The 53771-nt window shown below is 38.4% G+C and carries 47 protein-coding genes, 4 tRNA genes and 1 other annotated feature; of the genes, 24 read left to right on the forward strand and 27 right to left on the reverse strand.

Annotated features, from left to right (window positions below):
• Positions 1 to 96: 96 nt before the first annotated feature.
• The 9 genes from JOC31_RS03145 to JOC31_RS03185 form a co-directional block, all read right to left on the reverse strand.
• Positions 97 to 387, reverse strand: coding sequence for a Veg family protein (locus JOC31_RS03145; RefSeq protein WP_205016736.1), 291 nt, complete (start codon positions 385 to 387; stop codon positions 97 to 99).
• A gap of 11 nt (positions 388 to 398) precedes the next feature.
• Positions 399 to 1757: a replicative DNA helicase gene (gene dnaB, locus JOC31_RS03150; RefSeq protein ID WP_205016737.1), complete on the reverse strand. Its 1359-nt coding sequence runs from the start codon at positions 1755 to 1757 to the stop codon at positions 399 to 401.
• 39 nt (positions 1758 to 1796) lie between these two features.
• A complete protein-coding gene (rplI, locus tag JOC31_RS03155; protein WP_205016738.1) occupies positions 1797 to 2249 on the reverse strand; it encodes a 50S ribosomal protein L9 in 453 nt (150 codons plus the stop codon).
• A 3-nt stretch (positions 2250 to 2252) separates the two neighbouring features.
• Positions 2253 to 4223: a DHH family phosphoesterase gene (locus JOC31_RS03160; protein ID WP_205016739.1), complete on the reverse strand. Its 1971-nt coding sequence runs from the start codon at positions 4221 to 4223 to the stop codon at positions 2253 to 2255.
• A 90-nt stretch (positions 4224 to 4313) separates the two neighbouring features.
• The gene (gene mnmG / locus JOC31_RS03165; RefSeq protein ID WP_205016740.1) at positions 4314 to 6212 is read right to left on the reverse strand and encodes a tRNA uridine-5-carboxymethylaminomethyl(34) synthesis enzyme MnmG; all 1899 of its coding nucleotides are present in this window, start codon (positions 6210 to 6212) and stop codon (positions 4314 to 4316) included.
• Position 6213: 1 nt separating this feature from the next.
• Positions 6214 to 6648, reverse strand: a complete 435-nt coding sequence (locus tag JOC31_RS03170; protein WP_338058827.1) for an NUDIX hydrolase — start codon at positions 6646 to 6648, stop codon at positions 6214 to 6216.
• 19 nt (positions 6649 to 6667) lie between these two features.
• Entirely contained in the window at positions 6668 to 7120 is a 453-nt protein-coding gene (locus tag JOC31_RS03175) for an NUDIX hydrolase (RefSeq protein WP_205016741.1), read from the reverse strand.
• Between the two features lie 148 nt (positions 7121 to 7268).
• Positions 7269 to 8390 carry a tRNA 2-thiouridine(34) synthase MnmA gene (mnmA, locus tag JOC31_RS03180; RefSeq protein WP_205016742.1) on the reverse strand — a complete coding sequence of 374 codons (1122 nt, stop codon included), beginning with the start codon at positions 8388 to 8390 and terminating at the stop codon, positions 7269 to 7271.
• Positions 8391 to 8531: 141 nt separating this feature from the next.
• Positions 8532 to 10232 (reverse strand): hypothetical protein, encoded by a 1701-nt coding sequence (locus tag JOC31_RS03185; protein ID WP_205016743.1) that lies wholly within the window; start codon positions 10230 to 10232, stop codon positions 8532 to 8534.
• Between the two features lie 171 nt (positions 10233 to 10403).
• Between JOC31_RS03185 and JOC31_RS03190 the strand changes: the two genes are divergently transcribed.
• Positions 10404 to 11036: an HAD hydrolase-like protein gene (locus JOC31_RS03190; protein ID WP_205016744.1), complete on the forward strand. Its 633-nt coding sequence runs from the start codon at positions 10404 to 10406 to the stop codon at positions 11034 to 11036.
• 15 nt (positions 11037 to 11051) lie between these two features.
• On the opposite strand, the gene JOC31_RS03195 is transcribed toward JOC31_RS03190, so the two are convergent.
• From JOC31_RS03195 to yfmF, 9 genes are all read right to left on the reverse strand, one after another.
• On the reverse strand, positions 11052 to 11702 hold the full coding sequence (locus tag JOC31_RS03195; RefSeq protein ID WP_205016745.1) for a transglycosylase SLT domain-containing protein: 651 nt from the start codon (positions 11700 to 11702) through the stop codon (positions 11052 to 11054).
• Between the two features lie 349 nt (positions 11703 to 12051).
• Positions 12052 to 12621: an aggregation-promoting factor gene (apf, locus tag JOC31_RS03200; protein WP_386705548.1), complete on the reverse strand. Its 570-nt coding sequence runs from the start codon at positions 12619 to 12621 to the stop codon at positions 12052 to 12054.
• A gap of 135 nt (positions 12622 to 12756) precedes the next feature.
• Positions 12757 to 13554 carry a CbiQ family ECF transporter T component gene (locus JOC31_RS03205; RefSeq protein WP_205016746.1) on the reverse strand — a complete coding sequence of 266 codons (798 nt, stop codon included), beginning with the start codon at positions 13552 to 13554 and terminating at the stop codon, positions 12757 to 12759.
• Positions 13547 to 14389, reverse strand: coding sequence for an energy-coupling factor transporter ATPase (locus JOC31_RS03210; protein WP_205016747.1), 843 nt, complete (start codon positions 14387 to 14389; stop codon positions 13547 to 13549). The genes JOC31_RS03205 and JOC31_RS03210 overlap by 8 nt, the downstream gene beginning before the upstream one ends.
• Positions 14365 to 15195, reverse strand: a complete 831-nt coding sequence (locus JOC31_RS03215) for an energy-coupling factor ABC transporter ATP-binding protein (RefSeq protein WP_205016748.1) — start codon at positions 15193 to 15195, stop codon at positions 14365 to 14367. The genes JOC31_RS03210 and JOC31_RS03215 overlap by 25 nt, the downstream gene beginning before the upstream one ends.
• A 6-nt stretch (positions 15196 to 15201) precedes the next feature.
• The gene (pgsA, locus tag JOC31_RS03220; RefSeq protein ID WP_205016749.1) at positions 15202 to 15744 is read right to left on the reverse strand and encodes a CDP-diacylglycerol--glycerol-3-phosphate 3-phosphatidyltransferase; all 543 of its coding nucleotides are present in this window, start codon (positions 15742 to 15744) and stop codon (positions 15202 to 15204) included.
• An 11-nt stretch (positions 15745 to 15755) separates the two neighbouring features.
• Entirely contained in the window at positions 15756 to 16610 is an 855-nt protein-coding gene (locus JOC31_RS03225) for a helix-turn-helix domain-containing protein (protein ID WP_205016750.1), read from the reverse strand.
• A gap of 73 nt (positions 16611 to 16683) precedes the next feature.
• Positions 16684 to 17958 carry an EF-P 5-aminopentanol modification-associated protein YfmH gene (yfmH, locus tag JOC31_RS03230; protein ID WP_205016751.1) on the reverse strand — a complete coding sequence of 425 codons (1275 nt, stop codon included), beginning with the start codon at positions 17956 to 17958 and terminating at the stop codon, positions 16684 to 16686.
• Positions 17959 to 19206: an EF-P 5-aminopentanol modification-associated protein YfmF gene (gene yfmF, locus JOC31_RS03235; protein WP_205016752.1), complete on the reverse strand. Its 1248-nt coding sequence runs from the start codon at positions 19204 to 19206 to the stop codon at positions 17959 to 17961.
• A gap of 85 nt (positions 19207 to 19291) precedes the next feature.
• Here yfmF and yaaA point away from each other — a divergent pair, with 85 nt between their 5' ends.
• Together yaaA and recF are read left to right on the forward strand one after the other, a co-directional pair.
• Entirely contained in the window at positions 19292 to 19678 is a 387-nt protein-coding gene (gene yaaA / locus JOC31_RS03240) for a S4 domain-containing protein YaaA (protein WP_205016753.1), read from the forward strand.
• Between the two features lies 1 nt (position 19679).
• A complete protein-coding gene (gene recF, locus JOC31_RS03245) occupies positions 19680 to 20774 on the forward strand; it encodes a DNA replication/repair protein RecF (RefSeq protein ID WP_205016754.1) in 1095 nt (364 codons plus the stop codon).
• A 176-nt stretch (positions 20775 to 20950) separates the two neighbouring features.
• Here recF and JOC31_RS03250 read toward each other — a convergent pair whose 3' ends face one another.
• From JOC31_RS03250 to trpS, 3 genes are all read right to left on the reverse strand, one after another.
• Positions 20951 to 21649, reverse strand: coding sequence for a helix-turn-helix domain-containing protein (locus tag JOC31_RS03250; RefSeq protein ID WP_205016755.1), 699 nt, complete (start codon positions 21647 to 21649; stop codon positions 20951 to 20953).
• Positions 21650 to 21799: 150 nt separating this feature from the next.
• Positions 21800 to 23281, reverse strand: a complete 1482-nt coding sequence (gene guaB / locus JOC31_RS03255; protein ID WP_205016756.1) for an IMP dehydrogenase — start codon at positions 23279 to 23281, stop codon at positions 21800 to 21802.
• 344 nt (positions 23282 to 23625) lie between these two features.
• Positions 23626 to 24648: a tryptophan--tRNA ligase gene (trpS, locus tag JOC31_RS03260; RefSeq protein WP_205016757.1), complete on the reverse strand. Its 1023-nt coding sequence runs from the start codon at positions 24646 to 24648 to the stop codon at positions 23626 to 23628.
• A gap of 113 nt (positions 24649 to 24761) precedes the next feature.
• Positions 24762 to 24979 (reverse strand) — a binding site (T-box leader).
• A gap of 108 nt (positions 24980 to 25087) precedes the next feature.
• Here trpS and JOC31_RS03265 point away from each other — a divergent pair.
• The 3 genes from JOC31_RS03265 to JOC31_RS03275 all read left to right on the forward strand — a co-directional run bounded on the left by JOC31_RS03265 (position 25088) and on the right by JOC31_RS03275 (position 30295).
• The gene (locus tag JOC31_RS03265; protein WP_205016758.1) at positions 25088 to 25960 is read left to right on the forward strand and encodes a YitT family protein; all 873 of its coding nucleotides are present in this window, start codon (positions 25088 to 25090) and stop codon (positions 25958 to 25960) included.
• A gap of 69 nt (positions 25961 to 26029) precedes the next feature.
• Positions 26030 to 27652, forward strand: a complete 1623-nt coding sequence (locus JOC31_RS03270; RefSeq protein ID WP_205016759.1) for an ATP-binding cassette domain-containing protein — start codon at positions 26030 to 26032, stop codon at positions 27650 to 27652.
• 48 nt (positions 27653 to 27700) lie between these two features.
• Positions 27701 to 30295 (forward strand): YfhO family protein, encoded by a 2595-nt coding sequence (locus JOC31_RS03275; RefSeq protein WP_205016760.1) that lies wholly within the window; start codon positions 27701 to 27703, stop codon positions 30293 to 30295.
• Between the two features lie 152 nt (positions 30296 to 30447).
• Here the strand turns inward: JOC31_RS03275 and JOC31_RS03280 are convergent.
• The 3 genes from JOC31_RS03280 to JOC31_RS03290 form a co-directional block, all read right to left on the reverse strand.
• A tRNA-Glu gene (locus JOC31_RS03280) sits at positions 30448 to 30519 on the reverse strand.
• A 49-nt stretch (positions 30520 to 30568) separates the two neighbouring features.
• A tRNA-Glu gene (locus JOC31_RS03285) sits at positions 30569 to 30640 on the reverse strand.
• Between the two features lie 49 nt (positions 30641 to 30689).
• A tRNA-Glu gene (locus JOC31_RS03290) sits at positions 30690 to 30761 on the reverse strand.
• Between the two features lie 261 nt (positions 30762 to 31022).
• Here JOC31_RS03290 and JOC31_RS03295 point away from each other — a divergent pair.
• Positions 31023 to 31096: transfer RNA gene (locus JOC31_RS03295), tRNA-Arg, on the forward strand.
• Positions 31097 to 31447: 351 nt separating this feature from the next.
• Here JOC31_RS03295 and JOC31_RS03300 read toward each other — a convergent pair.
• Positions 31448 to 32122 (reverse strand): YoaK family protein, encoded by a 675-nt coding sequence (locus JOC31_RS03300; protein ID WP_205016761.1) that lies wholly within the window; start codon positions 32120 to 32122, stop codon positions 31448 to 31450.
• A 71-nt stretch (positions 32123 to 32193) separates the two neighbouring features.
• Positions 32194 to 32673 (reverse strand): 23S rRNA (pseudouridine(1915)-N(3))-methyltransferase RlmH, encoded by a 480-nt coding sequence (gene rlmH, locus JOC31_RS03305; protein ID WP_205016762.1) that lies wholly within the window; start codon positions 32671 to 32673, stop codon positions 32194 to 32196.
• A gap of 208 nt (positions 32674 to 32881) precedes the next feature.
• On the opposite strand from rlmH, the gene JOC31_RS03310 reads away from it, so the two are divergent.
• From JOC31_RS03310 to ftsH, 17 genes are all read left to right on the forward strand, one after another.
• On the forward strand, positions 32882 to 34117 hold the full coding sequence (locus JOC31_RS03310) for a trypsin-like peptidase domain-containing protein (protein WP_205016763.1): 1236 nt from the start codon (positions 32882 to 32884) through the stop codon (positions 34115 to 34117).
• A gap of 82 nt (positions 34118 to 34199) precedes the next feature.
• Entirely contained in the window at positions 34200 to 34970 is a 771-nt protein-coding gene (locus tag JOC31_RS03315; RefSeq protein ID WP_205016764.1) for a ParB/RepB/Spo0J family partition protein, read from the forward strand.
• A 203-nt stretch (positions 34971 to 35173) separates the two neighbouring features.
• Positions 35174 to 36538, forward strand: coding sequence for a chromosomal replication initiator protein DnaA (dnaA, locus tag JOC31_RS03320; RefSeq protein ID WP_205016765.1), 1365 nt, complete (start codon positions 35174 to 35176; stop codon positions 36536 to 36538).
• Positions 36539 to 36695: 157 nt separating this feature from the next.
• Entirely contained in the window at positions 36696 to 37832 is a 1137-nt protein-coding gene (gene dnaN / locus JOC31_RS03325) for a DNA polymerase III subunit beta (RefSeq protein WP_205016766.1), read from the forward strand.
• A 154-nt stretch (positions 37833 to 37986) separates the two neighbouring features.
• The gene (locus JOC31_RS03330) at positions 37987 to 38178 is read left to right on the forward strand and encodes a DUF951 domain-containing protein (RefSeq protein WP_205016767.1); all 192 of its coding nucleotides are present in this window, start codon (positions 37987 to 37989) and stop codon (positions 38176 to 38178) included.
• A gap of 318 nt (positions 38179 to 38496) precedes the next feature.
• Positions 38497 to 39612 (forward strand): redox-regulated ATPase YchF, encoded by a 1116-nt coding sequence (ychF, locus tag JOC31_RS03335; protein WP_205008751.1) that lies wholly within the window; start codon positions 38497 to 38499, stop codon positions 39610 to 39612.
• Between the two features lie 288 nt (positions 39613 to 39900).
• Complete coding sequence (pth, locus tag JOC31_RS03340) at positions 39901 to 40470, forward strand: aminoacyl-tRNA hydrolase (protein ID WP_205016768.1); 570 nt, start codon at positions 39901 to 39903, stop codon at positions 40468 to 40470.
• Positions 40463 to 43975 carry a transcription-repair coupling factor gene (gene mfd / locus JOC31_RS03345; RefSeq protein ID WP_205016769.1) on the forward strand — a complete coding sequence of 1171 codons (3513 nt, stop codon included), beginning with the start codon at positions 40463 to 40465 and terminating at the stop codon, positions 43973 to 43975. Before pth ends, mfd begins: the two co-directional genes overlap by 8 nt.
• A gap of 141 nt (positions 43976 to 44116) precedes the next feature.
• Positions 44117 to 44833, forward strand: a complete 717-nt coding sequence (locus tag JOC31_RS03350) for a class I SAM-dependent methyltransferase (protein ID WP_205016770.1) — start codon at positions 44117 to 44119, stop codon at positions 44831 to 44833.
• Between the two features lie 243 nt (positions 44834 to 45076).
• Positions 45077 to 45631, forward strand: a complete 555-nt coding sequence (locus JOC31_RS03355; protein ID WP_205016771.1) for a helix-turn-helix domain-containing protein — start codon at positions 45077 to 45079, stop codon at positions 45629 to 45631.
• Between the two features lie 120 nt (positions 45632 to 45751).
• Positions 45752 to 46030 carry a S4 domain-containing protein gene (locus JOC31_RS03360; RefSeq protein WP_205016772.1) on the forward strand — a complete coding sequence of 93 codons (279 nt, stop codon included), beginning with the start codon at positions 45752 to 45754 and terminating at the stop codon, positions 46028 to 46030.
• Positions 46011 to 46388 (forward strand): FtsB family cell division protein, encoded by a 378-nt coding sequence (locus tag JOC31_RS03365; RefSeq protein WP_205016773.1) that lies wholly within the window; start codon positions 46011 to 46013, stop codon positions 46386 to 46388. Before JOC31_RS03360 ends, JOC31_RS03365 begins: the two co-directional genes overlap by 20 nt.
• Positions 46388 to 46501, forward strand: a complete 114-nt coding sequence (locus JOC31_RS03370; protein WP_205016774.1) for an SP_0009 family protein — start codon at positions 46388 to 46390, stop codon at positions 46499 to 46501. Before JOC31_RS03365 ends, JOC31_RS03370 begins: the two co-directional genes overlap by 1 nt.
• An 8-nt stretch (positions 46502 to 46509) precedes the next feature.
• Complete coding sequence (locus tag JOC31_RS03375; RefSeq protein ID WP_205016775.1) at positions 46510 to 47799, forward strand: serine hydrolase; 1290 nt, start codon at positions 46510 to 46512, stop codon at positions 47797 to 47799.
• Positions 47796 to 49076 carry a tRNA lysidine(34) synthetase TilS gene (gene tilS / locus JOC31_RS03380; protein WP_205016780.1) on the forward strand — a complete coding sequence of 427 codons (1281 nt, stop codon included), beginning with the start codon at positions 47796 to 47798 and terminating at the stop codon, positions 49074 to 49076. Before JOC31_RS03375 ends, tilS begins: the two co-directional genes overlap by 4 nt.
• A 4-nt stretch (positions 49077 to 49080) precedes the next feature.
• The gene (gene hpt / locus JOC31_RS03385) at positions 49081 to 49623 is read left to right on the forward strand and encodes a hypoxanthine phosphoribosyltransferase (RefSeq protein WP_205016776.1); all 543 of its coding nucleotides are present in this window, start codon (positions 49081 to 49083) and stop codon (positions 49621 to 49623) included.
• Positions 49624 to 49644: 21 nt separating this feature from the next.
• The gene (gene ftsH, locus JOC31_RS03390) at positions 49645 to 51618 is read left to right on the forward strand and encodes an ATP-dependent zinc metalloprotease FtsH (RefSeq protein ID WP_205016777.1); all 1974 of its coding nucleotides are present in this window, start codon (positions 49645 to 49647) and stop codon (positions 51616 to 51618) included.
• A 67-nt stretch (positions 51619 to 51685) separates the two neighbouring features.
• Here ftsH and JOC31_RS03395 read toward each other — a convergent pair whose 3' ends face one another.
• A complete protein-coding gene (locus JOC31_RS03395) occupies positions 51686 to 52945 on the reverse strand; it encodes an ISL3 family transposase (RefSeq protein WP_205016778.1) in 1260 nt (419 codons plus the stop codon).
• Positions 52946 to 53771 lie beyond the last annotated feature (826 nt).

Here is a 53771-nt window from a genome sequence, read left to right on the forward strand (position 1 = left end):
TAACAACGACCTCCACTACTATTATACCGGAGGTCGTTTATCTAGTTTATGAAATTAATTTCTGAAAACGATATTTTCTTCATGCGTTTGTCGTGCTTACTTCGCTTCTAATGCCGCCTGTTCTTCATCATCCAAATAACGAATCAAAGTTTTTTCTGTCAAAATATCTGAATAGGTATATGACTCAACATAAGAATTTGCCATAATACCAATATCATTATATTCAACGATGAAAAGAGATGGGTAAACCTCAATTAAGCGACCAATCTTATTTTTTTCTCGCTTACGGCCGTTTTCAAGTGTTAACTCAACCAATTGTCCTTCATGATTTTTGACATCTTCTTTGATTTTTTTCATTTTTGCTACATCTGCAAATGCATCACTCATTAATTTCTCCTCTAACGTTCCTCAAACTGTGCTATGTTTGAGAATTTATTATATTCTTTTTGGAACATTAACTTCACTGTTCCACGCGCTCCTGCACGGTTTTTTTCGAGAATAACCTCAATGGTGTTATCCTCAACAGCCTCCTCGGCTTCCTCACCCTCTTTACGATAATAATCATCGCGATAAAGAAAGGCTACGATATCCGCATCTTGCTCAATTGATCCTGATTCACGGATATCTGATAAAACGGGACGCTTATCTTGTCTTTGCTCAACACCACGGGATAACTGACTTAAAGCAATAACAGGAACTTTTAACTCTTTTGCTAGAATTTTCAATTGACGTGAAATGTCTGAGACTTCCTGTTGACGATTCTCTGGTCTCGTTCCTGTAATTAGCTGGAGGTAGTCAATGACAATAAGTCCTAAACCTCCCTCTTCTTGAGCCAGTTTACGTGAACGTGCCCTAATCTCGGTTATCTTTATTCCTGGAGTATCGTCAATAAAAATCGGAGCTTCTGCTAAAGCTCCTTGAGCAATCGTCACATTATACCAATCTTGCTCAGTCAATTGACCTGTACGTAGGGCGTGGGAATCAACCATTCCTTCAGAGGCCAACATACGGTCAACTAAACTTTCTGCTCCCATCTCTAGTGAAAAAATAGCAACAGGACGATTTTGTTTTGTACCAACATTTTGAGCGATATTCAAAACAAAAGCAGTCTTACCGACCGCAGGACGAGCAGCTAAGATAATCAACTGATCTGGATGAAGACCTGTCGTTATTTTATCTAGATCCCTAAAACCAGTCGGTAGACCTGTCACATCGCTCGTTTGCTGTGAACGCATCTCCAAAGATTCATAGTTAACTTTTAAAACATCTGAAATTTTACGAAAACCTGAACGATTGCTGTGCTCATTGATATTAATCAAAGCTTTCTCTGCACTCTGAATAATATCTTCTGATTCCCTTGCTCCCTCATAAGCTTGATTAACAGTCTCTGTTAAACGAGAAATGATACGTCGCAACATGGCTTTTTCAGCTACAATTTTGGCATAATATTCTGCATTAGCACTAGTCGGCACACTATTGACTAGCTCTACGATGTAAGAAAGACCACCAATATTTTGTAAATCCCCCTGATTGTCCAAAATCGTTCTAACCGTCGTCGCATCTATCGCTTCGTTACGATCTGCTAAGGTCACCATCGCTTTAAAAACAATCTGATGAGAATATTTATAAAAATCATCAGCCTCAATAAACTCACGTACAGTGATTAGTTTATCTGGGGCAATAAAAATGGAACCGAGTACGGACTGCTCAGCAATCAAATCCTGTGGTTGCACGCGCAACTCCGGTGCATCTGCCACTCATCTACCTCCTTTCTTAGAGTCTCTTTTCTGTTCAGATTAGGCTTGTTTTATTGATAGTTTAATCTCTGCTGAAACTTCTTTGTGGAGTTTCACAGGCACTTCAATCAAACCAATGGCACGGATCGGTTGTGCAAGCTCAATATGACGTTTGTCTAGTTTTATATTGAATTGTTTTTCCAATTCTTCTGCAATTTTCTTAGCTGTGATTGATCCAAAAGTACGTCCATCTGGTCCAACTTTTTCAGTAAACTGCACACGTGTTTCTTCTTTTTCAAGCTCAACCTTCAAAGCTTTTGCTTCCTCTAAGATCTCTGCTTGGTGTTTTTCTTCTGACTTTTGTTTCCCTTTCAACTCACCGATTGCTTGGCTTGTTGCTTCTTTCGCAAGGTTCTTTTTAATCAAAAAGTTCTGAGCATATCCTGATGGAACTTCTTTGATTTCCCCTTTTTTTCCTTTACCTTTAACATCTTGTAAAAAAATAACTTTCATGATTTACTCCTTTATATCAATTAACTCATTTGCAATAGTTTCAATTAAAGATAGCTTCGCTTCCGTAACTGTCATCCCTTCAATTTGGCAAGCTGCCAAATTGAAATGACCTCCTCCACCAAGCTTCTCCATAATCCTTTGAACATTAATTTTACTCTTACTACGTGCAGAAATAGCTGCTTTTCCTTGATTATTTTTAAAAATAACAAAGGTAGCCTCGATATTTGCAAGAGATAGCATTGCATCTGCTGCCTTACTTGCAATCACATTACTATAAACCTGATGGTCTTCCCCGCTAGCAACGATGATATTCGTACCAATTCGTTCCCCAGTCAAAATCAGCTGGTTAATCAACCGATACTCATCAAAATCAGTAGCCAAAATAGACTGAATTTCGATACTATCGCTACCAAGTGTCCGCAAATAGCTGGCAACATCGAAAGTACGACTTGTAACTCGAGTTGAAAAATTCTTAGTGTCCAGCATAATGCCAGCCATCAAAATGCTAGCCTGCAACTTGCTAAGGCGTGCTTTAGCTGCTTGAAATTGAACCAACTCTGTGACCAATTCGCTGGCACTACTTGCTCCACTTTCGATAAAACTTAACACAGCATTGGTAGGAAAGTCCTCATCACGTCTATGATGGTCTACCACGATCACCTCTGTAAAAAGATTATAAAAATCTCTTGATAGGGTCAAAGCCAGCTTGGAGTGGTCCACCATGATTAGTAGTGAGTGGGAATTTACTTTTGAGAAGGCCTGCTCCAAGCTGATTAAATTGGTCTGCCCATCTTCATGAACACGACTTATTGCTCGAGCTATATCAGGGCTCATCTCGTCAGGATTATAAACCACATACGATTCCGGAACCACTTGACTGGCAAAGAACTGCATCCCAATGGCTGCTCCTAAAGCATCCATATCAAGATGGTGGTGACCAACAATATAGACTGACTTGACCGTCTTCAACTTATCAGAAATCGCTGTCATCATTGCTCGAGTTCTCGTACGCGAACGTTTTACTGTCGAAACAGTACCTCCACCAAAATACAGTAACTCTTTTTGGTCATCATTTTCCTTAACAACCACCTGATCACCACCACGGACAAGTGCTATATTCAAATTTTGTAGTGCCACAGCTCCAATTTGATGATGATTCTCATCTCCAAAAGAAACTCCCATACTGAAGGTCAGAGGTAAGTTTCGATCCTGACACTCTTTTCTAAATTGTTCCAAAACCTGAAACTTTTGTGACATTAGCTGGTCCAGCACATCATAATTAGTGAAAAAATAGAATCTATCCATATCCACCCGACGGTAGAAAATACGATATTCTTGAGCAAACTTCGACACAAAGGTCGCTATAAAACTGTTTAATTGCGATACTTCTGAGTCAGAAAGATCATCAATAATATCATCGTAATTATCTACCGATATGATACCAATAACCGGCCTCGTTGCTGCCTGAGATGATAGTGTCTCAGTCTTGCTACTAACATCAAAGAAATAGAAAACTCCCGACAAGACATCCATATAAGTCGTATAGCGATTACCCTCTATATCTAAGATACGATTAGCGCTAGCATCCTTTTGACTAGCAATAACCTGCTCTAAAACAGCTAAATCGACATCCCCAGAATCAGTATTAGAGAAAATCAGTTTAGCATAAGGATTGTACCAGTCAATGGCATCTGTCTCTGTATCAAACTTGATAACACCTACCGGCATTTGATCCAGCAGAGTCTTCAAGCTAAGCTCTGTTTGGCTATTGAGCATATCAATTTGTTCCGTTTCCGTCAGCTCATAACTCCTCTTTTGATAATACAAAAGAGCAATTACAAAAACCATCGTCATAAATAATATCACGATAAAAACAGGCTGAAAACGAATAGATCTAGCACAAAGAGCCAATAATCCAAAGAGAATCATCCCCATTAACACGAGATGAATTGTCTCAAAACGAAATTTTTTCATCATTAACCTCTTAAACCCGTATTATACCATAAAAACCGGTAAAAAAGTTGGGTCCATCATCTATTATGAGGTTACAGTTTGGTTACGATATCATAGCTTACGACGAGCCTTATTGTTGCCCTCTAGATAAACCATAAGAATGGAAACGTCCGCTGGGTTTACACCAGAAATACGGCTAGCCTGACCAATCGTCTCAGGATTGATTTTTTTGAACTTCTGACGGGCTTCTGTTGCAATGGAGTCAATGGCATCCCAGTCGATGTTTGCAGGAATGCGTTTTTCTTCCATTCGTTTCATTTTTGCAACTTGATCTTGAGCCTTTTTGATGTAACCCTCGTACTTAATTTCTGTTTCAAGAAGTTCAATCAATTTGGCATCCAAGTCTTCTGCTGCAGGACCAACAAAAGCAACTGCTGCCTCATAATTGATTTCTGGGCGACGCATAAATTCTTTAGCCGTCATAGCATCTGTCAGTGGCTTGAAGCCAAGTGCTTGAACTTTTTCATTAGTTTCCTTGATTGGTTTCAATTTGAGGCTATCTAGACGTTTCAATTCATTATCAAATTGATTTTTCTTAATTTGGAAAGTATCCCAACGTTCATCATCAACCAAACCAACTGTACGACCAATTTCTGTTAGACGCATATCAGCATTGTCATGGCGAAGAATAAGACGGTATTCTGCACGAGAAGTCAATAGACGATAAGGCTCAAGGGTTCCCTTAGTCACCAAGTCATCAATCATCACACCGATGTAAGCATCACTACGCTTCAAAATAAGCTCTGGCTTACCTTGTACCTTAAGCGCAGCATTGATACCAGCTACAAGCCCTTGACCTGCTGCCTCCTCATATCCTGAAGTTCCATTGGTCTGACCCGCTGTAAATAGCCCTGAAATCAATTTTGTTTCAAGCGTTGCACGCAACTGATGTGGTAAAACAATATCGTACTCAATAGCATAGCCTGTTCGCATCATCTCCGCTTTTTCTAGCCCTTTGATAGAATGTACCAAATCTTTTTGAACATCCTCTGGTAGGCTAGTTGACAAACCTTGTACATAAACCTCCTCTGTGTCACGACCTTCTGGCTCTAAGAAAAGTTGATGACGCTCCTTGTCAGCAAAACGGACAATTTTATCCTCAATTGATGGACAGTAGCGAGGTCCCACCCCTTTGACAATTCCGGAGAACATCGGAGCGCGATGCAGATTTTTATTGATAATATCGTGACTTGTCTGATTGGTATAAGTCAACCAGCACGGAATTTGTTCCTGGAGATAGTCCTCATCTTTTGATAGGAATGAGAAGTGATTTGGCTTCTCATCACCCGGTTGAATCTCTGTCACCGAGTAATCAATACTTGATGCCTTAACACGAGGAGGCGTCCCCGTCTTGAAACGACCAATCTCAAGACCTAGTTTTTTGAGATTGTCTGCCAAGGTCACTGACGCTAGGCTATTATTTGGACCTGATGAGTATTTGAGATCCCCAAGAATGATTTCGCCACGTAGAGCTGTACCTGTTGTGACTACAACTGCCTTGGCTGCATATTTTTGACCAGTCGCCGTCAGAACGCCGACTACCTGACCATCTTCAACCAAAATATCATCAATCATGGTTTGACGTAGAGTCAGATTTTCCTGCTTTTCAACTGTTTTTTTCATTTCCTGCGAATAAAGTGCCTTATCTGCTTGAGCACGGAGAGCACGTACAGCAGGTCCTTTACCAGTATTGAGCATTTTCATTTGGATATAGGTCTTGTCAATGTTACGTCCCATTTGACCACCTAGGGCATCAATTTCACGGACAACAATCCCTTTGGCAGAACCACCAATCGATGGATTACATGGCATAAAAGCCAACATATCTAGGTTAATAGTGGCAAGTAGGGTCTTACACCCCATACGACTTGTAGCAAGACTGGCTTCTACACCGGCATGCCCTGCACCAATGACAATAACGTCATAGCTTTCTGTAAAATCATGTGTCATTTTAGTCTCCATTCATATTACTTATCTGTTTTAGTTGTCCAGACCAGTTTGGTAACTCTGTTTTTAAAAAAGAGGGTCTGATGTCTCTATTAGCCAGTTGATCAAAAGAGATCCATTCGCAAGGATAGGAACAATTTGCTTCCACCATTTTTATAGGAACCTCCCCCAATGGCTCCACAAAGTAGTGAAATTCAATGTTATGAAAATTCAAGCCATTAGCAGTAAAGCGATTTTCAACCACGAATGCCAAATCTGTCACCTTGACACTTATGCCAAGTTCTTCCTTGACCTCTCTGACAACAGCTTCCTCAGACGTCTCACTGACTTTAACAGCACCACCAATCGTTTTATACTGGTTACCTTGCTTTACCAATAATATCGTTTCTTCTTTGACAAGCAAAGCTGTCGCTCTAACACCGTAAACTTGATTGTCAATCTTTGTTCAAAAATCCATCTTACACTCCTTTATTAGTCACATGTGTTAGCGGAGTGTCCAACTGGTGTAAAGCTTTCTTCAAAAAAGAGGGATTCAAATCTAAACTCCCTAATTGGTCTAGCGGTACCCACTCGCACGATCTGGCTTCGCCCCCTTCGATTATCTCAGTACGAGGTTCACCTAATGGTTGAACAAGATAATGAAACTCCACCTGATGATAAGACGTCTCTTCCAGAGTAAAGTGATTTTCAACAATGAAAGCTAACTTTTCTACCTCAATAGAAATACCAACTTCCTCCTTGATTTCTCGTTTAATGGCTTCTTCAGTCGTTTCATTGACTAAGATTGCCCCACCAAGTAAATAATAACCCTCCTTAGGTGACTTCACCAAATAAATCTGACCATCTCGAATCATCAGAGCAGAAACTCTAACACCGTAAACCTGATTGTCAACCTTTGTTCGAAAATCCATAGCCTCACCTCCTGAACACAAAAAGAGCCAAAACTCTCGAAAACTGCAGGCCAAAAAACCTACAATTCCCATGAGCTTTGACCATCATGTTTATTGTGACTCTATTGTATCATATCTACCTTATTTGTCAATTGACACCTTTGTCAATCTAGATATATTGACAAGCCACTCCGTCTTTATAGGCTTGGTCGATGATACCTCCACCAAGACACTCTTGTCCATCATAGAAGACAACTGCTTGACCTGGAGTAATTGCTCGCTGGGCTTCAGCAAAGATAACTTCTGCTTTATCACCTTTCACCTTGATAGTTACTTGACTGTCTGGTTGACGGTAACGAAATTTAGCCGTACATTCAAGCGTGAATTCTTCAGTCATCTCACGTGTGAAGTGAATTGAGGAAGCCTCAAGGCTAGTTGACATGAGTGACTCATGGTAGAAACCTTGTCCAACATAAAGAATGTTTTGAGATAAGTCTTTTCCAACAACAAACCAAGGTTGGTTATCTCCACCATGCTGACCACCGATACCAAGTCCGCCACGTTGTCCGATGGTATAGTACATCAGACCCGCATGCTCGCCCATATCTCGTCCATCAACCGTCATCATGCGACCTTTTTGGGCTGGTAAGTATTGGCTAAGAAATTGTTTAAAGTTTTTCTCACCAATGAAGCAAATACCTGTTGAATCTTTTTTCTTAGCAGTTGCAAGGCCTGCACGCTCTGCAATTTCTCTAACTTCAGGCTTTTGTAAATGCCCTAGTGGAAACATAGTTTTTTGAAGTTGCTCCTGTGAAAGCTGACTAAGAAAGTAGGTCTGATCTTTATTATTATCAGCTCCACGCAACATATGGACAATGCCATCCTCATCACGTGACACTTGAGCATAGTGACCAGTCGCCACATAATCGGCTCCTAAAGTCATGGCGTAATCAAGAAAAGCTTTAAACTTGATTTCCTTGTTACACATAACATCTGGATTAGGTGTACGTCCCGCACGGTATTCCGCCAGAAAATACTCAAAGACCCGATCCCAGTATTCTTTTTCAAAGTTAACAGAATAGTAAGGAATGCCAATCTGATCTGCTACTGCAGCAACATCTTTATAATCTTCTGTTGCCGTGCAGACACCATTTTCATCCGTGTCATCCCAGTTTTTCATGAACACACCAATCACATCGTAACCTTGCTCTTTTAATAGCAGAGCAGTCACAGATGAATCAACGCCTCCACTCATCCCAACGACGACACGTATTTTTGAATTATCTGTCATGATAATCCTCCCATCAAATAATTTTTAACATAGACTTGAAGGGTCCAGTTTTTCATCTATCGATTTGAAGGTCGATATTAGCGTCACAGACGCAGAGTCAATTATACCATGTTTTCAAGTAAAATCAAAAGGCTTGTGTTCTCACACAAACCTCTTGATATAAATTTTATATCCTATCTGTAAACCTAAAATTAACCACGACAACAAAGCTAAGATAATAAGACTTGTCAACCAAAAAGGAACAAGGAAAGTGACAATTAACTTATTTTCTCCTTCTTGCGACATAACCCTTGGTGTTCCGATAATTGATAGGTCATAGTCTTTAGGACTTAACACTTTTCCATTTAAACGTAATTGAGTATTACGATACTTGACTACCGGAAGGTCCACCTCATGGTTACTCTGTCCCGTCCAAGTCAAAATTAGTTGATCACCCTTTACACACTTGTCAACGTGGTTGCTGTTTTGAACAACATGATTATAATAAAGATCATAAGTATTCCTTGTCCCTCTAATACCATAGACAGGGACATAATCAGGAGTTGTTTTTACCACCAGTTTCAAAAAATGCTGTAAATCGTGACTGTGAAGACTTGCTTTAATTTCCTCATAAGACCCATTCACATAGACATGCTTACTCTTGGAAATAATGTACTTTCCTACTCTCTCGGCTGTAACAGCAGTTGTGTTCAGATTTGTTTGATATAAACCAACAATAGCCAAGCCTAATAGCAACCAGCTAACAGCACTGCGCCATTTTGTAAATTGATTAACACTGATGCCTGTAATCATTAGAAGTAGTATCGTCGCTGGAACAAAAAATCTAAAAGGAAATTGAATCAGTTTTGCCACTGCGTTTCCATGCTCCAAAAGCCACTGCCATGGAAATAGACCTGTCGAAAGAAAAATAAATAAAAAATACAATAAATGGAGAACTTTTTTCCAACTCGCCAAGTTTTTAAAATGGATAAGAACATAGATAATTTGTCCTACCAAAAGAATACCTAAAGGGCTTGGTGTTATCAACCAGTATGATGACGTTCCATCGATTCCATTTAGCCCAATGGTATCATTGATAAAAGGATCTAGTAGCTGATTCCGTGATTTCAAATACAGCAGTACCGACCAAACATTAGCAGTTAAAATCATAAACAGCCCTACAGATTGTAAACCTCGTTTAAGTAGGAGAACTTTTTGATCCGACTTGATAAAACCATATAGAAAAAAAGGAATGTACATCATTATCAACATCAAGGCACTCAACATATGGACTTGAAAAATTAATGCAACAGACACTGCCAAACGAATCGGTTCTACCTTTCTATAGAAAGTAAAACGAATAGCCGGAATAAAGCAATAGGGTAAGATAGCAGCCCCCCAACTTGAAAAGCCTTGCCGCATTGTCCAGTATTGAATAGCAAAAGTCGTCATATAAAATAAAGCAAGAGACAAAGCTATTAACTGCCTAACTTTAGCCTGTCTCAATAAATTATAGAGTGAACTACCTGCGATCAGAGCAATGAGAAACCGTGATAAAAGCTGATAAGAAAACCAGCTACCACTTATTAAAACAAGTAAACCTTGAGCGTAAGCGAATAAAGGACCATAAACAGCATTCACAATACGACCTGACTGCTGAAATCCATACATACTAATAAAGTAAGAAAAATTTCCCTCTTTGATCTGCATCGCAGCATCATAAAATCGATTGTAGTGAAAAACAGAATCCGACCCCATAATGACATCTCTGCTAATAATTTGAGGTAAAATAAGCAAAAAACTAAAGCCTAAGAGAGAGAGCATGACATAGTATTTTTGCACTAGGCTTGATATTTTATTCATTTTAATTTCCTTTCCTTAGCTCTTATTATACCATATCCTTTTTTTGACTTTAGATCTAAAATATGATTAACTAAATATAGTATTTCAATACTTCTTTTATTTTAAGGAGTTTTCAGGCGGTTGTCAACGTTTTGTAAATTTTGTTGACAAGTTATTTACAAAGGAGATTTTATGGCTATTTTATTTGATTTAGACGGTACTTTAGTGGATTCTAGTCTTGGTATTATGTCAGCCTTTAGCTATTGCTTTGAGACACTTAATTTACCGATACCGAGTGATAGTCAATTACGCGAGTTTATCGGACCTCCCTTAGAAACAACCTTTGCAGCTTATTTTGAAAAAGATGATGATATCAATAAGGCAATCAGCCTTTTTAGAGAGTATTATGATACAAAAGGCGTTTATCAATCTACTCTTTACAGTGATGTAAAGGAGACACTTGACTTTTTGCGAGCTCACCATATCCCTCTATTTATCACTACTAGCAAGAATGAACCGATGGCATATCGTATGTTGGAATATTTGGAGATCAATCATTACTTTACAGCCATTTACGGTGCTTTACCGAACCGCTATCGTAAATCAGATGTCATTGCAGCTTGTCTAGCAGAGCATAAACTTGCCACAGAAAACACTGTTATTCTTGGAGATACCATCTTTGATATATTTGGTGGAAAAGACAATAGTATCAAAACAATAGCTGCTAGTTGGGGATTTGGAGATAGAAAAACTCTTGAAGACTCTCAACCTGATGATATCATTGATTCCATTGAATCCTTAAAAAAAGTAGTTGATTTCAATTAAGAAATCAACTACTTTTTAGTAACCCCAAGCTGACAATCCTTGGGCATTATAGGCATTCAAAGCTGATTGAATCTGATCATCAACTGTTGCTGTTGAACCCCAACCTGGCATCGTTTGGAAAAGACCTGATGCTCCTGAGCTATTTGTTACGGAAGAGTCACCATTTGACTCACGCGCAATAATATATTCCCACGTTGATTGAGAAACACCAGTCGCTGCTGCCATCTGCGCTGCTGCGTAAGAGCCTGTCTCTCCTGCAGTGTTACCGTTGGCTAAAACAGTTGTTGATTGAGGTACAGTTGAGCTAGCTACGGCTGGCTCTGTATAGGAAACTGCTTCTTGACTTGAGATAACCTCAGAAGTCTGAACTGCTTCTGAAGGTACCTCTACTATTGTCTCTTCTGATGTTATTTCTTCGGTAGTCACTTCTGGTAGTTGACTTACCTCAGTACTGACCTGCTCTGTAGTGACCGTTGTATCTGTCACTTCTTCCGCATTTGCTTTTGTCAATTTAGTGTACTCTGTATTCGATGATTGTACTGCTAGATGATCGCTTGTTGCTGCAATACCAGTTAGGAAGGCTGCTGCTCCTAATAGTGGTAAGGTCAACATAGTCAGCTTAACTCTCTTTTGACGCTTTAATCTACTTACTCTACTATAAGTCATAATTATCCACTCTCAATTTCATATTCACTTTATATTAACGAATTCTTATTACTTAGCGATTGAAGATATATGACAAATATTACAAATCCTTTGTGATTTATTGAAAATGATGAAGAACTGGAAGACGCAAAGAGGCCGGAACAAAAGTATACTGACCCTAAAAATTAGTTTTTTGTCTAACTTTTGAGGTCAGCACAAAGTCCAATGCCTCTCAAATTTTTTAGTTAAATGTTACAAGATGCAACGATTGGGAGAAATTCTGCTAGCTTTAACTAACCTAGCGTTTCCTCTTCACAATTTATTAGGTACTGTAGGGCCACTACACTACTGCTTACTTAGTACTGGAAAATTAATACCAGCCGTTTGCATTCCAGAAAGCCAAAGCTGCTGACCATGAACCATATCGACCTGCAACGTAAGCATCAGCTGTACGTTCTTGATTTTCTGGTGATGTGTCACCATTTAAATATGACAAAGCCAATTGATAACGACCATAATACTGTCCATTTGTAGCAGTATAGCTACCTGATGACTCACGCTGTGCCACTTCTTCTTTAGCAGCATAATCTGCTGAACTCAAGGTTGATGTATACGAACCTGTTGTCGTAGACACAGTATCTCCTGTTGTTGTAGTTGATGATGAGGTATCTGTAGTTGTTGAAGATGTGCTCGTTGCACCATTAATAGAGAGAACCTGACCTACAGAAATTTGATTAACATCAGAAATATTATTCTCACTAGCAATGGCAGAGACACTTGTTTGATGAGATGTAGCAATTGTTGATAGCGTATCTCCTGACTGGACAGTGTAGGAATCTGCATTGACCGCTACTGGCAAAGCAAAGGCTGTCATTGCAAGTGCAAAAAGACCTGCTTTCATTGTATTTGATTTATTTTTAAAAAATGTTTTCATTGGCATATTTCTATACTCCTTGTTAATTTATGATATGAGTTATATCATACCCCCTTATTATTACCTTGAGTTTGATCTTTTATTAAGATTATTACATCAATATTGACGAGAGATAAAGAAAACGCTTCCTGAAGAAGCGTTTTAGTTTGATTTAAGGAAAAATAGGAAAATCCCCAACACAATAAATACCACAATGGTTATCGTATCTTGAATACGCCAAGAGAGTTGACGATATTTTGTTCGCCCTTCACCACCTTGATAACCTCTAGCTTCCATCGCAATTGCCAAAGCATCTGCTCTCTTAAAACTCGAAGCAAATAAAGGAATTAAGATAGGAATGATTGATTTCACTTTTTGAACCAAATTTCCTTCCCCAAAGTCAACACCGCGTGCTCTTTGAGCATTCATAATACGTGTTGTATCGTCCATAAGAGTGGGAACAAAGCGTAAACTAAGCGATAACATTAGCCCAATTTCATGAGCGGGTACCTTGATGACTTCAAGAGGTTTTAATAATGATTCCACTGCATCTGCTAAATTCAAAGGCATGGTGGTCAAAGTTAATAAGGTTGACATAAAAATAATTAATATAAATCTCATAAAAATGAGACTTGCTTGAGCTACTCCAAAGTCAGTCACTCTGATAATACCGAAACGAAAAATTTCTGAACCAGTATTGGTAAAAAGTATTTGAAACAAGGTCGTAAATAAAATAATACCAATCATTGGTTTTAGCCCTCCCAAGAAAAATTTTAGGGAAATTCGAGAGAGCAAAACTGCAGATAAAGTAAAGAAAAATACAATTGCATTGGTAACAACATTGTTAGCCCAAAAAATGACAACAATAAATAGTACCATCGCTAACAGTTTACTACGTGGGTCTAGACGGTGAACAAATGATTCCCCTGGAATGTAACGACCTAAGATAAGCTTATCCACGGTGAACCTCCTTTACAAATTCATCTATTGTAATTGGCAAACGATCAAAGTGATAACCTCTATCATACAAAGCTTTTGCCAGCTTTGTAATCTTAGGGACGCCTAGTTGCTTTTCTTCTAATAGTTCAACTTGCTGAAAAATATCGCCAGGTGTACCAGATAGAACTAATCTCCCTTTTTCAAGAACCTTAACCTCATCAGCATAATTTGCTACATCATCCATCAGATGAGTAACAAGTACGATTGTCATCCCTGAATCATGTAAGGTTTTAAAAAGCTCCATTAGCTCCTGACGGCCTCTAGGATCTAATCCAGCTGTCGGCTCGTCTAGAACCAGAACATCCGGTTCCATTGCTAAGATCCCTGCGATAGCCACACGTCGCAACTGTCCACCAGATAAATCAAATGGATTGCGGTCAAAAAAGACCTCATCTAGTCCAACTAAACGCAATTTTTCACACGCTAATTTCTCAGCTTCTTCTTTCGGCATTCCAAAATTTTGCGGACCAAAAGCGACATCCTTCAAGACAGTCTCGTCAAAAACCTGACTCTCGGGAAATTGAAAGACAAGACCAACTTTTTTACGTAACTGTTTAATTTCTTTTGCCTTAACTGCTGGGGTCAACTCATAATCTGCAACAAATACTGTTCCAGTGGTCGGTAAATTAAGCCCATTTAACAGCTGCATAATGGTAGATTTACCGCTACCTGTATGACCAATAAAAGCAGTGTAAGAGCCATCTGTAATCTGAGTACTAATGTCAAAAAGGGCACGCCCTTCAAAGGGCGTCCCTGCCTGATAGGTATAACTTACATTTGTGAGAGTAATTCCCATAAGTAGTCTTCCAATTCTTTTTCTGTATAGTAAGTGTCTGGCAAATCCATACCTGACTCCTTAAGTGCTAGCTGCAACTTAGATGTAAAAGGACGATCGAGACCAAGATTCGCCAATGAATCACCTTGGCTAAATAGTTCGACAGGACTTCCTGTCATGGCAACCCGCCCTTGCTTCAGTACCAATACCATATCACTCATTGAAATCTCGTCCAAATCATGAGTGATTGACACAATGGTAATCTGATACTTATCTCTAACCATCTGCATTGTCTTTAACAATTCTTGACGACCTTCTGGATCCAACATACTAGTTGCCTCATCAAAAATAATAATCTTGGGTCTCAGTGCAATGGCTCCAGCGATCGCAACACGCTGTTTTTGCCCCCCAGATAGACGAGCTGGTTCACGACTCTTAAAGTCAGACATCCCTACTAAATCCAGAGCTTCTTGTACACGCTCATACATTTCCTTATAGCTCACACCTTGATTTTCAAGTCCAAAGGCAACGTCATCTTCAACTGTTGCACCAACAAACTGATTATCTGGATTTTGAAAAACCATACCAATTTTGTGACGAATACTCCAAACATTCTCTTCTGTGAGTTGTTCGCCATCAATGATAATGGAACCTGACGATGGGACCAAAAGACCGTCAATAAGACGAGCTGTTGTTGATTTTCCAGAGCCATTATGACCTACAATCGATAACCATTCTCCTGGTTTCACGTGAAACGATACGTTATCCAAAGTTGGTTTCTCTTGCTGGTCTCGATAATAGAAGGTTAATTCACTAACATTAATCATATTGTCTTATTTAAAAGTATCCTTAAAAAGGAACCCTGCTCCTTTAAAGTAATCATACCCTGAGTAAAGCGTGAAGAACAAGGCGATATAAAGTAACCATGTTCCAATCAACGTCCAACCACATAATAAAAAGATAACTGATAACATTTGAGTAGCTGTTTTTATCTTACCTGGCATGGCTGCTGCTAGAACTTCTCCACCCGTTTCAACCAAAAGTAAACGAAGTCCAGTAACAGCTAGTTCTCGACAAATAATTAAAGCACTCACCCAAGCGGGAACCAAATCCAAACCAACCAACATAATAAAAGCACTCATAACAAGCATCTTATCTGCTAGCGGGTCTGCAAACTTTCCAAAATTTGTTACCACCTGCCACTTACGAGCCAAATACCCATCAAGATAGTCCGTCACACTAGCAATTGCAAAGATAGAAGCTGCCCAATACAAAATAGCTCCTTGATTGGATACGGAAGTCAGTAGCAAAAATATAGGAATCATGATGATTCGTATTAAAGTCAGTAGATTAGGAATATTTTCTTTCTTAGTCATCATGTCATCCTTTACTCTTCGATAGTTAAGCTAATATAACTTGTTCCTTCGCTCGTTAGCGATGATAAATCAACTACTTGGTTATCAATAAAGACAGTCACATCCTTAGTTACTCCTAGAGTAATCACTGATGATGTCGTACCATCAATCAAAGTTGCTGTGTAATTTGTGCGACTTGAATCCAAGGTTATTCCTGAATCATCTAAATCAGAATTAGTTACGCTAAACCAACCAGTACTTGCACCAGATAAAGATACGATAATAGGGATTCCCGCAGAAGAAGGATTCCTAAGGGTAACAGATAAATTATAGCCATCCGATGATTTCGTCACTGTTAGGTTTGGTTTCGGAGCATCACTCGACGCTGAACTCGTAGAAGATTGCTCTTTTTCAGTATCTGCCGTCGTGCTATTCACTACTGAATATTGTGTCTGACCAGTTGTTGACTTGGTTTCAAATTGCATTTGTTTCATGACAATATAGCCAACAAAAAACAAAATCGCAATTGCTACCAAACTAATGTACAAGAGAGGTAAAAAGTAAACTTTTTGACGACGGTAACTCCTTACCGACTGATGCCCTTTAGCTCTACGATAATGCTCATTTGGTAAATCAACTTGAGGATTTTCCAAACGTTCTTGTTCAGACTTGACTCGTTTCATATCCTCTTCTGTTACACCAACTGCTTGAGCATAGCGATTTATATAATCTGACGGGAGTACATTCTCTGGTAATGCTGAATAATTGTCTAACTCTACAGCTAAAAGATAGGGCACTTCAATTGAAGTAATATCTCCAACATCTTCTAAAGTCATTTTTTTGGCAATTCTAGCCTGTCTTAAAATATGACCGATACTTGTATTCATTTCATTCCTTCCTATTTTTCATCTGTATATAATTACTCAATATTATATCAAAATTTAATCATTTTTTCCCTATCTACTTCGGAAAAATTGTAAAATCTGACACGTCCATTTCTCTAACGAATCTAGAGGCTGTTTCTTGAATTACTTTTAAGTTAATACGTTCTAAGTAATCCGGAAAATCAAGATAAGTTTCACCATCTAAATTATTGAGTGCCAATTGAGTAGCTATCGTATCAATTGAATCTAATCCTTTTAGGAACTCCCCTAAATACTCTCTCTTTAGACGGTTGAGATGTTCTTCTGATACATCCGAATTCTCTTGAAAATTGATCAAAACTTGCTTAATCCGATTAGCCATAGCAATCGGTTCCCATGTATCGAGTGTTACAATAACAAACTGATAACGATCTGTTACTTCTAGCTCTATATCAAAGGCTTGATCAATCTTACCACTATCGTACCAATCTTGATAAGTTTCAGAAGTACTACCAAACAGCAATGAAAACACTAACCTTAACGATAGTTTGTATTCCAGAATTGACATGCCAAAAGGAATACCTCTTCCTCTGAAACCAACTGCTAATTTAGGCATAGCCACGTCCATTGACAAGCTTTGAGACGACATGACAGGATTTAAATCAAGTTCAGTTCTAGGTGCTAGAATAGTAGAAGAGTCACAAGCTGTAAACCTATTGACAACCAAATTGTCAATCTCAGTCACATCAAAATTTCCTACAGTTATCAACGTTAGATTCTCTGCTTGATAGAAACTATTATAGTGATCTTGTAAAATCTCTGCCGTAACTTGACGTATATCATCAAGCGTCCCTGCAATATCATCAGCCAGTGCCGTACCTGGGTAAAGCGACTGACGAATACCTAAAAATAAGCGGTCATCCGCGTCATCGGCATACATATCAATCTCTTGTTCTATAATTCCAACTTCTCGTTGAACAGACTTTTCTTTAAAATGTGGACTAGTAACAAAATCAATTAGCAAGGATAAGCAAGACTCCAATTGATTTGTTGTTGAAACAAGATAAGTGGTTCGATCAAAGCTTGTAAAAGCATTAGCTTCCGCTCCTAACTCAGTAAACTGTAGTAAGACGTCACTTCCATCTTCGTTTTCAAATAGTTTATGCTCTAAAAAATGTGCGATACCACTTAATTTTTCGTTGACAGAAGGTGTCAACATCTTGTCAACAGAACCATATTGACTTGTCAATATAGCATAGCTCTCATGAAAGCCTTCTTTAGGAAGATAATAGATGTCCAATCCACAATCTAACCGACGATAAAACAAGGTTTCAGAGATTTTGGGGTATCTTTTTTGTTTTAATTGAGACATTTACTCTCCCTCCATCAAATAGATAGCCTGAAGACTAAGCTGTCTCGCTACACCCATCAAGCTTTTCTTGTCAACCATTTCAATTTCTGCTACTAATTGAGTAATATCTCTATAATCTTTCCCAAAGAGCTTTTGATAATAGGCATTTTCAATCAACGTTTGTGGATTGTCTAGAGATAGTTGAATCGCATTTAATACCATCAACTTCGTTTCTTGGATTTCTTTCGCTGTAAAGCGTCCTAACTTCATATCACGCAATTGTTTATTAATTAGGCGCAATGCTTTAGAGCGATTTTCTTTATTGATACCTGCATATATTGTAAAAAAATGTGTTAGAACATCATAGCGACTGCTGATAGTATAGGCAAGAGACTCTTTTTCTCTCACATTTCTAAATAGTTTAGAGTGGGAGAACCCCCCTAACAGCCCATTAAAAATCAATAAACTAGCATAGTCCTCATCAGTATACGAAATAGGCAAATGATAACCCAACTCCAAAATGGTTTGATTGGTTGACTTTTTCTCCACTTTTTCACAAATAATATTACTTTTTTCTTGAAAGTAATATGGCATAATCTGAATATATCGATCTATCCAGGGCATTTTATGTAATCGTTGCAATAGTTTATAGTCATCTACATCTCCCAACACAAAAATATCGATTTGATCCTTGTCAATCATCCTCTGAAATTCTTGATAAGCAGTGAATGCATCTTCGGCAGCTACCAGATCTGATTTGCTATATTTTGACATAGCTATCGTATCGTCCTTAAAGAATAGTTGCTGTAAAGTAAGATCCGCCATATAGAAGTGATCCTCTTTATCTGCTTCAAGCGCATTTATAAGATTTTTCTTTTCAACATCAAAAGCCCTAGTTTGATATCTCTCAAGAGACACCAATGGATGAAATAACAGTTCTTCTATCAAGTCGGTTATACGGTCTAATAAATGCTCTCCCTGCGGAAGGTAACCGTCGTTAACAAACGATAAGTTGACATCAACGCAATGAATATAAGCTCTACTTGACACGGACGTTGATAATGCTGTTCCGTACATATCCGCCAGATGTTCTCTGAGCTGTTTTGTTGTAGGATAATGCTCTGACACGGCTTCTAACATTTGAGCTACTAAAACACGACGTGCGAGTGTGTTTTGCGACTTGAGTCCTGAGAATCTAATTTTAATATGATTAGTCTTAAATGTTTTACTGGGAATTACATGGAGGTTAACACCTTCAACTATTTTCATCTTTTTTCCTTAATCTAACGTGTTATTAGCTAAAATTATACCATGTTTATGCTATAATTACTTGAATCACAAAACGGAGAAAATTATGGAATACAAACTATTTGACGATTACATTACCCTACAAGCACTCTTAAAAGATTTACGTATTATTCAAAGTGGTGGAGCCATTAAAGCCTTTCTTGCTAACAATACCGTTCTTTTTAACGGTGAGGATGAGAAACGCCGAGGAAAAAAAGTTCGCCTTGGAGATACAATTGAACTCCCTGAACATGATATTGTTATCACACTTCTCGAACCTACTGCTGCAGAACGCCAAGAGCGAGCTGAAGATATTGCTGAAAAAGAGAGAGTTGCAGCTATTGTCAAACGAATGAACCAAGACAATAAAAAAGCTAAACAAAATCAAAGTAAGGCTATGCCAACTCAAACACGTCACAAAGGGCGTAAGCCTGTACGTTTCCCAGGAACTTAATATGTGGTTGCAATCAATTCAACTCAAAAACTACCGCAATTACCTAAGTGCTCAGGCTAATTTCTCAGCTGGTTTGAACATATTCCTTGGACAAAATGCACAAGGAAAAACAAATATTCTAGAGGCAATCTATTTTCTCGCTTTGACACGTAGCCATCGCACACGTTCTGATAAAGAGCTCATTCATTTTTCTCAAAAAGACGCTGATATTTCAGGAGTTCTACAACGTCAAAATAGTAAAGTACCTCTTGAAATCAAATTGGCTGAACAAGGGAGAATCACCAAGGTTAATCATCTTAAACAAGCAAGACTCTCTGACTACATTGGAAACATGACTGTCGTCCTTTTTGCTCCCGAAGACCTACAATTAGTTAAAGGAGCTCCGAGTTTACGTCGGAAATTTTTGGATATCGATTTGGGACAGATCAAACCTATCTACCTCTCCGACCTCTCACAATACAATCATGTTCTCAAACAACGCAATGCTTATCTCAAATCAGCTGAAAAAGTCGATAAAACCTTTCTGTCTATTCTAGATGAACAACTGGCCGACTTTGGTAGCCGTGTCATGGAACAACGTTACGACTTCATTCAACAGCTAGAATTGGAAGCTGACAAACGTCACCATATGATTTCATATACTCTGGAGCATATGAGCATTTCCTATGACTCATCTGTCTCATTCACTGATAAAGCAAGTATTCGCTCTGATTTTTTACAACAGTTAACCAAAAATCAACAACGTGATATCTTCAAAAAAAATACTAGCATTGGTCCTCATCGTGACGATGTTCAATTTTTTATCAATGATATGAATGCTAGTTTTGCTAGTCAAGGACAACAGAGGAGTCTCATTCTCTCTCTAAAAATGTCAGAGATTGCCTTAATTAAAGCTGTAACAGGTGACAATCCTATCTTACTTCTAGACGATGTCATGAGCGAACTTGATAATGATAGGCAATCTAAATTATTAGAAAGTGTCGTTGCTGAACAAGTACAAACCTTTATGACCACGACTAGCCTTGATCACCTTACCAAAATTCCAGATACAGTTTCTCTATTTTCAGTCACTCAAGGACACATTGAACCTCAATGAAAACCTTATCAATGAATTATAGATGTAAACCCTGTTACGTTTCTAGGTTCAAGTAACTTAACCACTAAAAAGCAAAAAAGATTGAGATTCTACCAAACAGAACTCAATCTTTTTATTTCAAACGTAAACAAATTTTCTAGACTTATAGTCACAGATCTAAATTATCCCTATGACAATCAGTTACTGTTTTCAGTTACCTGTTTTAAAAAACCTGAAAGAAACTTCGCTTTGACGATATCATTGACCTTCAAAGCCTGATCTAAATCGATAACAACTTTAGAAGTCAGTTGTTTCAGTTGTATGTCGGACAACTGGCAGTGAATCCCAGGCGTTTGATTTGGGTCTAGTAAGTCATAAAATTGTAAAAATGCCTTAGCTTCTACCACATCTATGAGCGAGTGATTATCAAAATAAGAGCAAATAAACTCAATATCAGTTTCTGGTAACAACATATCCAAACCAAGGTCCAACAAAGACTTCTTACAGATAACCTTCACTAATTGCAACTCTTCTGGCAGAGACATTTGATAGGTGAGCAAACCAGCTAAATCTTGTTTAGCAACTAAATCATCAACAACTGTCATTGCTTCTGTAAAAGCAGAAGGTATTTCCTCATCCAGTAAATTGTCATCAATCAAGGAAACTTTATTTTCCTGATCAGGTAATTGTTGATGCTCCAAGAAAAATTCAAAATCTGATAGACTAATTTGCAAACCTTGTAAGCCAAGCATAAATTTATCCAAAGCCAACTGAGTCTCACCATTTTCAAAACGCGATAAAGTGGATTTTGATAGCTTGGCTTCTCTGGCTAGCCTTCCCAGACTAAACCCTTTTAATTCCCTCAAAGTTTTAAAATAATATCCATAATTTAACATACTAATATCGTATCAAAGATGTGCCAAATTTGCAACCCATCTGATGCTGCTATACTTAAAATTTTATAAACAAAAATGAGTGTGAGACAAAATAGTCTCACACTCATTTTCTTGATTTTTAGCTACATAATCCTAATGGAAGACTTATTTTTAATGCACTGAATAGTTTGGTGCTTCGTTTGTGATTTGAACATCATGTGGGTGACTTTCTTTAAGTCCTGCTCCTGACATTTCAACGAATTGAGCATTTTCACGAAGTTCCTCAAGAGTTCCTGCCCCACAGTAACCCATACCTGAACGGATACCACCAATCATTTGGAAGACGATATCGGCTGCTGAACCTTTGTAAGCCACACGTCCTTCAATTCCTTCTGGAACAAGTTTGTTAGCTTCATTGACAGAACCTTGGAAGTAGCGGTCACTTGACCCTTTCTTCATGGCTGCAATTGAACCCATACCACGATATGATTTGTATTTACGTCCTTGGAAGATTTCGGTTTCACCTGGTGCTTCATCTGTACCAGCAAACATTGAACCAAGCATAACAGCATTACCACCTGCTGCAAGGGCTTTAACGATATCTCCAGAATACTTGATACCACCGTCAGCGATGATTGTTTTACCATATTCGCGAGCTACGCTAGCTGCATCGTAAATAGCAGTCACTTGAGGAACACCGACACCTGCCACGACACGAGTTGTACAGATTGAACCTGGTCCGATACCAACTTTAACAACATCAACACCTGCTTCGTAGAGAGCACGTGCGCCTTCAGCAGTCGCAATATTTCCTGCAATCAAGGTACGGTCTGGGAAGTGAGCACGAATTTCAGAAATTTTACGAAGAACACCTGCTGAGTGACCGTGAGCTGTATCGATAACGATAGCATCAGCACCTGCTGCAAACAAGGCTTCTGCACGGTCGAAGGTGTCTGAAGTTACTCCAACAGCACCTGCTACCAAGAGACGACCGAACTCATCTTTAGCTGCATTTGGAAACTCAATCACTTTTTCAATATCTTTGATCGTGATAAGTCCTGCAAGGTGACCTTTTTCATCAACCAAAGGTAACTTTTCAATACGGTGTTTATGCAAAATTTGCTCCGCTGTTTCAAGGTCCGTTCCAACTGGAGCTGTCACCAATTCCTCACTGGTCATGTGATTTGAAATTGGGCTATCATAATCTGAGATAAAACGCATATCACGATTAGTAATGATACCTACCAATTTACGGTTTTCAAGTGTTTCAACAATTGGCACACCTGAGATACGGTAACGTTGCATCAACTCTTCTGCTTCTGAAACCTTATGTTCTGGTGTCAAGAAGAATGGGTCAATAATAACACCATTTTCTGAACGTTTTACCTTACGGATTTCTTCTGCTTGTTGCTCAATAGACATGTTTTTGTGAACAACACCAAGTCCACCGGCACGCGCAATTGAAATCGCCATCTTACTATCCGTTACAGTATCCATGGCTGCCGTAATAATCGGAATATTCAATGTCAAATTTTTAGCCAATTTTGTTTGCATATTAACATCATTTGGAAGAACATGGCTTTCTGCTGGAATAAGTAAGACGTCATCAAAGGTAAACCCTTTTTTCAAAAATTTAGTGTCCCAATTTGACATTAAAATAATCCTCTTTTCTCTAAAATTAAGTGTACAAACACCCAGTTTATTTTTTATTTCTATATATCATATCACTCTAATTTTATTTGTCAATAAATTCTGTTCATTTTCACCAATAAAATTGGTTTCTAAAATATTATCCAACCTAAATGCGAACATTAACAGGTAAATAGTTCAAAACGTACGTCAATAAAAGATAGAATTTTTCGAGAATTCTGATTTTATTAGTAAAGCAAATACAAGTAAAATGACTACTCCGTTCACATAAATCGGTGTAGAAAAGGACCAAGACAATAGAATGCTAAAAGAAAAGCGCAACCTTGAACAGTTGCACTTTTAAACGTTTAGAAATAATTGATCCCCATTGCAGCTTTGACATCTGAAAGCGTTTGACCTGCTACTTGACGAGCAGCTTCGCTACCCTTTTCAAGCATGCGGAAGACTTCTCCCATATCCTTAGCGTACTCTAGGCGACGTTCACGGATTGGTGCCAACTCACGCTCCAAAATCTCCAAAAGATAACGTTTGGTTTTGACATCACCTAGTCCACCGCGTTGGTAGTGCTCTTTCATGGCTTCGATCTCAGCTTTATCCTCTTCCTGACCAAAAATATCAAGGTAGTGGAAAACCATGTTACCTTCAATCTGACCGGGATCTTCCACACGGATATGATTTGGGTCAGTATACATACTCATAACTTTTTTACGAACCGTATCCGCATCGTCAGACAAGAAAATACCGTTTCCAAGAGACTTAGACATCTTAGCATTACCGTCAAGACCTGGCAGACGACCAGCTGCTTCATTTTCTGGGTAAATACCTTCTGGCTCAACCAGAATATCTGCCTTGTAGGTGTGGTTAAAGCTACGCACGATTTCGCGTGTCTGCTCAATCATCGGTTTCTGGTCATTTCCAACGGGAACAAAGTTAGCCTTGAATGCTGTGATATCAGCCGCCTGAGAAACAGGGTAAACTAAGAATCCTGACGGAATAGATTCTCCAAATCCTTTTTGAGCAATCTCTGTCTTCACCGTTGGGTTGCGTTCCAAACGAGCAACTGAGACGAGATTGAGATAATACATGGTCAATTCAGCCAGTTCAGGAATTTGGCTTTGAATAAAAATCGTTGACTTAGTAGGATCTAGTCCCACTGACAAGTAATCCAAGGCAACATTTCCAATAGATTCCTTGATGATTTCTGAATCCTTGGCATGGTCAGTCAAAGCCTGTTGGTCTGCCAAAAAAACAAACATGTCGTGTCTACCTTCATTTTGTAAAATAACACGATTTTTAAGACTTCCTACGTAATGTCCGAGGTGTAATTTCCCAGTTGGGCGATCTCCTGTTAAAATAATCGGTTTAGTCATTTATTTTTCTCCTTTAAAGTAATCCTCTTTTATAAGTAGCTATTCATTCCACACCTTCTGGTTTCTTTATCAGTATCTTATAACATAAAAAAATCCCTCACATAGCTAAGCTATGTGAGGGCGTTATATCAAAAATACGCGGTACCACCTCAATTGACAACATATTGACACCGTTGTCCTCTCAACAGCACGATATGGTGTGCTAAACCTGAAACTTATTGTTTTGTTTCACGTGGAACATCAGTCCATTCATCTTTAGTTTGGACCAACTCACAGCATCCGTTGGCTTTCTGAACCATAACCTAAAAACTACTCTTCTGACATCACTTATTCTAAAATTTTTAATAAGTATTGTCAAGATAAGACTCGCAAATACTTGACCAAAATACCGTTTTTTGCTCATAATAGTAACGGATATAAAAAGAAAGAGTTTTATAAAATGAACAAAATTTTTCTCAACCTATTGCTAGTTAGTACTGGGTCTTTTATTGCTGCTATCGGTTTTAACACTATGTTCCTCGAAAATAATATCACATCAGGAGGCATGGTGGGGTTGTCTGTCAGCTTTCACGCGCTATGGGGATGGAATCCTTCTACTTTCCTTCTATTAATCAATATCCCCTTATTAATACTCTGCTTATTATTTTTAGGGAAAGAAAATTTCGCTAAAACCTTATACGGTTCTTGGATTTACCCTATTTGTATCAAGTTGACCTCTGGTCTACCGACTATTACAGAAAATCCTTTACTGGCAGCAGTATTCGGAGGTGTTATTGTTGGGATAGGATTAGGATTAGTTTTCTGGGGAAATTCCTCTACAGGAGGGACTGGAATCATCACTCAAATTTTACATAAATACACCCCACTATCATTGGCACTGGCTATGACACTCATTGATGGATTTAGTGTAGCTATGGGATTCACCGTATTTGATGCTGACACTGTCATGTATTCCATCATTGCACTAACTATCATTTCATATACTGTCTATATTATGGAAGTGGGTGTTTCGTCAGCCCGCAATATGATGATTGTTTCTCCGAAGTATAGAGAAATCCAAGACTATATCTCCAGTCAACTGGATCGTGGTGTCTCTGCTATTCCCATCACAGGAGGTTATACTGGTAAAGAGCAAGTCATGTTGATGACAACGATCTCTTCACGAGAAGTCTTTCGTTTTGAAAAAAGCATCCAAGAAATTGACCCAACTGCCTTTATCATTATCACCCCTGCAACACATGTTATCGGACGTGGTTTTAGCCTGACTAAACACTATCAAATAGCCGATGAAGACTTGATTCTACCAATGTAATCCATTGAAAAATCTTAATTTTTCTAGTAAAATGTAAGAGCATATTATAGATAATAAGAGGTACTAACATTGCTTACAGTTTCAGATGTATCGCTTCGTTTTAGCGATCGCAAACTTTTTGATGAGGTTAACATCAAATTTACAGCAGGAAACACTTATGGTCTTATCGGTGCCAACGGTGCTGGTAAATCAACGTTCTTAAAAATCCTTGCTGGAGATATCGAGCCATCAACTGGTCATGTCTCACTTGGTCCAGATGAACGTCTATCTGTTCTTCGCCAAAATCACTTTGACTACGAAGAAGAACGTGCTATCGACGTGGTTATCATGGGGAATGAGCAGCTTTACAGCATCATGAAAGAAAAAGACGCTATCTACATGAAAGAAGATTTCACTGATGAAGATGGTGTTCGTGCGGCTGAGCTTGAAGGACAGTTCGCAGAGCTTGGTGGTTGGGAAGCTGAGAGTGAGGCGTCACAATTGCTTCAAAACTTGAATATCCCAGAAGACCTCCACTACCAAAACATGAGTGAATTGGCTAATGGTGATAAGGTGAAAGTTCTCCTTGCTAAAGCCCTCTTTGGTAAACCAGATGTTCTACTCCTCGACGAGCCTACCAACGGTCTGGATATTCAGTCCATCACTTGGTTGGAAGATTTCCTTATCGATTTTGAAAATACCGTTATCGTCGTATCCCATGACCGTCACTTCTTGAATAAAGTATGTACTCACATGGCTGACCTTGATTTTGGTAAAATCAAACTCTTCGTCGGAAACTACGATTTTTGGAAACAATCATCAGAGTTAGCTGCTCGTTTGCAGGCTGACCGTAACGCTAAAGCAGAAGAAAAAATCAAAGAATTACAAGAATTCGTTGCTCGCTTCTCAGCCAATGCTTCAAAATCAAAACAAGCCACTTCACGTAAAAAAATGCTTGATAAAATTGAACTTGAAGAGATTGTTCCATCAAGTCGTAAATACCCATTCATCAACTTCAAAGCAGAACGCGAGATGGGAAATGACCTTTTAACTGTTGAAAATCTTTCTGTCACTATCGAAGGGGAAAAAGTTCTTGATAACATCAGCTTTATCCTACGTCCAGGTGACAAGACTGCCTTTATTGGACAAAATGATATTCAAACAACAGCACTGATGCGTGCTCTTATGGATGATATTGAATACGAAGGAACCATCAAATGGGGTGTAACAACGAGTCGTTCTTACCTTCCAAAAGATAACACTCGCGACTTCGCCTCTGGTGAATCTATCCTTGAATGGCTTCGTCAGTTTGCTGCTAAAGAAGAGGATGATAATACCTTCCTACGTGGCTTCCTTGGTCGCATGCTCTTCTCAGGTGATGAAGTTAACAAGTCTGTCAACGTCTTGTCAGGTGGAGAAAAAGTGCGTGTTATGCTTTCAAAACTCATGCTTTTGAAATCAAATGTTCTCGTTCTTGATGACCCTACTAACCACTTGGACTTGGAGTCTATCTCAAGTTTGAATGACGGTCTTAAAGACTTCAAAGAGTCCATTATCTTTGCCAGTCACGACCACGAATTTATCCAAACACTTGCTAACCACATTGTTGTTATCTCTAAAAACGGCGTTATCGACCGTATCGATGAAACCTACGATGAATTCCTTGAAAATGAAGAGGTTCAAGCAAAAGTTAAAGCACTTTGGAAAGACTAATAAAGAAAAAGAGTTGGGACAATCCCAGCTCTTTATTGATAAATGCTTATGATTAAAAAAATACAAAGTAATTACCGTTTTTTAATTCCCTATCTTGTCAGTTTTTTGGTACCTGTTGTCATCATGGCTGCAGTCTTATTCTCTCAGGGGATTAGTTGGAAATCCGATCGAACTATTCTAGCTAGCGATGGATTTCACCAATACGTCATTTTTGCACAAGCCCTCAGAAATATTCTTCATGGAAGCGATAGCATTTTTTACACTTTTACAAGTGGTCTGGGACTTAATTTTTATGCCCTTATCAGCTACTACCTTGGCTCACTCCTATCTCCACTCGTTTACTTCTTTGATTTACACTCTATGCCCGATGGCATCTATACTCTAACAATTTTGAAATATGGCTTGATTGGACTGTCAACCTATTTTAGTATGGTAAGACTCTACCCTAAACTGCATTCTGCATTTGCCTTTAGTCTGTCAACTTCATATGCACTAATGAGTTTTGCGACTAGCCAAACTGAAATTAATATGTGGCTAGATGTTTTCATGATTTTTCCAATTATTATACTAGGACTCAATCGCTTACTAAAGAAACAAAACTTTGGAATTTATTATATTAGTTTAAGCTTGTTACTCATTTTAAATTATTATTTTGGTTACATGGCAGTTCTATTTTTGACTCTTCTTTTTCTAGTTAACTTAGCTTATCCTAATAGCTGGAAAGATCGACTTAGACAACTAAAGGACTTTATCTTTATTTCTTTAGCATCTGGACTAACGGCAGCTGTTATGCTGTTACCTTCTTACTTAGATTTATCCACTCATGGAGAAACCTTATCAAGCATCACTAGTTGGTTCAATGAAAATACTTTTCCCCTAGACATCTTCGCTAAAAATATGGTAGGTATTTACGATACAACTAAGTTTGGGGCTATTCCTATGATTTATGTTGGAATTCTCCCTTTAATGTTCTCTCTTATCTTCTTTACACTACCGTCAATCAAATGGTATACGCGAAGTGCCTATGCTATCTTGGTCGTTATCCTAATCGCTAGTTTCTATCTCCAGCCTCTAGATTTACTTTGGCAAGGAATGCACACGCCCAATATGTTTCTTCATCGCTATGCTTGGCTATTTTCCTTTTTAGTTATTCTATTAGCAGCAGAAACTTTATCGCGAGTCGCTACGATTTCATGGAAGCAATACCTTTTTTCAATAGGAACTTTATTTTTAGGATTTTCTCTGACACTTCTCTTTCATACCCACTATGATTACATTGACTTAGATAAAGCCTTAATCAGCTTCGCTTTCCTGATAGCCTATGCTGTCATTTTTATCAGTTTTACAAAGAAACAATTAACTTATTCCTTAGTCATTTCCTTTACACTTATCTTTACAGTATTTGAAACTAGCATCAACTCTTTTTACCAAATCACATCCCTCAATCAAGAGTGGGTTTTTCCTACACGAGAGGGGTATGAGAGCCACTTGTCCGCTATAGAAAATTTTGTTCAAACAGCTAAATCACAAAATCAAACCTTCTTTCGCATGGAGAGGGTAGAGCCCCAAACTGGTAATGATAGCATGAAATACAATTTCAATGGAATTTCTCAGTTTTCTTCTGTTCGAAATACAAGCTCTTCCAGTACACTTGACCAACTTGGTTACAAATCTGTTGGTACTAACCTTAATCTTCGGTATCAGAATAATACAATTCTTATGGATAGTCTGTTTGCTGTTAAATATAACATAACAACTGATGATCCTCATAAGTTTGGCTTCACACTATCAGATTCTCAAGATAATGATAGCCTTTATCAAAACAAATATGCTGCGCAACTGGCTATACTAACTGATAAAGTTTACAAAGATGTCAACTTCACTGTCAACACGTTAGATAATCAAGAGCATTTTATTAATCAATTAACTGGTCTAAACGAAGTTTACTACAGTCGTCTAGAAAGCCAGCTACTCAATTCTAACCTATCTATCAATAATCATGTCAACCTAACTAATACTAACTCTGCTGGAACAAGTGCTGAATACAAAGTGACGATTCCTGCTAATTCCCAAGTATACGTTACTATCCCCAACCTCACATTCGGCAATACATCACAAGAAAATGTCCAAATCACAGTAAATGGGGTAACAAGTCAATTCACCACTGATAACGCCTATAATTTTTTCAATATAGGACAGTTTACTGATCAACAAGAAACTACTGTTACACTTCGATTTGCAGGCAATAATCATGTTTCTTTTGATACACCACACTTCTATGCTCTCAATATAGAGAGTTATCAGAAAGCTATGTCAAAAATAACTAGTCAAACAGTCTCCGTATCAACTAAAAATAATCACGTGTTAGCTAAGTATAAAACAGATCATAAGTCATCACTTGTATTTACTCTCCCTTACGATAAAGGTTGGACAGCCACTCTCAATGGGAAAAAAATCCCTATTCGTAAGGTTCAAAACGGATTCATGGCAGTTGATCTATCATCTGGCCAAGGAGAGGTAACACTATCCTTTATTCCAAGCGGATTTAAGTTAGGAATAGGACTATCAGCATTAGGTATCGGTAGCTTTTACATTTACCGAAGACACACGCGTACTAAAAAGAAAATCAACAACCTCAGATGAGCTTTTAAAGCTAGCCCATCCTTTACTTTAGTGACCAAATATCTCTAAGTTATCACGACTCTTGTCAAGAATAGCTTAGAGCTTTTAAAATAACTACAATAGAACAAAAAATGAGTGAACTAAAGTTCACTCATTTTTTCACGATAATAGAATAGTCCGTACGGGATTCGAACCCGTGTTACCGCCGTGAAAAGGCGGTGTCTTAACCCCTTGACCAACGGACCATGAAATTAACTTTCAATTAGTTTAGTCATTGCTATTTAATTAAAGTTATAGTCCGTACGGGATTCGAACCCGTGTTACCGCCGTGAAAAGGCGGTGTCTTAACCCCTTGACCAACGGACCATGAAATTAACTTTCAATTAGTTTAGTCATTGCTATTTAATTAAAGTTATAGTCCGTACGGGATTCGAACCCGTGTTACCGCCGTGAAAAGGCGGTGTCTTAACCCCTTGACCAACGGACCATAATCATAAGACTCTTATTATTTTATCAAATTATTTCATTTTGTCTAGTATTTTGACTAACTTTTTTTAAAATTTTTACTCCTCTGTCTGTAAAATCTACTTTAACGTACAATTAGGGACTAATGACTCTCGAATAAATTCTAAATCCAGTGCTCTATGTAGATAATTTGCTACCAATAAATTTTATACTTATCCTTCTTGCACTAATAATGAATTTGTATTGACAGTTATATCTTACTTTGTTAAAATAACTGAGTAATGGTCTCATAGCTCAGCTGGATAGAGCATTCGCCTTCTAAGCGAACGGTCGCAGGTTCGAATCCTGCTGGGATCATTTATTTTTTACTGTGAAATTGCACTCCAAAACTTAGATATCCTATCTAATCGTTGGGGTGCTTTTTGATAACATAGCTAAATTCACAAATAGATACTCCTTTACGGCCACAACTATTTACTTCTAAAATTAGTCTACAAAATATAAAAGAGCTTGATAATACTAAAGAGTCTATATTATCAAGCTCTTTTTTGATTTTAAATAGTTTAAAAAAGATTCCAACACTAAATTTCTCAACTCAGAGATAGATCGTAAGCTTCAGTAACCTTTTATGAAAAATCGCTGCTAATGATTATCGCAACATTACATCCTACTATCTCTTGATATAGTCAAGTTTATGGAGGAACTTTTCTAATATCCTAAACTTCTTTTCTCAACCCACAAAAGATAATTCACGAGCAATAAAGGAATTAAGGCAAACCATAGTGTAAACTCACCAAAATGATAAGATAGACGAGTAGAGACATAAACACCTGTCGCAAAACTTGCTATGATAACAAAAATATGACGTCCTTGCTCTCTAAATTCCTTATTGTGTTCATAAACTCCTTTAAAATATAAGCGAGCTGCATTTTTTACATTTCCTGTCATCATCACACTGGCATAGGGAGCACCATGAATTTTTTGAAATGTCTCGACTTGAATAGATGCCACAAAAGCTACTAGAGCATTGGTGTAATACTCTGAAACAAATGGAGTAATAGTAGCCGTAAAAATTGTAATAATCGTTAATATGAGGCTCGATCCGAAATGCCAAAAATGATGTGTTTCATCAAACCAACGCTTGGCCAAGTAGGTAAATACCTGACCCAAAGCAAAGAAGACGATTGGAACTGTAAATTGAACCACTTGAACGTAGTTTCCCATTGCAAGATAGTAAGCCCAGGAAATCACATTTCCTGACTGAACTCCCGCAAAACGTCTCCCTTGGGTCACAAAGGTAAATGCATTTAAAAAACCACTAATGAAAGTAAGTGGTACTGCTATACGCAAACCTTCAAAAATACGATAATTTTTACGTGTCATTGTATTAAAACCTCCCATCTGTTCCATAAACGAAACAAAGGAACCGATATTATCGGAATCCTTTGAATCTTCTATTTGTGATACGGACTACCCTGTTTAATCATAAAAGCACGATAAATCTGTTCTACCAAGACTAATTTCATCAACTGATGAGGCAGGGTTAAACGTCCAAAGCTAATCAATATATCAGCCCGTTCTTTTACTTTTGGAGACAGCCCTAAACTTCCTCCAATAATGAATGTAATTTCTGAAAAACCTCTTACTGTCGTTTGATCCAATAGCTGACTGAATTTTTCTGAACTGAGCTCTTTCCCTTCAATTGCTAAAACAACAACAAACGAACGCTCTGGAATCTTTGATAAGATACGTTTGGCTTCCTTTTCCATGATTTTCTGGTTTTCAGCTAGGCTAGCATTATCCGGAGTTTTTTCATCCACCAATTCTATCTGATTTAACTTAGTAAAACGGCTAAGACGTTTGCTATACTCTGCAATCCCATCTTTCAGATATTTCTCTTTTAATTTTCCAACTGTAATTAGTGTGACTTTCATGACCTTATTATAACATATCCACATCTTTTTTCACACCTTATCCACATGTAAAAAACTAAACAAGTCCTTTGAAATCCTGTTATTAACTGGATATCCACCAACAAGTTAAAGTTTTCCACAGGTTGTGGATTACTTTATTTCCTTTACTTTTAAGGTATATTTAAGTATGATTATCTAAGATATCAGAGAAAATAGGAGGAATTTAATAGTGAAACAAGTAAAGCTACCAAAAATATCACAGAATTGGACAAAATTACTTCTTACCATTTTAATTAGTGTAATTGGAGGAGTCCTGGGTGCCCTTATCATTTTAAAGGCTAATGGAATTCTAGTAAGTAATATCAGCGGGTCTAATAGTCAAACAACCACAAGTAAAGTAACTTACTCTAATAAAACAGATACAACCGAAGCAGTTAAAACGGTTCAAAACGCTGTTGTATCTGTTATTAACTATCAGTCTACAGGATCATCACAAAATACAATTTATTCTCAAATGTTTGGGCAATCAGAAAATAATAAATCTGATTCTAGCGAACTATCTGTCTATAGTGAGGGATCTGGCGTTATTTACAAAAAAGACGGTAAGAATGCTTACCTGGTAACAAATACTCACGTTATCGAGGGAGCAAAACAAATTGAAATTATGCTAGCTGATGGTACTAAAGTTGTCGGCGAACTAGTTGGTTCAGATACTTATTCTGATATCGCTGTTGTTAAAATCTCATCTGATAAAGTCACAACTGTTGCCGACTTTGCTGATTCAGATAAATTAACAGTAGGTGAAACTGCTATCGCTATTGGTAGCCCACTTGGAACAGAATACGCTAACTCTGTTACTCAAGGAATTGTCTCAAGTCTCAGCCGTACAGTTACAATGACCAACGATAGTGGTCAAACTGTTTCTACCAATGCCATTCAAACTGATGCAGCTATCAACCCAGGAAATTCAGGTGGTGCTTTGATTAATATTGAAGGACAGGTCATCGGTATTAACTCAAGTAAGATTTCATCAACCTCTGATAGCTCTGGGGAATCTGTAGAAGGTATGGGGTTTGCAATCCCTTCAAATGATGTTATAAAAATTATAAATCAACTTGAAAAGAATGGGTCAGTTACACGACCTGCACTGGGAATCTCTATGGCTAATCTCAGCGATCTTTCAACAAATGATATCTCTCAGTTAAATATTCCATCAAGCATTACATCTGGTGTAGTCGTAGCTTCTGTACAAGACAATATGCCTGCAGACGGCAATCTAAAACAATACGATGTCATCACAGCTGTTGATGGAAAAGAAGTAACGTCTACTGCAGACCTTCAAAGTATCCTTTATGGTCATAGTACTGGAGATTCCATCAAGATTACATTCTATAGAGGTACTGAAGAAAAAACAACTACTATCAAATTAACTAAAACAACTGAAGACCTCTCCCAAGCTCAGTAAATTTGACAAACTTATAAAACTAGCCTTACAATACTCTGTAAGGCTAGTTTTAGTCTATCATCTACTCTGGAGTATGAATATCATGAATGATACAATCAAACTGATCGCTATCAATGACATCAGTCCCAATCCATTTCAACCAAGGCAACACTTTAACCCTGAGGAACTAGAAGAACTTGCCCAGTCCATCAAACAGAACGGCTTAATCCAACCTATCATAGTACGACCGTCGAGTATATTTGGATACGAGTTAGTTGCTGGTGAAAGACGGCTTAGAGCCACAAAAATGGCTGGACTATCTAATATATTAGCCGTTATCAAACCAATGACAGATAGCGAAAGCATGAGAAATGCAATCATTGAAAATTTGCAACGAAGTGACTTAAATCCAATTGAAGAAGCGCGATCTTATAAAGCTTTAATCGACAAAACCAAAATGACCCACGAGGATATTGCAGTCGCAATGGGGAAGTCACGTCCTTATATTAGTAACAGTCTCAGACTACTCAATCTCCCAATACAATTACAAAAAGCTTTAGAAGTCAGGCAAATCACTCAAGGACACGCTAGGCTCTTATTATCTTTAAAAGAAACAGAAAAACAAATCCTGTGGTTAGATGAAATAAAGCAAAAACAACTTAGTGTTCATCAATTAGAAAAACTTATCAAACATAAAACAAAAACATCCCGTAAACGAAACAAGTCTATTTACACTATTGAACAAGAAGAACGTATTAGCCAAGCTCTCGGACTAAGCTCCAAGATAAGTTACTCAAAATCAGGAAAAGGACAACTGATTATTCAATTTGCTGATGACGAAGAGTTCCACAGACTTATCAACAAGATTTTATAACTTGTGGAAACTTTATAAAGTGAAACACGATTATCCACATATTAAACCAGTAAAAACCCCTGATATTAATAGGGGTTTTCTTTATATCCACAGGTTGTGGAAAACTTTTATTAACAGTGTGGATTCTTTTCTAAAAACTTGTGGAAAACTTTTTTGTTTTATGTTAAAATTGCTATACTAGAAAATCAAATAAAGGAGATAAAATGACGGATAAGGAAACCATTTTTTGGAACCGGGTCCTAGAATTAGCACATAATCACTTAAGTCAAACGACTTTTGACTTTTTTGTGTCTGATGCAAAGTTACTAAAAATTGAAAATAAAGTGGCGACTATTCTTCTTGACTCCGATATTAAAGAAGTGTTTTGGCGTGAAAACTTAACACAGTTCACTTTAACAGCAGGTTTTGAGATTTACGATGCCGAAATTCTAGCCAGATACATCTTTGATGCCGAATCCATCGCAGAAACAAATACCCAACTCACTGAAGAAAAAGAGGTGGCTCTTTCACAAGCCTTACCACCTCAAGAAAACCTATCAAATATCAATTCAAAGTATAACTTTAAGAATTTTGTCCAAGGAGATGAAAACCGCTGGGCTGTTGCTGCATCGATGGCCGTTGCTGAATCTCCTGGTACGACCTACAATCCTCTATTTATTTATGGAGGTCCTGGACTCGGCAAGACACACTTACTAAATGCTATTGGAAATGCTATTTTAACAGATAACCCGAAAGCTCGTATTCGCTATATTACAGCTGAAAATTTTATGAATTCATTTACTAAACATCTCAGACTTAATAGCCTAGATGAATTAAAAAATGAATTTCGTACCTTGGATGTCCTACTTATTGACGACATCCAGTCTCTTCCTAAAAAGACAACAAGCGGGGGAATTCAACAAGAATTTTTTGATACCTTTAATGAACTGCACTCTCGTAATAAACAAATTGTCCTAACCAGTGACCGAAATCCAGATCACTTAAATGATTTGGAGGAACGTCTTGTCACGCGCTTTAAGTGGGGACTAACCGTTGATATTACACCACCAGACTTCGAAACTCGAGTTGCTATTTTAACCAATAAAATACAAGATTATCCTTACCATTTTCCTGCTGAAACAATTGAATACCTTGCTGGTCAATTTGATAGCAACGTTCGAGATCTTGAAGGTGCACTCAAAGATATTAACCTTGTTGCAAATTTTAAACAACTTGAAAGCATCACAGTTGAAGTCGCTGCTGAGGCCATCAGAGCTCGAAAAAAAGATGAGCCACAACTGACCATCATTCCTATTGAAGATATTCAAGCACAGGTTGGCAAATTCTATGATGTCACCATAAAAGAAATAAAAGCAACTAAGCGAACTCAGAATATTGTCTTAGCTAGACAAGTTGCGATGTATCTCGCACGTGAGATGACTGACAACTCCCTCCCTAAAATTGGTAAAGAGTTTGGAGGTCGTGACCACTCGACAGTCTTACATGCCTATAATAAAATCAAAAATATGATTGCACAGGACGACAGTCTTCGTATTGAAATTGAAAGTATTAAAAATAAAATCAAATAGACATGTGGATAAGTCTCACAAAAGAGAAGCGGTTATGCACAACTTATCCACATGTTGAAACTCAGGACAAATCTAAAGATTTTAGACTTATCCACACTATAAACAGTGCCTAATACTAATACTATATATTATACTTATAAACTAATAAGGAGTTTACATGCTCAAATTTTCAATTAATAAACCATTATTCCTACAAGCCTTAAATGCAACTAAAAGAGCTATCTCAAGTAAAAATGCTATTCCTATTTTATCAACAATAAAAATTGAAGTAGCCGCTAATGGTGTTACTTTAACTGGTTCAAATGGTCAAATTTCCATTGAAAACTTCATCTCAGTTGCTAATGAGAACGCAGGTCTTCTCATTACTTCACCTGGTGCTGTTTTACTAGAAGCTAGCTTCTTTATTAATATCGTCTCAAGCCTACCTGATGTAACAGTTGACTTTGAGGAAATTGAACAACATCAAATTTTACTTAAAAGTGGTAAATCAGAGATTACTTTGAAAGGAAAAGATGTTGATCATTACCCACGTATTCAAGAAGTTTCAACAAGTAACCCTCTTGTAATGGAAACTAAGGTATTGAAGAATTTAATTTCTGAAACAGCTTTCGCAGCTTCAACCCAGGAAAGTCGCCCAATTTTAACAGGTGTTCACCTTGTTTTAACTAATAATAAAGACTTTAAAGCTGTCGCAACAGATTCACACCGTATGAGTCAACGTCAATTAACTTTGGAAAATATGACTGATAATTTTGATGTGGTTTTACCAAGTAAATCATTGCGTGAATTCTCAGCTGTTTTTTCAGATGAGGTCGAAACAGTTGAAATATTCTTTTCACCAAGCCAGTTGCTATTTAGAAGTGACCATATTTCGTTTTATACACGTTTACTTGAAGGAACCTATCCAGATACAGATCGTCTATTAATGTCTAATTTTGAAACAGAGGCGATTTTCAATACTCAGTCTCTTCGCTCTGCAATGGAACGTGCTTTCTTAATCTCAAATGCTACTCAAAACGGTACCGTAAAACTAGAAATCACAAATGGTCAGGTAAGCGCCCATGTTAACTCACCTGAGGTTGGTAAAGTAAACGAAGAACTAGATGTCAATGCTGTAGAAGGAGCAGATCTAACGATTAGCTTTAACCCAACCTACTTAATCGAGGCCCTAAAAGCTCTGAAAAGTGAGACAGTGGTGGTGCGTTTCTTATCACCAGTTCGTCCATTTACATTGACGCCAGGTAATGATAGCGAGAACTTTATTCAATTGATCACTCCTGTACGTACAAACTAAAAGTTATCCACTGTGGATAACTTTTTTCTATTTTATTTTTATAAACAGGTGCTTATGCTATAATAAAGTCATGTAGAGATAATAGCTTATCTCAAGTAGTATCAAAAAATTGAGGGATCAGTTAGTTAAGACATCTAATATTTTGGAGGAGATCATGTACGAGATTGGAACTTTAGTTGAAATGAAAAAGCCACATGCCTGTCTTATCAAATCTACAGGAAAAAAGGCAAATAAATGGGAAGTTATTCGTGTCGGTGCTGACATTAAGATTCGCTGTACTAATTGTGAGCACGTGGTTATGATGAGTCGTTATGACTTTGAAAGGAAACTTAAGAAAATCCTATAAGAACAGCTTTGCAGCCAACAGTTGGTACTAAAAGCGCTAGTTAGCAAGCTCTGACAAAGGTTACAATAAGCTTAGAAACAGAAGAGGATGAGTATTAAAAGGTCGATAGTATGTCATCAATCCTGAGACCGGAAAATATAAAAGGAGGGATGGTCTAGCTATTCTCAGTGATTTGATTTCAGAGTATTAGTATCTGTTATTATTTTTTATCTCTTGGGTTAGGAGCTTTTCTTTTTTAGGGCAATAAGTTGCAAGCTTTTTCTTAAAGTTTTTGATATAATGGGTATAATTGAATAATTTTTATGGAGACTAACATAGATGGCTTTAACAGCAGGTATCGTTGGTTTGCCGAACGTTGGTAAATCAACTCTTTTTAATGCAATTACAAAAGCAGGAGCGGAAGCTGCTAACTATCCTTTCGCAACGATTGATCCCAATGTAGGGATGGTTGAAGTGCCAGATGAGCGTTTGACTAAATTAACTGAGCTCATCACCCCTAAGAAAACTGTTCCAACGACTTTTGAATTTACCGATATTGCAGGTATCGTTAAGGGGGCTTCAAAAGGAGAAGGCCTTGGCAATAAATTTCTGGCTAATATCCGTGAAGTGGATGCTATTGTTCACGTGGTACGTGCTTTTGACGATGAAAATGTTATGCGTGAGCAAGGTCGTGAAGACGCCTTTGTTGATCCTATGGCGGATATCGATACCATCAATCTTGAGTTGATTTTAGCTGACCTTGATTCTATTAACAAACGTTATGCGCGTGTTGAGAAGATGGCTCGTACGCAAAAGGATAAAGATTCTGTCGCAGAATTTAACGTGCTTCAAAAAATCAAACCAGTTCTTGAAGATGGTAAATCGGCTCGTACCATTGACTTTACCCCAGAAGAGCAGGCAGTGGTTAAAGGTCTCTTCCTTTTGACAACTAAGCCAGTTCTTTATGTGGCGAATGTCGATGAAGATAAGGTTGCTGATCCAGATGATATCTCTTATGTGAAGCAAATCCGTGACTTTGCTGCAACTGAAAATGCAGAGGTAGTAGTCATTTCAGCTCGTGCTGAAGAAGAAATTTCAGAGCTTGATGATGAAGATAAGGAAATGTTCTTGGAAGACCTCGGCTTGACAGAGTCTGGTGTGGACAAATTAACACGCGCAGCTTATCACTTGCTTGGTCTAGGAACTTACTTTACTGCTGGTGAGAAAGAGGTACGTGCTTGGACCTTCAAACGTGGCATCAAGGCTCCTCAAGCAGCTGGTATTATCCACTCAGATTTTGAGCGAGGCTTTATCCGTGCAGTAACCATGTCATACGATGATTTGGTGCAATACGGTTCAGAAAAAGCAGTTAAAGAGGCAGGTCGTCTCCGTGAAGAAGGTAAGGAATACGTTGTCCAAGATGGCGACATCATGGAATTCCGTTTCAATGTTTAAGACAAGGAAAGAGGCTAGGACAAAAGTCCTGAGCTTCTTATTGTTTACCCTGTTATTTTGAAGACGCAGTGGTTGAGAGGACTCTAATTCGTTGATAAATCAACTCTTACAGCCCTACTTTGACATCAAACTGCGCTTGATTTTATTTGCAACCTCAAAAGGTTTCCCAAACCTTTTGAGCTATGCGGAGGTGGGAGTGAAATGGTCTGGGGATAGACTGTTTCAGGTCAGCAACCGAAAACGACGATTTTTGTCCCACTCTCCTTTTGGTATTTAGAGAGGTTTAAAATGGTAAAACTGATTGTTGGTCTTGGAAATCCAGGTTCCAAATATCATGAGACCAAGCATAATGTTGGTTTTATGGCGCTTGATTTGATGGCTAAGGCGTTTGGCGTTGCATTCACGGAGGAAAAGAATTTTAAGGCAGAGGTAGGTAGTACTTTCATCAATGGTGAGAAGGTCTATCTGGTTAAGCCGACGACTTTCATGAATTTGTCAGGAGTTGCTGTGCGTGCCCTTCTGGCTTACTACAATATCGCAGTAGAAGATTTTATCGTTATTTATGATGATCTGGACATGGAAGTGGGCAAAATTCGTTTTCGTCAAAAAGGTTCTGCAGGTGGTCACAATGGGATTAAGTCGATCATTGCTGAGATTGGAACACAGGAATTTGACCGCATTAAAATCGGTATTGGACGTCCTAAGAATGGCATGACGGTAGTCAATCATGTTCTTGGAAAATTTGATACGGATGATTATATCACTATTGGTCATACCTTAGATAAGGTCCTTGATGCGGTTGAGCATTATCTCAAAACATCTGATTTTGAGGATACCATGAGGCGTTATAATGGCTGATATTCTTGATTTATTTGCCCAACATAAGGATCTTGAGGAATGGCAAGAAAAGGTTAGTCTTTTAGGGCGTCAGTTGGTTATGGGATTTTCTGGGAGTTCTAAGACGCTTGCTATTGCATCAGCATTTAGGACCAATGGTGGCAAACTTGTTCTTGTGACCTCAACTCAACATGAGGCTGAAAATTTAGCTGCGGATTTGAGTCCCTTAGTCGGAGAAGATAAGGTTTACCACTTTTTTGCAGATGATATCGCTGCAGCCGAGTTCATTGTGTCTTCAAAGGATAAGGCTATCTCTCGTGTTGAGGCTTTGAACTTTTTGCTGAATGATAGTGCGGAAGGAATTTTGCTGGTCAATCTGGTTGGCTTACGTGTGCTTTTGCCTCACCCAGAAGATTATCGTGCACAGCTGATTTCCCTAGAAGTGGGAACAGATTATAATTTAGAGAGTTTGAGCTGTCAGTTAACCAATATGGGTTATGACAAGGTTGGTCAGGTGATGAGTCCTGGAGAATTTAGCCGTCGTGGGGACATTCTAGATATTTATGATAGCCGTAGCGATCAAGCCTTTCGCATTGAGTTTTTTGGTGATGAGGTAGATGGTATTCGTCTCTTTGATGTGGAGACGCAGAAGTCTTTGGAAAATCTAGAAGCTATCTCGCTTTCCCCAGCAGAAGAACTGGTTTTGACGGGTGATGATTTTGCGCGTGGTCAAAAAGCCTTGGAAAAAGCCCTACAAAAGAGCGATGGTGATACTTCTTTACACGCTTATTTGTCAGAGATTTTATCGGTCACAGAGGATGGTCATCAGCATAAAGACATCCGTAAATTCCTCTCTTATTTTTACGACAAGCCATATAGTCTCTTGGACTATGTGCCTAAGGGGGCACCGATTTTCTTTGATGATTTCCAAAAATTGGTGGATCATAATGCTCGCTTTGATTTGGAAGTGGCTAATTATTTAACAGAGGAGTTGCACCAAGAGAGAGCTGTTTCTGATTTGACTTACTTTGCAGATGTTTATCAGCAGCTTCGCTCCTATCAGCCTGCGACCTTCTTTTCCAATTTTCATAAAGGTTTGGGAAATCTCAAATTTGACAAAGTTTACAATTTCACCCAGTATGCCATGCAGGAGTTTTTCAACCAATTTCCGCTCTTGGTTGATGAGGTCAATCGTTATCAAAAAAATCGTGCCACTGTTTTGATTCAATCCTCTTCCAAGCAAGAATTGGAGAAATTACAAGAAACCTTGCAGGAATACGGTTTGGATCTGCCGATTGTAGAGAGCGATGATTTACTGCAAGGGAAGGCTCAGCTGGTGCTGGGCCACCTGTCCAACGGTTTTTACTTTGCCGATCAAAAGCTCGTTTTGATGACAGAAAAAGAGATTTTCCACAAGAAAGTCAAGCGTCGCATTCGCCGTCAGCATGTCAGTAATGCCGAGCGTCTTAAAGACTACAATGAGCTGGAAAAAGGCGACTATGTCGTCCACCATGTTCATGGTATCGGACGATTTTTGGGAATTGAGACCATTGAGATTCAAGGTGTTCATCGTGATTATTTGACCATCCAGTATCAAGACGCCTCGACGATATCTCTTCCTGTTGAGCAGATTGAGAGCTTGTCCAAGTACGTATCAGCTGATGGCAAAGAGCCTAAAATCAATAAACTCAACGACGGTCGTTTCCAAAAGACCAAGCAGAAAGTCAGTAAGCAAGTTGAGGATATTGCGGATGACTTGCTCAAACTCTATGCTGAACGTAGTCAGCTCAAGGGCTTTGCTTTTTCACCAGATGACGACAATCAAAGAGAGTTTGACGAGGACTTTCCCTATGCCGAGACAGAAGACCAGCTCCGCTCCATTGATGAAATCAAACAGGATATGCAGCTCGATAAGCCTATGGATCGCCTTTTGGTGGGTGATGTCGGTTTTGGTAAGACAGAGGTGGCTATGCGGGCTGCTTTCAAGGCGGTCAATGATAATAAGCAAGTTGCTGTCTTGGTACCGACAACAGTCCTTGCCCAGCAGCATTACAATAACTTCAAAGAGCGTTTTGAGAACTATGCGGTCAACGTGGCGGTTATGAGTCGCTTTCAGAGTAAGAAGGAGCAGACAGAGACCCTTGAAAAGCTAGCCAAAGGTCAGGTCGATATCATCATCGGCACCCACCGCCTTTTGTCTAAAGATGTTCAGTTTGCGGACTTGGGATTGATTGTCATTGACGAGGAGCAACGTTTTGGCGTTAAACACAAGGAAACGCTTAAAACCTTGAAGAGTAAGGTCGATGTCCTGACTCTGACAGCCACGCCAATTCCACGTACCTTGCATATGTCAATGCTGGGGATTAGAGACTTATCTGTGATTGAGACCCCACCGACCAACCGTTATCCCGTTCAGACCTATGTTATGGAGACTAATCCTGGTTTGGTGCGTGAAGCGATTATCCGTGAAATGGATCGTGGTGGTCAGATTTTTTACGTTTACAACAAAGTGGAAACCATTGAGCAGAAAGTGTCCGAATTGCAGGAGCTGGTGCCAGAGGCTTCCATTGGTTTTGTTCATGGTCAGATGAGTGAGGTTGTTCTTGAAAATACCCTCATGGACTTTATTGCAGGAGCTTATGACGTCTTGGTAGCGACGACCATTATCGAGACTGGGGTGGATATTTCAAACGTCAATACGCTGTTCATTGAAAATGCCGACCATATGGGGCTGTCGACCTTGTATCAGCTCAGAGGACGTGTTGGACGTTCCAATCGTATTGCTTACGCCTATCTCATGTACCGTCCAGACAAGATTTTAACAGAGATTTCTGAAAAACGCCTCGATGCCATCAAAGGTTTCACTGAGCTAGGCTCTGGCTTCAAGATTGCCATGCGCGATTTGTCTATCCGTGGGGCGGGGAATATCTTGGGAGCATCGCAGAGCGGTTTTATTGATTCCGTGGGATTTGAGATGTATTCGCAACTATTGGAAGAAGCCATTGCCAAGAAACAAGGTAAGTCTCAGGCACGACGTAAAGGTAATGCTGAAATCAACCTTCAGATTGATGCCTATCTCCCAAGTGACTACATCGATGATGAGCGTCAAAAAATTGAGATTTACAAGCGTATTCGTGAAATTGAATCACGATCAGACTATGAGAATCTCCAAGAAGAGATTATGGATCGATTTGGAGAGTACCCAGATCAAGTAGCCTACCTGCTTGAGATTGGTTTAGTTAAGTCTTATATGGACACTTTGTTTGTAGAGCTTGTTGAACGTAAAGCGCAGCATATCACTGTTCGTTTTGAAAAAGCTGCGCAGGCACTTTTCCTCACGCAGGATTATTTTGAAGCCTTGTCAAAAACAAGTCTCAAGGCTCGAATTAGTGAAGACAAAGGCAAGATGGAAGTCATCTTTGACATCAAAAACAAAAAAGACTATGAAATCCTCGAAGAGCTTATTCAGTTTGGACAAGCTTTTGCAGACATCAAAGTCAGAAAAGAAAATCATTCGGAAGTTTAAGGAAATTTTAAGCAAGAGTTTATATACTATAAGCATCCTAAAACTTTTCTTTTTCATAAAAATCTCCTGAAAGTCCCAGTTCGTTTGAGCTGAGGCTTTCTTTTTGTGCTATACTGATGAGGAAGTAGAAAAGGAGAAGATATGACTGTTAATTTAGAAAGTTACCGTCAAATGTTGGCTCAGCCTTGGGGAAAAATTCAGTACGACATTACCTTTTCCCAGTTGAGTGCTATTGAAAACCAAACGGTTCTCGATTTTGGAGCGGGTCTTGGTTTGGTTAGTTCTTATTTAGCTGAGAAAAATCAAGTCACCGCTATTGAACCCAATGAGGAGATGCTAGAACCCCAAAAAGTGACCAACTATGAGAAATTGTTAGGTAGTCTTGACCAACTTGAAAAATTGGCAGATGATAGCTTTGACCTTTTACTTTGTCATAATGTTCTGGAATACATTCCCCTAGAAGAACGGTTAACTTATCTGAATCATTTTAAACGTTTAGTTAAACCAAACGGTCGTTTATCTATTATCAAACATAATCAAGTTGGTAAAGTGATGCAGACAGTCGTTTTTGCCAATGATGTTGATAAAGCCTTAAAACTTTTGGAGGGTGAAGCATTTGAGAGTGTCTCATTTTCGCAAGGAGAAACTTACACAATTGAAGATTTACTGGAATTGACACAATTACCGATGGAAGGTTATCAAGCCATCCGAACTTTTTATAGCCTGCAGCCTAATGATGTGAAACTGGAAGAGGGATGGCTAGAGCAGATGACCGAGATGGAACTAGCAGTCTGTGATTTAAAACCTTATAAAGACATCAGCTTTCTACAACATATCTGGTTAATCAATCAAAAATAAAGTTCCTTAAGAAAACTTTAAGCAAGGCTTTATATACTATAACCATCCTAAAACTTTTCTTTTTCATAAAAATCTCCTGAAAATCCCAGTTCATTTGAGCTGGGATTTTCGTTTACTATCTCTAAAAAGCTGATTATACCAGTCTGTCAAAGACTTTTGACAAGGAATGTACTGGCTTGTCAAAGACCTTATGTGGTAAACTGATGGTAAAGCGAGTAAGCTAAAGTTATCAAGGAGGTCGAAATGGAACTACACAATCGTTTGGTTGAATTGAGGAAGGAAAGAAATCTATCCCAAGAAGAATTGGCTGAGAAACTCTATGTTTCACGTCAAACAATATCCAACTGGGAAAGAGGAAAAACCTATCCTGACATCAATTCTCTTTTGCTGATAGCGACATTTTTCGATGTCACCTTAGATAATCTTATCAAAGGAGATGTGACTATTATGAAAGATCAGGTCAACAAGTCGCAGTTTAAGAAATGGCTCATTATTGGGGGGATTTCTTGGTTTCTCTTTTCAGTAGCTCTACCTACGAGGTTTTTACTAAATGGAAGACAGATATACGTTTTACTCAGTTTTCTAGCTATACCAGTTGTCCATTCAGCTTTTCAGATATTTTACATCATGAAAAATCAAGAATTGAAGACCTACACTGATATTCTCAACTTTATCAATCCTGAAAAGCAGGTGAAGCCTAGCCTGTCCAGAGAGCTCTGGTTTACCATTGGGTTGCTAGTTGCTCTCTGGGGGATTTTCTTTATCGGTACAGTCGTTTCAGCTTTGCTTTTCTGGTAACTAAGGGAGTCTCTTGAGGCTCTCTTTTACATTCTGTTGACAAATGGTGGTCAGCTCTGCTATTTTTTCAAAAAAATGCTAAAATAAGGAAGTTAATCTAAAGAGAAGGAAGTGACAAGTGTGAGATTAGACAAGTATCTGAAAGTATCACGTATCATCAAGCGTCGTCCTGTGGCTAAAGAGGTCGCAGATAAGGGGCGTATCAAGGTCAATGGTATTCTTGCTAAATCATCGACAGATTTGAAAATCGGTGATGAAGTGGAAGTCCGCTTTGGAAATAAACTTTTGACTGTGCGTGTGCTAGAAATGAAAGATAGCACTAAGAAAGAAGACGCTGGTAAAATGTATGAAATCATCAGCGAAACAAGGATAGAAGCAGATGCCCAAGAAGAAGCCTAGTATTGTTCAATTGAATAATACCTATATTCAAGATGAGAATCAGCGCAAGCGTTATGAAGAGGAAGAGACTAAACGCCGCAATCGTTTCATGGGTTGGGTAATGCTTTTTGTCATGCTCTTATTTATCTTACCTACCTATAATCTGGTATCAGGTTACCAAAATCTGAAAAAGCAAGAAAAACAGGTGGTCAGTCTGAACGCAGACTACAAGAAACTCCAGACCCAGGTCACTGCCAAGAAGGCTTTAGCTACAAGTCTCAAGGATAGCGACTATGTTGCTAAGTATGCGCGTGCCAAGTATTACTATTCAGTCACTGGTGAGACAATCTACCTCTTACCTGAATTGGTGCCACAATAATGGAAAATATTATCGAAACAGTTGAAAAGTTCTTAGAGTATTCTGATCAGAAACTTGAGGACCTATCTAAGAAAAATCAAGACCTTCGAGAAGAAGAACCCATATACAAGTGAGGGGAACAATGAAGAAATTCTTAGCACTGCTAGTGAGCCTTCCCCTTTTTTTAGTATCCTTGCATCTTGATGGTAGTGACATTCCATTTGTTATGACCAGAGAGGAAAAAGCCCTACTACAAGATCAGGGACTTCAAAAGTTAACAAGATTTCAAAAAATTTTGGATCATCCCAATGTTTTTAAAGCTACATTGACTTATTCAGATAGTGATTTGACTCAGGTTTCTTCTGTGTTATTGCCGAATATTCCTTTTCAAATAACAGATTTACGCATCAATGACCAAGGCCAGTCTGTGTTTCAACTTGAAAATGGTACTTACGTAGAGGCTTCAAATTTACTTGTTTACAATGATACGGTTTACAGTAGAGAAACTGTATCAGAGGAGCTTTGGACCAAGTCTGAGGTCACAACATTTGCTTCTCCTTATGTTTCTGGTGTGGGGACTTCAAGTCATCCAGTAGCTGCCTATACTAGATTTCTAGCAACGGAAAAAGCAGAGACCTTTTCGGGGACCTACTACAAGTACAGCGGTTACGGTTGGGTTCATGAGAGCCAGTTATCAGAAAGTGATACGCGTATGGATCGGGTACAAGAGGTTTTGTCTCAGAAGTATAATCAAGATAATTATTCTATCTATGTTAAACAAGTTCAGACAGGTAAAACAGCTGGCATTAATCAAACAGAAGAGATGTATTCTGCTAGTGTAACCAAACTACCGATTCTCTATTATACCCAAGTAATGCTTGATAAAGGGGCAATCATACTGAATACTCAGTATGACTATATTCCAGAAGTCAATACCTTTTCAGGTGCTTATGATCCTAGCGGAAGTGGCTATCTTAGTAAAACTGCCGATGGTAATCACTACTCTGTTGAAACCTTGCTCGAGGACGTCACGCAACACTCTGATAATGTTGCTAGCAACATCCTTGCTTATTATGTAACAGGTCAATTTGATAAATCTTATCAGAAAACGATTAAAGACGTTTTGGGTAGTAAATGGGACATGAAGAGCAGAGAGGCCTCTTCTGAGAAGGCAGGATTGATGATGGAAGCTATTTATCGTCAAAATGGTAGAATCATCAGTTACCTCTCTCAGACAGATTTTGATGGAAGTCGTATCTCTAAAAATATCGATAAACCTGTGGCACATAAGATTGGAGATGCCTATGACTTTAAACATGATGTCGCTATCGTTTACACGGATTCTCCTTTCATTCTATCTATCTTCACCGATAGAGCAAGTTATGATGACATTACTGCTATTGCAGATGATGTCTATGCTATTCTCAAATAATGTATTCAAAGATTTATCAACTTATAAAACCAAAACAGTTTTTCAAAAATCATCGCAAGGTTCTCGTAGCCGTTTCGACAGGGATTGATTCAATGAATCTCCTAGCCTTCTTAAATCAGTATCAAAAAACATTTGGCATTGACCTTGCTATTGCCCATGTTAATCATCATCAAAGAGTTCAATCAGATCAAGAAGAATCCTTCATACGTAACTGGGCGACCGAACATAAGATTCCCATCTTTGTAGCAGATTTTCAAGGAGATTTTTCTGAAAAGGCTGCGCGTGATTTTCGATATGCATTTTTTGCACGTGTGATGCAAACAGAAGGCTATACGGCATTAGTAACAGCTCATCATAGGGATGATCAAGCAGAGACTATTTTGATGCGATTGATTAGAGGAAGTCATTTGAGGCACCTGATTGGAATTAGAGAAGTTCAGCCTTTTGCTGGCGGTCAGCTGATTCGTCCATTTTTAAGTTTATCTAAGTCTGATTTACCTAATATCATTCATTTTGAAGATAGTAGCAATCACTCACCAGTTTATTTTAGAAATCGAGTGAGACAGTCCTACTTACCTATTTTGGAGACAGAAAATCCTCAACTGAGGTCACAGTTGATCTCTTTGTCTGAGCAGGTTATCACTTGGAAGGAAGCTTTGACCGATTTGACTAAAGGGATTGACGGTCAGGATTTAGCTATTTTTAGGAGTCAAACCCCTGCTATTCAAAGCATTTTGTTAGAGCAATATTTAGAAACAATCTCTGATTTGCAGCTAACGAAATCTCAATTTAAAGACGTCTTACACCTTTTACAAAGACCAGGCAATTATGTAGGTCATTTGAAACAAGATTATCGATTGGTAAAAGATTACCAACGCTATCAAATTATTAAAATCGGTCTAGAGACGGATAGTTCAGATGATTGGTGTGTGTTAGACTATGGAGAAAGCTGTCAGTATTCAGGCTATCTGTTTCGATTGGCATTAGAACAAAGCTCGGGGTCTAGATATGAGACGATTCTTTTGCCATTTGAAACAAGCTTAATCTTACGTCATCGCCAACCAGGAGACTACTTACAACTAGCTAATGGACGTAAGAAGCTAAGACGTCTATTCATTGATGAAAAAATCCCTCTTTCCGAACGTTCCAGAGCTATTGTTGGAGAGCAAGAAGGAGAAATCATTTTTGTCATAGCAAATGGTAGAACTTATTTGAGAAACGACGTTAAAAATGATATAATGAGAGCTAAACTGTATATTCAAAAAGAAGAATGGTGAAAGCATGTTAGAACAAGATATTAAAAAAGTTCTCTACTCAGAAGAGGACATTGTTGCCAAAACTAAAGAGTTAGGAGCACAGTTAACCAAGGATTACGAAGGGAAAAATCCTCTTTTAGTTGGTGTTTTAAAAGGATCAGTTCCTTTTATGGCTGAATTAATCAAGCACATCGACACTCACATCGAGCTTGATTTTATGGTTGTTTCAAGCTACCACGGTGGTACAACAAGTAGTGGTGAAGTAAAGATTTTGAAAGACGTCGATACCAATATTGAAGGTCGTGATGTTATCTTTATCGAGGATATCATCGATACAGGTCGCACACTTCTTTACCTACGTGACATGTTCAAATACCGTAAGGCAAATTCAGTCAAAATTGCGACGTTATTCGACAAGCCCGAAGGGCGTGTAGTTGAGATTGATGCAGACTATGTTTGCTACAATGTACCAAACGAATTTATCGTTGGATTTGGTTTAGACTACGCTGAGAACTATCGTAACTTACCATATGTAGGGGTTCTTAAAGAAGAAGTCTATACAAAATAAAAAGAAGGTCGTTAGATAGAGATGAATAATAAAAAAAATAACGGCTTTGTGAAAAATCCCTTTCTCTATATTTTAGTTATTGTTGCCGTCGTTACAGGGTTTCAGTATTATTTTAGTGGAAGTACAAAACAAAGCCAAGAAATTAGCTATTCAGAGCTTGTAAAAGAAATTAAAGAAGGTGACGTTAAAAAGGTCACTTATCAACCAAATGGAAGTATTGTTGAGATTTCAGGTGAGTATAAGAAAGCACAAAAATCTAAAACGAGTACAAGTCTCAGCTTTTTATCAGGAACAACACAAGAAGTTAAGTACTTCACTTCAGTTACTCTAGGATCAACATCAACACTTGATTCTCTGCAATCAGCTGCTAATGATGCGGATGTAGATGTCAAAGTTGTTCCAGAAAGTTCAAGTGGTGTTTGGATTTCATATCTTGTTAGCTTTGTCCCATTTGTTATTATCGCTGCTCTCTTCATCATGATGAACCAAGGCGGAAGTCGAGGAGCTATGAGCTTTGGTAAAAATAGAGCTAAGTCTCAAAGTCAAGGTGAAGTTAAAGTTCGCTTCTCAGACGTAGCTGGAGCAGAAGAAGAAAAGCAAGAGCTTGTCGAAGTTGTTGATTTCCTAAAAAATCCTAAGAAATATAAAGCCTTGGGTGCTCGTATTCCAGCAGGTGTCCTTCTTGAAGGGCCTCCGGGAACTGGTAAAACACTTCTTGCAAAAGCAGTCGCTGGAGAGGCAGGAGTTCCTTTCTTTTCAATTTCAGGTTCTGACTTTGTAGAGATGTTTGTAGGGGTCGGTGCGAGCCGTGTACGCTCTCTATTTGAGGATGCTAAAAAAGCAGAACGTGCTATTATTTTTATCGATGAAATCGATGCTGTAGGTCGTCGTCGTGGCGCAGGCATGGGTGGAGGTAATGATGAACGTGAGCAAACCCTCAACCAACTCTTGATTGAGATGGATGGATTTGAAGGCAATGAGAGCATCATTGTTATTGCTGCTACTAACCGCTCAGATGTTCTTGATCCAGCACTTCTTCGCCCAGGTCGTTTTGACCGTAAAGTTCTGGTCGGTCGTCCGGATGTCAAGGGGCGTGAAGCTATTCTTCGTGTTCATGCTAAAAATAAACCATTGGCAGATGATGTGAATTTGAAGGTAGTTGCTCAGCAAACTCCAGGTTTTGTAGGTGCTGACCTTGAAAATGTTTTGAATGAAGCAGCTCTTGTAGCAGCTCGTCGTAATAAGGATGTTATTGACGCTTCTGATATTGATGAAGCGGAGGACCGTGTTATCGCAGGTCCGTCTAAGAAGGATAAGAAAGTTTCTGATAAAGAACGTCGAGTAGTAGCTTATCATGAAGCAGGTCACACAATTGTTGGTCTTATTCTATCAAGCGCACGAGATGTCCATAAGGTTACTATTGTACCTCGTGGACGTGCAGGCGGCTACATGATTTCTCTTCCAAAAGAAGATCAAATGCTTCTTTCTAAAGACGAGATGAAAGAACAATTAGCAGGTCTTATGGGTGGACGTGTTGCAGAAGAAATCATATTTAATGTCCAAACTTCAGGTGCATCAAATGACTTTGAACAAGCAACAGCTATGGCGCGTGCAATGGTTACTGAATATGGTATGAGTGACAAGCTAGGACCTGTTCAATATGAAGGAAACCATGCTATGATGGCAGGTCAAGCATCACCAGAAAAATCATATTCACAAGAAACAGCTCAGTTAATTGATCAAGAAATTCGTAGCTTACTTACAGAAGCTCATGATAAAGCGGTTGAAATTATCAATGGAAATCGTGAAACGCATCAGTTGATTGCAGAAGCACTATTGAAGTACGAAACTTTGGATGCTGCGCAAATTAAATCAATTTTTGAAACAGGTAAGATGCCAAACGAAGTTGATGAAACGACTGAAGAGTTACATCCATTAAGCTTTGAAGAAGTAAAAGAGAAAATGGATACTGATCAAACAGCATCAGATGAATAACAAAAAAGACACTTGTGGGTGTCTTTTTGTTAAGGCTCTTTGTCAACTGTAGTGGGTTGACTTATAATCAGCAGCGAGAGAGAATCAGATTGGTTCTCTCTTTTTGCATGTTTAAAGCGATGAGAATCCGTTTTTTGAAGTTTTTAAAGTTCCTAAAACCAAAAGCGTTGCGCTTAATGACTTTGATGAGATTGTTAGTAGCCTCCAGCTTGGCGTTGGAATAAGGGAGCTTCATTGCATTGATGATCTTGTCCTGGTCTTTGAGGAAGGTTGAAAAAACAGTCTTGAAGATAGGACTAACCTCCTTGATGGTATCTGAAATGAGGCCGAAGAAGTGATCCACTTGCTTTTCTTGAAAATGAAAGAGGAGACACTGGTAGAGTTCATAGTGTTGCTTTAGCTGGTCAGAGTAGCTCAAAAGACGTTTGACAATCTCGTGATTGGTCAAGTGCATGCGGAAGGTTGGATGGTAAAACCGTTTATCACTAAGCTTTCGACTATCCTGCTGAATGAGCTTCCAATAACGTTTCAAGGCTCGATACTCTTGGGATCTACGGTCAAATTGGTTCATGATTTGAATGCGAAAACGGTTCATGGCACGGGACAAATTTTGGATGATGTGGAAACGATCAAGAACAATTTTCGCGTTAGGAAAGAGGGACTTCGCGATATCGTAGTAGGGACTAAACATGTCCATGGTAATGACTTTGACGCGTCTACGAACCTTGAGAGAGTAGCGCAAGAAGTGGTCTTTGATGACAGCTTGAGTTCGTCCGTCAAGGATAGCGATAATTTTGTTGGAGTCGAAATCTTGGGCAATGAAACTCATTTTCCCTTTTTTAAAAGCATACTCATCCCAAGACATGACTTGAGGCAAGCGGTTTAAGTCAGTTTGACACTCATGGCGGTCTAGTTGTCGATAAACCGTTGAGACGGATACAGAGAGGTTATTTGCAATTTTAGTCATGGCCTCACGACTCATGAGTTTTTCAGTGATTTTGTGGTTAATGATGTTTGGAATCTGATGATTTTCCCTAACCAGAGACGTCTTAGCGATGGTCATTTTGCCACAGGCTTTGCATTTGAAACGACGCTTTTTAAGGCGGATGAGAACTTTGAAGCCCACCGTTTCAAGGTAGGGGATCTTACAAGGTTTCTGGAAATCGTACTTAGCCATCTGTCCTTGACAAGCAGGACATTTAGGAGGGTTGTAATCCAATTTGGCATGGTATTCTCTGTGTGTGGAATGTGTTTCCATTTTGTCATCAAAAATGATGTTAGGGTCTTTAATATTGAGTGATTCTTTGATATAATGTTGTAGTTCCATGTGACACTTTCTAATGATGGTTTAGTCGCTTTTCATTATAAGTCATGTGGGACTTTTTTCATACCGTCAAAAAGCCCTACAATATCTGAATGAGATTTACCCACTACAGATATTATAGAGCCGAAATTATCTATTCTGTTTCCAAGATATACACTAATGTAGAACGTCATTTTCTGATAGCTATTTTACTGAAAGAAGGATGGAAGTAGCAAGCCAAGTAACTATATATTCCTGTTTTCTCGAAGTTTGAATTTATTTTTACGTGAGTAGATGAGGTAAAATAGTTGAAAACTAGTTTCTAAAATAATTATCACTTTACCAACTATTAGGTTACTACTTCGCATCACTGTTACTGGAGTTCTAACAGGTACTATACACTAGACACAACTAGATGTAATATCTGATAGCTATTTTTATGGGGACTATACTTTAGCTAGAACAGTAACAGTATTAGCTGATGTAATCACACTTTCTAGAAGATTAATTTAGGTTATCAAATGGACTCCATCTGTGGCTATGGCTGAGTTAATTTACAATTCATTTTAGTAGTGATGAAAGGAAAAGATATCTCAGTTAATAACCATTAAGAAGAATTACTTTAAAAGTATCTACATGGATAATGTTTGCTTTAACCACTTAATTACCAGTGGATTTAAAAAAAGTAATAAAAAGTAGTTGACAGCGAGGTAAAAGATTTGCTATACTAATGAAGTTCTGTTGAGAGTACCAGAAAAAAAGTCATCAGAAGTAGTTGACAAGAACTACTAGAGATGATATACTGAATAGGTTGTCTCATAGGAGCACAAGCTTAGAAAAAACTTTTAAA

This window comes from Streptococcus saliviloxodontae (genome assembly GCF_016908655.1).
Taxonomy (GTDB): Bacteria; Bacillota; Bacilli; order Lactobacillales; family Streptococcaceae; genus Streptococcus; species Streptococcus saliviloxodontae.

Excerpts from the sequence above, each read along its gene's own strand:
- JOC31_RS03215 (WP_205016748.1), bottom strand. The coding sequence starts at position 15,195 with ATGATTAATGTTAGTGAATTAACCTTCTATTATCGAGACCAGCAAGAG.
- recF (WP_205016754.1), top strand. The coding sequence starts at position 19,680 with ATGTGGTTGCAATCAATTCAACTCAAAAACTACCGCAATTACCTAAGT.
- JOC31_RS03330 (WP_205016767.1), top strand. The coding sequence starts at position 37,987 with ATGTACGAGATTGGAACTTTAGTTGAAATGAAAAAGCCACATGCCTGT.
- rplI (WP_205016738.1), bottom strand. The coding sequence starts at position 2,249 with ATGAAAGTTATTTTTTTACAAGATGTTAAAGGTAAAGGAAAAAAAGGG.
- hpt (WP_205016776.1), top strand. The coding sequence starts at position 49,081 with ATGTTAGAACAAGATATTAAAAAAGTTCTCTACTCAGAAGAGGACATT.
- JOC31_RS03195 (WP_205016745.1), bottom strand. The coding sequence starts at position 11,702 with ATGACTTATAGTAGAGTAAGTAGATTAAAGCGTCAAAAGAGAGTTAAG.
- guaB (WP_205016756.1), bottom strand. The coding sequence starts at position 23,281 with ATGTCAAATTGGGACACTAAATTTTTGAAAAAAGGGTTTACCTTTGAT.
- JOC31_RS03370 (WP_205016774.1), top strand. The coding sequence starts at position 46,388 with ATGGAAAATATTATCGAAACAGTTGAAAAGTTCTTAGAGTATTCTGAT.
- JOC31_RS03375 (WP_205016775.1), top strand. The coding sequence starts at position 46,510 with ATGAAGAAATTCTTAGCACTGCTAGTGAGCCTTCCCCTTTTTTTAGTA.
- yaaA (WP_205016753.1), top strand. The coding sequence starts at position 19,292 with ATGGAATACAAACTATTTGACGATTACATTACCCTACAAGCACTCTTA.
- JOC31_RS03355 (WP_205016771.1), top strand. The coding sequence starts at position 45,077 with ATGGAACTACACAATCGTTTGGTTGAATTGAGGAAGGAAAGAAATCTA.
- apf (WP_386705548.1), bottom strand. The coding sequence starts at position 12,621 with ATGCCAATGAAAACATTTTTTAAAAATAAATCAAATACAATGAAAGCA.
- mfd (WP_205016769.1), top strand. The coding sequence starts at position 40,463 with ATGGCTGATATTCTTGATTTATTTGCCCAACATAAGGATCTTGAGGAA.
- ftsH (WP_205016777.1), top strand. The coding sequence starts at position 49,645 with ATGAATAATAAAAAAAATAACGGCTTTGTGAAAAATCCCTTTCTCTAT.
- yfmF (WP_205016752.1), bottom strand. The coding sequence starts at position 19,206 with ATGAAAATAGTTGAAGGTGTTAACCTCCATGTAATTCCCAGTAAAACA.
- pgsA (WP_205016749.1), bottom strand. The coding sequence starts at position 15,744 with ATGACTAAGAAAGAAAATATTCCTAATCTACTGACTTTAATACGAATC.
- dnaA (WP_205016765.1), top strand. The coding sequence starts at position 35,174 with ATGACGGATAAGGAAACCATTTTTTGGAACCGGGTCCTAGAATTAGCA.
- JOC31_RS03160 (WP_205016739.1), bottom strand. The coding sequence starts at position 4,223 with ATGAAAAAATTTCGTTTTGAGACAATTCATCTCGTGTTAATGGGGATG.
- JOC31_RS03350 (WP_205016770.1), top strand. The coding sequence starts at position 44,117 with ATGACTGTTAATTTAGAAAGTTACCGTCAAATGTTGGCTCAGCCTTGG.
- mnmA (WP_205016742.1), bottom strand. The coding sequence starts at position 8,390 with ATGACAGATAATTCAAAAATACGTGTCGTCGTTGGGATGAGTGGAGGC.
- trpS (WP_205016757.1), bottom strand. The coding sequence starts at position 24,648 with ATGACTAAACCGATTATTTTAACAGGAGATCGCCCAACTGGGAAATTA.
- JOC31_RS03185 (WP_205016743.1), bottom strand. The coding sequence starts at position 10,232 with ATGAATAAAATATCAAGCCTAGTGCAAAAATACTATGTCATGCTCTCT.
- yfmH (WP_205016751.1), bottom strand. The coding sequence starts at position 17,958 with ATGTCTCAATTAAAACAAAAAAGATACCCCAAAATCTCTGAAACCTTG.
- JOC31_RS03250 (WP_205016755.1), bottom strand. The coding sequence starts at position 21,649 with ATGTTAAATTATGGATATTATTTTAAAACTTTGAGGGAATTAAAAGGG.
- rlmH (WP_205016762.1), bottom strand. The coding sequence starts at position 32,673 with ATGAAAGTCACACTAATTACAGTTGGAAAATTAAAAGAGAAATATCTG.
- JOC31_RS03395 (WP_205016778.1), bottom strand. The coding sequence starts at position 52,945 with ATGGAACTACAACATTATATCAAAGAATCACTCAATATTAAAGACCCT.
- JOC31_RS03265 (WP_205016758.1), top strand. The coding sequence starts at position 25,088 with ATGAACAAAATTTTTCTCAACCTATTGCTAGTTAGTACTGGGTCTTTT.
- pth (WP_205016768.1), top strand. The coding sequence starts at position 39,901 with ATGGTAAAACTGATTGTTGGTCTTGGAAATCCAGGTTCCAAATATCAT.
- JOC31_RS03225 (WP_205016750.1), bottom strand. The coding sequence starts at position 16,610 with ATGAATACAAGTATCGGTCATATTTTAAGACAGGCTAGAATTGCCAAA.
- JOC31_RS03145 (WP_205016736.1), bottom strand. The coding sequence starts at position 387 with ATGAGTGATGCATTTGCAGATGTAGCAAAAATGAAAAAAATCAAAGAA.
- JOC31_RS03300 (WP_205016761.1), bottom strand. The coding sequence starts at position 32,122 with ATGACACGTAAAAATTATCGTATTTTTGAAGGTTTGCGTATAGCAGTA.
- JOC31_RS03315 (WP_205016764.1), top strand. The coding sequence starts at position 34,200 with ATGAATGATACAATCAAACTGATCGCTATCAATGACATCAGTCCCAAT.
- JOC31_RS03210 (WP_205016747.1), bottom strand. The coding sequence starts at position 14,389 with ATGGGAATTACTCTCACAAATGTAAGTTATACCTATCAGGCAGGGACG.
- JOC31_RS03365 (WP_205016773.1), top strand. The coding sequence starts at position 46,011 with ATGCCCAAGAAGAAGCCTAGTATTGTTCAATTGAATAATACCTATATT.
- dnaN (WP_205016766.1), top strand. The coding sequence starts at position 36,696 with ATGCTCAAATTTTCAATTAATAAACCATTATTCCTACAAGCCTTAAAT.
- ychF (WP_205008751.1), top strand. The coding sequence starts at position 38,497 with ATGGCTTTAACAGCAGGTATCGTTGGTTTGCCGAACGTTGGTAAATCA.
- JOC31_RS03190 (WP_205016744.1), top strand. The coding sequence starts at position 10,404 with ATGGCTATTTTATTTGATTTAGACGGTACTTTAGTGGATTCTAGTCTT.
- JOC31_RS03275 (WP_205016760.1), top strand. The coding sequence starts at position 27,701 with ATGATTAAAAAAATACAAAGTAATTACCGTTTTTTAATTCCCTATCTT.
- JOC31_RS03175 (WP_205016741.1), bottom strand. The coding sequence starts at position 7,120 with ATGGATTTTCGAACAAAGGTTGACAATCAGGTTTACGGTGTTAGAGTT.
- mnmG (WP_205016740.1), bottom strand. The coding sequence starts at position 6,212 with ATGACACATGATTTTACAGAAAGCTATGACGTTATTGTCATTGGTGCA.